This window comes from Photobacterium sp. DNB23_23_1 (genome assembly GCF_052873815.1).
In genome coordinates, this window is sequence record NZ_JBNNXT010000031.1 from 1 (window position 1) to 57,671 (window position 57,671).

Genomic DNA, 57,671 nt, shown 5'->3' on the forward strand with positions numbered 1-57,671 from the left:
GGTAGTTCAGTTGGTTAGAATACCGGCCTGTCACGCCGGGGGTCGCGGGTTCGAGTCCCGTCCGCTCCGCCACTACATTGAAGCCTCGTCAGAAATGACGGGGCTTTTTTGTATGTGTTGAATTTAAGCGTTCGCCCTTCGGTCGAATGAGTCCCGGTCGAGTGCGACCCCAGCCGCTCCGCCACTACAACGAAGCCTCGTCAAACAAAAAAAAGCCACTTCTGATTGCTCAGAAGTGGCGTCGTAATGTCGACAAAAGAACGATAATGCTTAAGGCTAGATAAATTCCTTATGCTGTCTCGGCCGCTTTAGCGGGTGCTGGGTTGCGGATTAAGTAATCGAAAGCACCTAAGCTTGCTTTGGCTCCTTCACCCATCGCGATAATGATTTGTTTGTATGGGACTGTTGTTACATCACCCGCTGCAAATACACCCTTCATAGATGTTGCACCGTGTGCGTTAATCTCGATTTCACCACGTGGTGATAGCTCAACGTTAGTCCCTTTCAACCATTCGCTGTTTGGCATAAGGCCGATTTGGACAAATATACCCGCGAGTTCGATTTGCTTCAGTTCATCGGTATTACGGTCTTTGTACTCAAGACCTGTTACTCGGTTACCATCACCCAGAACTTGGGTTGTCTGTGCCATCTTGATGATTTCGATGTTCGGCGTTGCGTTCGCTTTATCAATCAGTACTTGGTCTGCTCGTAGCGTATCAGCAAATTCAAGAACCGTTACGTGCTCAACGATACCGGCTAGGTCGATAGCCGCTTCGATGCCAGAGTTACCGCCACCAATCACGGCTGTTTTCTTGCCTTTGAACAATGGGCCATCGCAGTGTGGGCAGTAAGCGACACCTTTATTACGGTATTCTTGCTCACCAGGAACATTCATCTCGCGCCAGCGCGCACCTGTACTTGTGATGACAGTACGAGCTTTCAATACTGCACCGCTTTCTAGTTCCACATGGATATAACCATCGGTTGTTTCTTCTGCGTCGATGATATTGGCTGCGCGCTGCTCAGTCATTATCTCGACACCGTATTCTTTTACGTGTTCTTCCAGGCTTGCGACCAACTTAGGGCCGGTTGTCGCTTTCACTGAAATAAAGTTCTCGATAGCCATGGTATCCATCACTTGGCCACCAAAACGCTCTGCCACGACACCGGTGCGAATGCCTTTACGGGCTGCGTAGATTGCCGCTGAAGAACCTGCAGGACCGCCACCAACAACGAGAACATCAAACGGCTCTTGCTTGTTTAGGTTTGCCGCTTTCTTTTCTACCGCAGTTGTATCGACTTTATTTAGGATTTCAGCCAGTGACATACGGCCTTGGCCAAATAACTCACCGTTGATAAATACGCTTGGTACCGCCATGATGTCGCGAGATTTTACTTCGTCTTGGAATGCTGCGCCGTCAATCATGGTTGTTTTAATTAGCGGGTTAATAGCAGACATCATGTTGAATGCTTGAACGACTTCTGGACAGTTCTGGCATGACAGTGAAATGAAGATCTCAACGTTCAAGGGTTGGTTAAGTTCTTTGATTTGTTCGATTGTTTCCGCTTCGAGTTTAATTGGGTGACCACCACTATGAAGCAGTGCTAGCACTAGAGAGGTAAACTCGTGTCCCATTGGCAGGCCGGCAAATCCAATTGCTGTGCCTTTTTCTTGGTTCACCACCTGCATGATTGGCTGGCGCGAACTGGCGCTGTCATCACGGGTGACGATAATTTTGTTTGTTAGAGACGCGATATCATCTGCTAAAGCCTGAAGCTTGTTAGCGGTTTCGCTGCCATCAAGGCTAAGTACTAGCTGTACATCGGTTTTTAGGTTTTCTAGGTATGCTTTAAGCTGCTGCTTCATTGCTTGATCTAACATAATCGTGCCTACTCTTAAATTCTGTTTCTTGGTATTGACCAATACCTTCTTGCTTTAAAGGAATATAAAAAGGGGGCGCAAGTCGGCAAACATTTTGTGGGATGGATTGTTTTTGGCTGCGGATAGCTTGTTTGGGGCGGCACGCCCAGCCCTTTAGGAGGTAGGCCAAAGCGTGCCTGTCAAACCGAATAGTGTCCGCTATTCAGTTGATTTTAGATTTTACCAACAAGGTCTAGAGATGGCGCTAGAGTCTCTTCGCCCTCTTTCCATTTTGCTGGGCAAACTTCACCTGGGTTAGCCGCTACGTATTGTGCTGCTTTAACCTTGCGTAGTAGGTCTTCAGCGTCACGACCAATACCTTCAGCAGTGATTTCCATCGCTTGGATAACGCCTTCTGGGTCGATGAGGAAAGTCGCGCGGTCTGCAAGGCCTTGACCTTCACGCATTACGTTGAAGTTGTTGGTGATAGTGCCAGTTTGGTCACCTACCATGAAGTACTCGATAGTACCGATCTTGTCAGATGTATCGTGCCACGCTTTGTGAGAGAAGTGCGTGTCAGTTGATACTGAGTAAACCTCTACGCCACGAGACTGAAGTTCTGCGTACTTTTCTTGCAGGTCAACAAGCTCTGTTGGACATACAAACGTGAAATCTGCTGGGTAGAAGAAGAATACAGCCCACTTACCTTTTACGTCTTGTTCTGTGATTTCTACGAACTCGCCGTTTTTGAATGCTGTTGCCTGGAATGGTTTGATTTCTGAATTGATCATGCTTTAACTCTCTTTCTTATTTATCGTGTTTGACGCTGTCCTGCGTCGATGGAGTTATAATGCAATACCACCGAAAAATTTAGAAATCGGACGTTTCTATTGATTTGATAGGTGAAACCTATCTAATACTAACCGACATAAATATCTGATCAGTCTTGTAGGTTAAAACCGCTGTTCTCTGCGTTAGATATTTTGTAATTAGAGCCACTAGTTACTGCAATATCTGCCTTGATAACAACGATTTTTCCAGTGCAAATACTTGATCAACTACTTATCCAAATTGGTATAAGAAAACAAGCCGTCATAGAAAGAAGCTATTAAAAGTAAACTCGACTTTTAATAGCTTGAGGCTTATTAACGCTTTTTGGCGATGATAGAGAAAAGCCTGAGGACCATAGGACGAGATATAAAAAAGCCAGGCAAAATGCCTGGCTTGAAAGGTAATGGCTATTTTTGCTTACGCAAGTAGCTCTTTAGCTGTTTCAACGACGTTCTCGGTTGTGAAGCCGAACATCTTGAAGAGTTCGCCTGCAGGTGCAGACTCACCGAAGCTTGTCATACCGATGATACGGCCGTCGAAACCAACGTATTTGTACCAGAAATCAGCAATACCGGCTTCGATAGCGATACGTGCTGTCACGTCTGATGGCAGTACCGCCTCACGGTATGCTGCATCTTGCTTGTCGAATGCATCTGTTGCAGGCATAGACACTACGCGTACTTTCTTACCTTCGGCCGTTAGCTCAGCGGCAGCACTTACTGCTAGCTCAACTTCAGAGCCGGTGGCGATAAGGATAAGCTCTGGCTTACCTTCACAATCTTTCAGGATGTAGCCACCCTTAGCGATGTCAGCCACTTGTGCTTCAGAACGCGGCTGCTGGGCTAGGTTCTGGCGTGAGAAGATCAGCGCTGTCGGGCCGTCTTTACGTTCGATAGCCTGTTTCCAAGCCACCGCGGATTCAACCTGATCACATGGACGCCATGTGCTCATGTTTGGTGTCAGACGAAGTGATGCAATCTGCTCAACCGGTTGGTGAGTCGGACCATCTTCACCCAGACCGATAGAATCGTGAGTGTATACCTGGATGTTCTGCACTTTCATCAGTGCGGCCATACGCATTGCGTTACGCGCGTATTCCATGAACATCAGGAAGGTTGCACCGTAAGGTACGAAACCGCCGTGTAGTGCGATACCGTTCATGATCGCGGTCATACCGAATTCACGAACACCGTAGTGGATGTAGTTGCCTGAGAAGTCTTTCGCTTCTAGCGACTTTGAACCAGACCACATTGTTAGGTTTGAAGGTGCAAGGTCAGCAGAGCCGCCCATGAACTCAGGTAGCATCTGGCCGAATGCTTCAAGCGCGTTTTGAGACGCTTTACGTGATGCAATGTTAGCTGGGTTGGCTTGCAGATCAGCGATGATAGCGTTCGCCTTCTCTTCCCACTCAGCAGGCAGATCGCCATTTACGCGGCGTTTGAATTCAGCTGCCAGCTCAGGGTGTGCTGCTTCATAAGCGGCAAGTTTCTCGTTCCACGCTGCTTCCTTAGCTGCGCCTGCTTCTTTCGCATCCCACTCTGAGTAAACTTCCGACGGAATTTCAAAAGGACCGTGCTCCCAGCCTAGTTGTGTACGAGTTGCTGCAATTTCTTCAGCGCCTAATGGTGCACCGTGACAGTCGTGTGTACCTGATTTGTTTGGAGAACCAAAGCCGATCACTGTTTTAGTACAGATAAGCGTTGGACGAGGATCTGCTTTAGCCACTTCAATTGCAGCATTGATTGCTTCTGAATCGTGACCATCTACTGCTGGTATTACGTGCCAGCCGTATGCTTCGAAACGCTTAGGTGTATCATCAGAGAACCAACCTTCAACGTGACCGTCGATAGAGATACCGTTGTCATCCCAGAAGGCGATCAGCTTGCCTAGACCTAGAGTACCAGCAAGAGAACACGCTTCGTGAGAGATCCCTTCCATCAGACAGCCGTCGCCCATGAAGGCGTATGTGTGGTGGTCGACGATGTCGTGGCCGTCACGGTTGAACTGCGCAGCCATGGCTTTCTCTGCCATTGCCATACCCACAGCATTGGTGATGCCTTGGCCTAGTGGGCCAGTTGTTGTTTCAATACCTGGCGCATAACCATATTCTGGGTGGCCTGGTGTTTTTGAGTGAAGTTGACGGAAGTTTTTCAGATCGTTAATTGACAGCTCGTAACCTGTAAGGTGAAGCAGTGAGTAGATCAGCATTGAACCGTGGCCGTTAGACAGCACGAAGCGGTCGCGGTCAGCCCACTCAGGGTTTTGTGGATTGTGGTTCATGTGGCCACGCCACAATACTTCGGCAATATCAGCCATACCCATAGGAGCTCCAGGGTGACCAGAGTTTGCCTGTTGTACACCGTCCATGCTCAGGGCACGGATTGCATTTGCCAACACTTTACGTTCCATATTTGTATCCACTATGAATTTGTTTTAATCGAAAAAGGAAGAAAGCGGCAATTGGCCGCTTTCTAAAATTATATCTGCAGGGTTATAGACGCTCTGCAATCATTGTTTCAAGCTTGCCCTGATCGACAGCGAAGTTACGGATACCTTCTGCCAGTTTCTCAACAGCCATTGGATCTTGGTTGTGATCCCATAGGAACTCAGCATGAGTCATTGCTGCAGGACGTTCTTTAGTGCCGTTAGAGTCGATTAGCTTCTCTACCACTTCACCTTCAGCTGCTTCTAGTTCAGCCAATAATTGAGGGGCGATAGTTAGACGGTCACAACCAGCAAGTTCTAGGATCTCGCCGATGTTACGGAAGCTTGCGCCCATAACCACAGTCTTGTAACCGTGCTCTTTGTAGTAGTTGTAGATGCTAGATACAGAAATAACACCTGGATCTTCTTGAGCGTCGAAGTCACGACCTTCTTTGGCTTTGTACCAGTCCATGATGCGGCCAACAAAAGGAGAAATCAGGTAAACACCGGCTTCGGCACAAGCGCGCGCCTGGGCAAATGAGAATAGAAGAGTCAGGTTACAGTTGATACCTTCTTTTTCCAGTACTTCTGCAGCGCGGATACCTTCCCAGGTAGAAGCTAGTTTGATCAGGATGCGGTCATTCGTAATACCGGCATCGTTGTACATTTTGATTAGCTGACGTGCCTTTTTAATGCTGCCTTCAGTGTCGTAAGAAAGACGCGCATCAACTTCGGTAGAAATACGTCCAGGGACCACATTTAGGATCTCTTTACCAATGCTAACGGCTAGCATGTCACAGGTGTCTTGGATTTGTTGTTTTTTGTTATCACTCTGTGTTTTTGCGTAAGCAATAGATTGTTCGATAAGAGGAGCGTATTCGGCAATTTGAGCCGCTTTAAGGATCAGAGATGGGTTAGTGGTCGCATCTTCTGGCTTGTACTTACTGATAGCTTCAATATCGCCGGTATCAGCAACAACAGTAGTTAGCGCGCGCAGTTGTTCCAGTTTAGTGCTCATAAATATCGACCTTATTCTCGTTGGGCTTTGTTTCAATGCTAGCTAAAATTCCGGCTAGTAAAGTCATAAGTACGTCTTCTTAACCTTTCCTTATCAGACCAAAAACAATGTTGGTGAGCGGATGGATCGATTAAGAACAATTGGTTATTCGATAATTAGCGTTTTGGCATATTTTGTCAATCATAAATCTTCTTAAACCCTGATTTGATCTCAATTTTTACTCGATTTGCGCTTGTTAGGCCGTATTTGTCAGTTTTTAGGGCAATAATCGCAAGTGAGCATGAATTTCCAGCCTGATCATATGATCCGTATGGTGATCATATGGTTAATTGTGGGGCGTTCACTTAACGAAGGACAGTTTTTTCCTCTAGCTGTGATGAGCTGTTGTCCATAAGCAAAACGACGGACCCTTGCTGGTTAAAACAGCTGTTCTCTGCGTTAGATATTTTGTAATTAGAGCCACTAGTTACTGCAATATCTGCCTTGATAACAACGATTTTTCCAGTGCAAATACTTGATCAGCGACTTATCCAGATTGGTATTAATGAAGGCCGAGGTGTGTAAAACCCAAGCGTCTTGACGTCACTTGGGTTATAGGTCTTGATGTGATTAATTACACATTAAAAAAGCGATTCGCCGAAATCTTCAATATCGCCTAGTTGTTGATGTATCTCGTCGATGGTTGCGCTCAGCGCTAACCGCAGTGCCGAGATGTCTTGCTGGCTTGGCCATTGGTTTTGCTTAAGCTGCTTTTCAACGAGCGTGGCGCTTTGTTGTACCTGGGTGGCACTGATGCTGCCTGATACACCTTTAAGTGAGTGGCTGATCAAAATGGCTTGCTCAAAATCCTTTTGCTCTATAGCGTCTTCTAACTGCTCAATATCACTCCCATGTTCAGTTGCAAACATTTTTAGGAATTGGGCTGCTATGGCACTGTCATTATCCATCATATCCAATAATGGGATTAGGTCGATATAGTGGAAATCTGCAGGGTCTAGGTTATCTGCAGAGCTTGGCGATTCTATTAATTCGCTGTCTAGCGGTGAGATATCCTGTGCTAAGGCTTCAACATTATTATCGGTTTCTGTCGTGTCGATGACTGGCACTGCATATTGGTCATGCAGCGATGCCATGCGGGTAATTTTGTGCTTGAAGCGTTGCAGGGCGTCAACCAGTTTTCGTTCGTCCAGCGGCTTGGTGATCATGCATTCCACCCCAGCCTTGAGCATATTGCGCTGGGTTTCGGCAAAGACATCGGCAGTGCAGGCAAATATCGGTGTTTCACTGGCAGGAGGGGGAAGCTGACGGATTCGCTGGGTCGCTTCGATACCATCCATCACGGGCATATGGTTATCCATTAAAATCAGGTCGAAGGCTTGGGTTTCCAGTATTTTCAATGCTTCGGCACCGTTTTCGGCAATGGACGGAATAAAGCCCCTCTGCTTAAGAAAACTTTCAATGATCAGCACATTGAGGTGATTATCCTCGACGATCAGAACCTTGAGCCCTGCAAAAGCTTGACTGTCAAAGGCAATATCATTGCTTTCTTCGGCAGTGAATTGCCCCGGTTGTAATATGACAGAGACATGGAAAGTCGAGCCTACTCCTTGCTCGCTGGAAACAGACACTTGTCCGCGCATTAGTTGCGCCAACTGCTTGACGATACTCAATCCCAACCCTGTACCGCCAAAACGGCGGCTGGTCGATGCCTCGGCTTGGGCAAAAGGGTCGAATATTAGGTTGATGCGTTCGGTAGGGATCCCAATACCGCTATCGCTAATAGCAATGTGGAGGTATTGATCACCACTTGATTCCCCCGTGGTGAGTGATAGTGATACTGAGACCGTGCCTTTTTCGGTGAATTTAATCGCATTGCTGATGAGGTTAAAAAGGATCTGCCGGATCCGCGCCTTATCGGCATAGAACCATTGGCGGCGGTCAAAGTCACACTGGATATCGAACTCGATGCCTTTTTCCTTCGCCAGCGAATAGTAGGTACTCTCGATGGCCCCAACCAGATCGGTAAAGCAGAAGTGGGTGGGATCAAGCTTCAATTGCCCCTGCTCAATCTTGGAGAAATCCAAAATATCGTTAAGCAGAGTCATCATGTGTTTACCTGACTCGAGCAAGGTGCGCATATGTTGCTCTTGCTCCTTGTTGAGCTCAGTTTTTAGCAGTAACTGTGATAAACCCAGCATCCCGTTCATCGGAGTACGGATCTCATGGGATAGATTAGCCAGAAAAGCCGATTTAGCTCTGTCCGCAGATTCTGCCTTGTGCCGTGCTTGGTTTAGGCGTTTGGTATCTCTGGTGATTTTGTCGGCACCTTGATTCAATGCATCGTGCAGGACTTTGAATTCATAGGGGCCTTTGAACTGATTGCTACGTGAGTAATTGCCAAGTTTGAACTGGGCGGCCAACCGGGTCAGCGCCGCAATAGGAACGGTGATGTGCTTGGTTAGCATTAAAGACAGTACGATGACGATACCGGCAGTAAACAGCAGTGTCAGCAGGAAATACTGTTGAAGGTAGTCGATGGTGGCTGTTACCGTGTGCTCGGGAGTGATGGAGGCGAGGTACCAGTTTGCTTGCCCCTCGAGATGGATATTGAGCGGAGCAAGCGTTGTGACCATCGCTTGCCCTTGGCGATTGTTAAAGCTGTGCAGGTCTTTTGAACTCTGACTATCGAGTTGTTGGTTTTGCTGAGCATGCTGAAACTGTTGGCGTATGTATGCCTGGAAATCGTCAAATATCGCTAGGCTCATTCCTTGGTGGCGACCTGAAAGAATGATGTCGGCGTTGTGGTTGATTAGCATGATGTAGTCGCTATTGCTGATCCGCTCGCCCAGGAATGTCAGTTGCGCGTTGAGCTCATCGAGTTGGTAGCGGATCACCAGATAGATTTCGTGTGTTTCATCGGCATGATGTTGGTGGGTCAACGTACTGATGATATACAGGTAGGCAATATCGTTTTGGTATTGCGGTGGCGAGATCAACAGTTTGGCTTTACCGCTTCTCAGCGTGATGAGCTGTTGGGTGATGTCTGCCAGTCCGGCTTGTTCCAGTGTTGTTTCAATGTTTGTTGGCAGCGTATCGGCAGAGCTAGCAACCGCTGTTAATGATTGCTGACTTGCTTCGATTAAGTCAATTTGATTGAAGCTGGGATCAACCTCAGACAACTCCTTGAGATAGTTACTGATAAAGGTTTGGTGTTCTGGATAGTGAGCTTCTCTATGTCCCAAGCTCGGTAGTTCGAAAACAGGCGAGCTGGCGAGTTTGCGGATGCTCAACAAGCGCTGGGCGAGGATATCATCAAGGTTGTGCGCAGCCAATTCGGTGCGGCTGCTTAGCCCTTTGGCTATTTGCTCGGTTGCTACCGTTGTCAGTTTATCGCTGCTGAGCCAGTTATAGATAAAGGCCGGTACAATGCCGATAAACAGCATACTTCCGAGTATAATTGGCTTAATTTTATTGGGTATCATCCGTGAACTTCCATTTCATTGCAGCGTGCCCTTGGGCAATACACTCATACGTTGGTACGAGTGTGATATATCTTCCATGAATTTATCAACAGGTACGTGGAAAGGAAGGGGAGAAATTGGATCTCCCCATCATTATTGGTATTAGCTAAGAAGTTGCTCAAGGGTCAACGGCGTGGCAATCAACCCCATTTGTTGGGCCGGGGTGATGCCGTCTCTATCCTGGCGACATAAATTGTGCCAGGCGCGATAGATATCGAGTAAGGGCAACAGGCCACCCGGTCGCAGCTTACGTCGTGGTTCATTAATGAACTGGGCAAATTGATCTTGGAAGCGCTGCTGGTATTGCGTAATGGTCCTGTGGGTAGCAACCTCCAGCCATTTTCCTTCGTTATCTTTTTCGCCGCCTAAATGGCAGATCCCTTTACTGATGTCGTTTTTCCGGGTGAAAGCCCAGCGGTCCCGCCACCAACCCATTAGCACAATATCAATTCGCCCCGCATGTTGACCATGTTGCCATTCGGGATCGGTCTCGACATAAATTGGGTGTATGGTTTTGTCTTTGATACGATCGCAAAAAATAGAGATACAGGCCGAGCGAAGCAAGGTTTCTTGCGGCATATAAATGGCAAGTTCTTCATTTTGTTCGAGCATTTGTTGCAAGTGCATATAATGTGCATACACGGTGTATTGCGGCCGGATCAAACAACCTTTAGAGGGGTAATTCAACCGAGGCTTGCTCGACAGCGGGTCTTCGAAATTTGGTCGTGCCATGATTTGACGGTATACCGCGTCGATATGGGCAAGTAACCCCTGTGGCATTGTGTTGGGAGCTTCAACAAGTTGTACCGGGGGAGCAGCCATAAACCGTGCCCCGTTACTGTAAGGGTCATGCCATTCGCTACACTCTGCGTGCTCATCGGGTTGGTAATTGATGTCTTGCGCCAATACGTAACCGGACTCAGCTTCACTGCTGGCCACCCAGAGCACACCGTTCCCGCTATTAGGCTGCAGTTCACTGATATCCGAGGCGAGTGCTAACTGTGGTACATGTTTGACCAAGCGAGCATCAAACATAGCCAGTTGGCGGCGACAGCGGCTGGCAATATGCGAGAGCTGATCGTAGAACGATTTGGGGTTCATGTTCAGGCGGCGGCAGATATCCCTGACCGGATAGCCTGTGAATAGCATGGCTAACAATTTTTGCTGGATAAGGTTTTTGCTATTAAAACCCGACCAACGATCGACAAAGGTCGCTTGGCAGCATTTGCAACGGTAGCGCTGGCGATCACCACTAAAACCAAAAGCGTGATAAAGGTGGCGGTGGGTCAGTACCGGCAGTCCAAGGTTTTCACAATCAGGGTTGCTGCAAGCCGGCATGCCGCTGCTTTGTTGTTGCTTGAGGCGTAAGGCTTCTTCCACGACGTCATGGTTATTGATGATAGGAGGGAAAGCTCCGCACTCTTTGCAAACCAACATTGGTTTGTTCGGATTGTTGCGCTGAAGGACATAATGTTGAGGGTCGGTAGAACCAAAATGGATGCAGCTGACGGTTTTACAATGATTGAGTTGGTGACCGTTACAGATTTGGGGAAGTAACGATGCGTCGTTGTCGATGCGGCGTGTATTCATCATGGCAGCCTAACCTTATCCATGGGCTTAAGCAACAAGCGCGTTATGTGTATGTGTTGGCAGGGGAGAGCCCATAAGGGGGTGGTACAGAGCAGGTATCCCCCTGCTCTGTACCATTAGTTTCTACAACGAGCTTTGTCTTGATATCTTCGCCGGCATTCCATCGCGAGTGCCATTCAAATTGTGTAAGACGCCACATTTTACAAAATGTTGAGCTGCTTGATAGCCAAACAAAACAATGCTGTAGAGACTAATAACTCTCACTATCTGTCATACCGATAACATCTGAACAAATGGTATTGGTATGAATGTGAACACTAAGGTGTGGCCGATGAATCGGGGTTACATCGACCACGGTAGGTTCGTTATAGCTTAATGGCCGTTTCCAGAGCAACATTCATCATCTGTGCAAAGGACTTCTGGCGATCTTCTGAGCTTAGTTTCTCTCCACGTTTGATGTGGTCTGAAACTGTCAGGATAGTCAGTGCTTTCGCGCCCAACTCAGCGGCAACACCGTAGATACCCGCTGCTTCCATATCAACGCCTAGCATGCCTAGTTTTTCCATTTTGTCGAACAAGTCGGCTTCTGGGCTGTAGAACAGATCAGCAGAGAAAACATTACCAACACGTACTGGTACGCTCTGTGCGCGAGCTTCATTAACGGCGGTTTCCAATAGGCCGAAATCAGCAATGGCTGCAAAGTCGTGGTCGTTGAAGCGAATACGGTTAACTTTAGAGTCGGTCGACGCGCCCATACCAATGATCACATCCATCAGTTTAACGTCGTCGTGAACAGCCCCACAGCTACCTACGCGGATAATGTTCTTAACACCGAAATCTTTGATTAACTCGTGAACATAGATAGAGCACGATGGAATACCCATACCGTGGCCCATTACAGAAACACGCTGGCCTTTATAAGTACCGGTGTAACCGAACATATTACGAACGTCACAAACAAGTTGAACGTCTTCTAGGTAATTTTCTGCAATGAATTTTGCACGCAGTGGATCGCCTGGCATCAGGACTGTTTCTGCAAAATCACCAAGTTCAGCATTGATATGTGGGGTAGCCATAGTTCACTCCAGGAATGTTGTTTGTACGTTATGTTGTCGCTGTACCGTTTTTAAAAATGTGCGTTTAAGAGAAAAAACGTTCAACGATGCTTTGGTAGGCGACGCCACCAAGGTAAACACCGACGATTCCCATAATGCCAGGTAGCACCGGTGGCGCTGGCAGTGGAAGTTTAATGGCCGAGAAAAATAGACCAACAATTAACCCTGCAAAAACCGCAAGCAGAATCTCATTCATGTGTTTACCCTCTATATTGTTGTGTATTTCGACGTAGTTGGCTGCTCTTTTGGCGCCTTGACTCGCTGTGTCGTTTTGATGGATTAAAGTGTAAGCAAGGATGTGATGTAATCTCGCGATCATGATCACACTTTATTGAGCCGTTAATCAAAAATGAGGTGTTGATTACTAAATCTGTTGAAAAGGTGAGGGGTATCGTTTGCGCAGATGGTAATCGATATCTAGTGGTTGGATTTTGTTTTTGAGTTTAAATGTTTGAAATATATGGGTTTTATTCGTTTTTTGTTGATGTTTTCTATCAATGAAAAACACTGAAACTATGTGAGTAAAAATGTGATGCTGTAATGGATTTCATTGGTGTTGATATCCATTGTGGGAACAAATATACCCACTAAAAAATAAAAGGTGATATCGGTTAAAGGGATTGCCAATTATTCTTATTGAGCGTCGCTGCTGTCGTCGACAATGGCGGAACGGCGAAAGATAGTCTTTCCTTGTTTGATGGTTTCGATAACTTTGATGTCTTTGATAAGCCCGGGAGCTATCGCTGTCGGGTTAGCAGAGAGGATCACGGCATCGGCCTGTTTTCCGGGTACCAGCTCACCTTTACTACCATCTTCAAAAAACTGGAAGGCTGCATGGGTGCTCATCGCCTGTAGGGCTTGCTGAGGGGTTAGGCGCAGCCCACTACCGATGATCTCTCCTTCTGCTGTCACCCGATTGACAGCAGACCACAATGAGAAAACGGTATCAGCAGCCATTGGACCGGGGAAACAAATGTTGCTGGCGGGTAAACTATCCTCTAATGCTTGCTTAATCGGGCTCTGGCCATTGGCACGCCTGAGACCGAGCTTTTCGATATCATCCTCTCCCTGCTGATAAATGTTGCTGGTGTCAAAGCAGCCGATCAATCCCAGCTTGGTATAATGCTGCAACTGGTTATTGCGCATATAGCGAGACATCACAACAACATGGCGTTGATTTTGTTCGGCATTGAGTTTTAGGTCATAGCCAGCTTGGATAATGGCATCGATAGCGGCATCGCCCATGGCATGGATAAAGAGTTGGAGCTCATTTTCGACAACTAATTGGAATACGCTGTAAAAGGTGCTGAAAGGCAACTGTGGTTCACTACGCCAATTCTGTTTAGGTAAGGCCGGGTTTTCTTGGTAAGGGTAAGCCATCCAAGCAGTGTAGTCTGATGCATCACCGTCAAGAGCCAGTGAAAAGCCGGCTACTTTTAGCTTGTTGTTGTACAAGCTAAAGGTGAATTGATCATTATCGACTAAGGCTTCTATTTCACTGACATTGGGAATTGCGATGATATCTAACAGTAGCTCGTTAGCGTTAGCATGCTGAAGCAAGGCCACGAGTTCAGTGCTATTGATACCGATATCGACCAGTGTTGTGATCCCTTGGCTGGCGAATGATAGCTGGGCTTGTTCAATGTCTGCTGTTTGTTCAAGGTGTTTGGAAAACTCACTGTTGCCGGCAAAAAAACCAGGGATCATGGTATTGCCGTCCAAATCGATGACTTCTGTAATATCACCTTGGTGGCGCATGACACCGATGCGGGTACCAATTGCTTGTACTTTACCGTTTTTGAATGAAATCGCAGTGACTTTCTCGGTATGAGCTGACAGGGTAAGGATGGTGCCGTTGATATAGATGGTATCGGCATCCGGTGTATCGTCTGTACTGTCACAGCCACTCAGGACGAGCAAAACCAAGACGCAGAGATATCGCATGATATAGGCTACCCCTCCGGACAGTATGGTGAATGAAAACCTGTTTCATGAGTATAGGCAGAGTTGAGCTACGAGACGGAAAACAACAATAGAATTGGTAATTTGCTGTGATGCAAACTACGCATAATAAGGATGCGGTTAGAATTTTCGAAGGATAGGAACTATGAGAAGACGAGGGTTAGTGGCGACGTTATTATTCTGTGCAGCGCCTGTTTCAGCAGATCTACTGGGCATTTCCGTCGGAGCGACGGTGGGGGGCGCTCGCGTTGAGTATCAGGGCAATGATGATACCAGTGTTGAGTATGGTATTAATGGAGCCTACCATATCAATGATATTTTTAGTGTTAATGCGGGTGTGGTGCAAGGAAGTGTAGACATAGACGCGCCGAACCAGGTGGCAAAAAATGAAATTGACTACACCTCATTCCCGTTAACGCTTCGGGCGGACTTACCCTTGGTGATAGGCAGTGTGTACGGAAAACTCGGTACCAATTACTACGATTATGATGTCAGTCAACCAGGCCAGCCTAGAGAAAGTGAAGATGGGTGGGGGTTTGCCGGTGGTGCTGGGGTCGTTTTTTCCATGCTGCCATTTGTCGACCTTTCATTGAATTATGAATATCGTGATATGGGAGATGTGACCAATAATTCAATCCTATTTGGGGTCAGCGCTGGTCTTTAATATACTCAGTTATCCGCATTCGTATGGGCTGTCAGTGCGGGTTGCCTCCTGTCGTTTTTCTATCCGATGAAATTGTGTCGATATCGGCATTGCAGAGGTATTTACCTCCTATTCAAAACAAGATTCTGATCACCATAATGAAGGGTGTTTTTTGGTATACTGAGGTTAGTCCAGAAAACACCCCCGGAGGTGCCCTATGAGCAACTATGATCATTATCAATCCACAGTTGATCAGGTGTACCGGGCCATTATGCGAAAAGTCGCTAAGCCTTGGCATATCGAATATCTTCCTTCGATGGAAGGTAGCCAGCAAGCACTGAAACTCGTTTCTCCTAAAGGCACTATTTGTCAGCGCCTGACTTTACCCACTTCATCTGCGCAGCAGTGCTGGCCAAATCAAAGTGATGTTAGTCAGCATATTACCGAGTTTGTAGTAAGGGGAGCCGCTCGCCTTGCTCCGCTTCGCCAGAGTGCATTTCGCAATAATTTCCCGTATTGGTTAGAAACATGCCTTCAGCAACTGCACGGCTTGTGTGATGCAAAAGAGAAGTTGGTCGATATGGTCAGCAATGCACGTTTCCCATTCCCAAGCCAAGTCAATATTGAAGGTAACTATTTGCCTTGCTGGGTATGGAACGAAGATCAGGGTTACATGGCGGTATCGGTCGTTGATCGCCGTACCGGACGTTTTACTGGGGTGCGCCATATTGAGTCCCAGCAATTGATAAGCCAAGAACGTTGGCTAGGTGCCCAGGTTATTGATTCGGTAGAAGAGTCTATTGATACTATCGATCACTATGTGAATGAGCTGATTCAATCACAGAAAAAGACTGATTTTGAAGAGCCAAGCCTGGCCGATGCGATTAGCAACCCGTGCGCGGCAACACTTAGTCCTGTGGCCAGTGTCGCATTGACGATGGCTGTGGTTGCTGGTTTCTTTATCACCTTTAAGTGGTTGCTCGGGTTCTGATCCCTTAGTTTCTATCGTTTTGCTAAGCCTGCATTTTTCCCCTTACTATTATGGGGAGAAATGCGGGCTTTTCCGCTGGTGATCGCTTAAGAGTACCTTGGGAATAACGGGGGTTTGGGATAAAATCGTCACCGAATTGATCGGAATAGGATGTAGAGCATGCATAATTTATCATTGCTTTCAGAAGCAGAAAAAAATCGGGTGGAACTGGATAAGCAAGCTTCTTACTCCGTTTGGCAGGTAAAGAATGGCAAGAAAGGCTATGAGGTTTTTGCCGAAGTGACTGGCAATATTGCTGATGACGACGAACGAGAGTTCTTTGAGCAAGCGGTATCGAAATACAAGATCAAAATGGGTGTCGCATAAGCTTCAATCGTGTCATCGCTAGTGGCAAATGGTTACTATGTTTGTCATTTTTATTTATTCAGATCATGATTATAAGGCGCGGTACGCGCCTTTTTTGATTCAGTTTGATATGTTAGCGCACGGTATTATTTTGGCGTTGGCATATTGCTTTTTGGCATGAAGTTGCCCGGAAGAATGTGTAAACGAGCTAGGGAAAAGCCCTTGCTCGGGCAAAAGGAAGACGTAATGAACACAAGCAAGAAGGTTCTTGTTGTTGATGATGACCAGGAAATTCGCGAATTGCTGGATGAATACCTTACCAAAGCAGGGTTTACGGTAATAACGGCTGCAGAAGGGGAGGAAATGAAACGCCGCCTGGCAATGGGGACTCCTGATTTGATCTTGCTGGATGTGATGATGCCGGGTGATGACGGCTTTACCCTGTGCCAATACATCCGAAAAACCTCTGATGTACCTATTATCATGCTCACCGCTGTTTCAGACGAAATGGATCAGATCATTGGGCTTGAGCTGGGGGCTGATGACTATATCGCCAAACCGTTCAGCCCGCGACAGCTGATGGCGCGTATTAAAGCGCTATTGCGACGTGTTAAGCCGACCGAAGCGCAACAGATGCCATCGGTTCCCAAGGCGATCCGGTTTGCCAACTGGCGCTTGGATACCGCTGCCCAGCGTATATATGATTTGGAAAAAGACAAAGATTACGAGCTCAGCGGCAGTGACTTCGCCTTGTTGATGCTGTTTTTGATGCGCCCTAACGAAGTGTTAGACCGCGATACGATTTCCTTTGCGACACGTGGTCGCGAAGCGACGCCATCGGCACGAAGTATTGATGTTCAGTTGAGCCGTTTGCGCCAGCGTTTAGGTGATAAGGGTACCCAGCAGCGGTTGATCAAAACAATCCGTGGCAACGGCTACTCATTCAATGCCGAGGTTACCTACGAGGAATAAACACCCTCGCACAGCTGGTGGTTTTATCTATGAATATTCGAAAGTGGTGGCCAAAGTCCCTGTTAGCCCGCACACTCTGGTTTACCCTGCTGGCGGTCTTTCTTGCCCAGGTTATCGCGACCAGTATTTGGTATGGGCAATCGAAGCAGCGTGATTTGGAAGGCTTGGAGTCGGCCTCGGCCAGCATGGCCAACATGTTTGCCTCGACCGTGACTTTCTTCCAATCCCTGCCTTTGGAATACCGTCATATTGTGCTGGATCAGCTGCGTAATATGGGGGGGACGCGATTCTTTGTATCCTTTAATCAGGAAGAGATCTTGATTGACCCCATCCCAGAATCTTTGATGAAGAAAACGGCGGTCGGCGCATTCGAGGAAGTGCTCAGCGAGAAGCTTCCTCTACTTGATGTGATCCGGGTGGAATTCTCTCGCCCCGAAACCCTGCACGTCCTGAAAAATGATATTTTGCTCAGTGATCTTCCTCGCTCTTGGGCGCATTATACTCTCAGCCTCGAACCCTTTAACCCGCCGATTTTGGTGGTGCAGTTGGAGTTGGCTAAAAATGAGTGGCTGTATATCGCAGCCCTGCTGCCGGCACCTTATGTGACTTTGGAAGATAAAATCATAACCGGTCAGCAATTGGTGTTTATGCTGTTCATGACCGCATTGCTGTTGGTGTTCACTTTCTTGATGATCAGGCGCCAGACCAAGCCATTGAAACGGCTGGCGAATGCGGCGAATGCCATGAGTTTTGATATTTATCAGCCGCCACTAAAAGAAGAAGGGGCGACGGAGCTGGTAACGGCGACACGAGCATTTAATCGGATGCAGTCTCGGGTGCAGCGTTATATCGATGACCGTGAGCATTTGTTTTCGTCTATTTCACATGATTTGAAAACGCCGATCACTCGCTTGAGGTTGCGTGCTGAGCTGATTGATGATGATAGTAAGGTCGAGAAATTTAACCATGATCTTGATGAGTTAGAGATGATGGTCAAAGGTGCACTGCAAACGGTAAAAGACACTGACTTGCATGAAAACCTTGCCCAAGTGGATCTCAGAGAGCTGCTTAATAGCATTGCCGAGCGCCATAATCATCATCAAACGAGGGTGGTGATCCCACAAATGAAAATCGCCCCGCTGACGGGTAAGCCGCTTGCTCTCAAGCGCTGCTTTAGCAACCTGATTGATAACGGGGTGAAATATGGCAATGAGGTAAGATTGATCATCGTTGATGATAAAGACTCGTTGATCCTAATTATTAAAGACAAAGGTCCGGGGATTCCCAAAGAGTCACTTGAGTCGGTATTCGAACCTTACGTGCGTGTCGCAAAAGATGAGGAAGGCCATGGCTTGGGGTTAGGAATAGCCCGTAATATCATTCACGCTCATGGCGGCGACATGGCTATTCATAATGCGGTAGATGGCGGTTTGGAAGTGAAAGTTTATATTCCCCGTTTGTTGAAAGAAGATTAAGCAATGAACATGAAACACACCTTGATATCGGGTTTATTGATGCTTGTCGGTGGTTCAGCTTCTGCTGGAGAAGTAGAGGTCTTGCACTGGTGGACTTCTGGAGGCGAAGCTCGATCGGTCTCTTTACTGAAAGAAAAAATACAAGCCCAAGGTAATCGTTGGAAAGATTTTGCTATTGCTGGTGGCGGTGGGGAAAGCGCAATGACCGTGTTAAAAACCCGCGCGGTATCGGGCAATCCGCCTTCGGCAGCACAAATCAAAGGCCATGATATTCAGGAATGGGGAAAACTGGGTTTTCTTGCCGACTTGAATGATGTTGCTGCAACCGATCATTGGTCGACGATCCTTCCGCCTGTTGCTCGTCAAATCATGATGTATGACGGCGATTATGTGGCTGTGCCGGTCAATATTCACCGAGTGAACTGGCTATGGGCCAACCCAAAGGTGTTTGCCAAAGTTGGGGTTGATGTTCCCAAGTCGCTTGACGAGTTCTTTGTTGTCGCCGAGAAAATACAGCAAGCCGGGTATGTCCCCTTGGCCCATGGTGGTCAGTCATGGCAAAACGTGACTTTATTTGAAGCGGTTGCTTTGGCGGTATTGGGCCCCGCTGAATATCAGCGGGCGTTTGTTGAGCTCGACATGTCGGTGCTTGGTGGCGATAAAATGGTGGATGTCTTCACCCAGTTCCGCCGTATGCGTGATTATGTCGGTACTCGTTACTGGGGACGTGATTGGAACTCGGCAACGGCCATGGTAAGCAGTGGTGAAGCCGCGATGCAAATCATGGGGGATTGGGCCAAAGGCGAGTTCGAAGCGGACGGAAAATTACCGGGAAAAGATTATCTGTGTATGGCTGCGCCGGGAACACAGGGGCTATTTACTTACAATATTGATAGCTTTGCTTTCTTTAAATTAACCGATGAAGCCAACAGCCAAGCGCAGAAGGATTTAGCCAGAGCAATACTGGATAAGGAATTTCAGTCATCGTTTAACCTCAGTAAAGGCTCAATTCCGGTCAGAATGGACATGGACTTGGCTGAATTTGACCAGTGTGCCAAAGATTCACTGGAGGTGTTCAAGCAAAGCAGCCAATCCGGTGGCTTGGTGCCGAGTGTTTCTCAGGGGTTGGCGACAACCAGTTATGTCCAAGCTGCTATTTTTGATGTGGTCAGCAACTTTTTCAATGCCAAAACAGCTGATCCCAAACAAGCCGCTGATCGTTTGGCTCGGGCGGTGAAATCAGCCATGTAGCGGTGAGTTAAATTACTCGATACACATGTAGGGTTGCCATAATGGCAGCCTTTTTTGTAATCGAAACAATCATCTTTGTTGAATTTCATATACTAATACCAAGCATTTAGGATGTAGCTAGGTGCGTGCTGTATGAGTTTGGCGGATTTCGAGCTGGAGTGGCTAGGGGATCAGCCTGTTCTGATAAGGGGAGAGCAATGAAATTATTGTTTTTAGTCCGTCATGCGAAATCTCGATGGGACGACCCATCATTAGATGATCACGAACGGCCTCTTAATAATCGAGGCTTGAAAAATATTCCGAAGATGGTCCATCGACTGAATAGCTGGCAGCAGGGGCCACAGTTAATTGTCACCAGCTCGGCGCTGCGCGCTGCCCAAACGGGTTATCTGTTTGCTGAAGGTCTGGTTTCTCGCCCTAAGCTTGAATCAAATTCAACGATTTATACTGAATCAGCGTTTGAACTCATGGATATCATTCGTGAAACCACCGATGTTGTAGACAGGTTGATGCTGGTGGGCCATAACCCTGCTATTACGGTACTGGCCCAAATGTTCGGCTTCAAAGAAGACAATATACCCACTTGTGGTGTGGTGGTGTTCGGCTTTGAGGTCGACTGCTGGCAAGCCATTGCCGAAGAGCAGGGGACTATGTTTTATTATGATTACCCTAAGCGGGCGCGGCCTGAAAGCATGAAGAAGGATATTGGTGAGTGATAAGTACTCATTAACGTTCTCGTCATCCTGTTGGAAATACGGTGAGAACATAAAGTAGCCTTGTTAGGGGTGTATCGTGGAAATGATAACCATACGGTTTTTATGGGGTTTACAGCTTAAGTAAACCTCTATATTATACGCCGCACAACGGAGAGATGGCTGAGTGGTTGAAAGCACCGGTCTTGAAAACCGGCATACGTTTGTAGCGTATCTAGGGTTCAAATCCCTATCTCTCCGCCACATTAGAAGAAGCCGCTGAGCAATCAGCGGCTTTTTTGCGTTTGGAATCTAGGGTTCAAATCCTCTAATACCAAAGCACTCCGAACATTTAGACAAAGCCCGCAGTTCTCACTGCGGGCTTTGTCGTCTTTATCGTTGGGATATTTCTTTAACGAGTTGTGTCTTTACTGAGTCACCGCCTTTTGCTCAGTGGCAATGCTTTTACTTGCCAGCTTTTTTTCAAAGCGAGATATCCACCACCATGCAATACCTGAGAATACCGCGGTCATAAAGACGTTGATGAAGAACGCACGGACTATGTTAACGCCAGTTGGGAAGGCTGATGCCGTCATACTCACAACGAAGATGACAATCAGTACCGAGACAATACCCATGCCGACGTTACGAGAGCCCATACGGAAGTCACGTGGGGTATCGTCATACTTCCAGCGGAACACGAAGTAGGCTGCCATGATAAAGATTGGCGGTAGCATTGCCGTACCGGCTGTCAGGTTGATAGCTTGGTTCATCATATCTTGTACCGACTCTGAACCAAAGCCGTTAACGACCAGCATGACAACAACGAATGCGAATTGCCACCAAGCGGCGCGAACGGGTACACCGTGCTCGTTAAGCTCTGTGGTTTTTTCGCCGTAAACGCCTTTTGGAATTTCAGAAAAGTGGATTTTAACTGGAGCGGCTGTCCACATCATCATTGAGCCGAACATCGCGATAAACAGGATGATACCGACAAAGCGGCCAACCAGTGCTTGTGAGATTTCGAAGTAGTTCGCCATGCCGGTAAAGATTTCGACCATACCGCCAGCGTAAGTCAGATCTTCGCGCGCGACGAAGACGTTAACCAGTAGTGAGCCAATTGCATACATTGCACCAATCAGAACACCAGCTGCAATAATGACTTTAATAAAGGCTTTCTGGCCGCCTTTTACATCTTTCAGGTAAGCCGCTGCTGTTTCGGCACCACCGGCCGCTTGGAAGATCCAACACATGATACCCAGCGTTGCCCAGTTAATGGTTGGGGTCATTGCTTCCATAGTGATTGGCTCTGCAGGGGTGTAATCGCCACCGAGTGCCATCAATGCGCCGAGGACGTAGATAGCGAACAGGGCAAACACACCGTAAGCAACAATTTCAGAGATCTTGCCTAGCCAAGTCGCCCCTTTGGTTGAAATGTGGGTCGCGGCGGCAAACAGTACGATAGAGATCATCGAGGTCACCATCGGCGAGAAGGTGTACTCGTAACCAAGCATAGCGTAGGACGCATAGGCGATAACGTTTGGTAGCAGCGAGACAAACCAGAACAGGTTTACAAACCAGTAAAGGAAAGAGCCAAGATAAGCCGCTTTGCTGCCCAGTGGCTTTTTCAGCCAGTCATACATACCCGATTCCGAGTTCTTATTAGCTGAAACAAATTCAGAAATAATAAAGACAAACGGAATGAAATAGACAACAGTTGCCAGCAAAAAGATAGGTGCAGAGCTTAAGCCCAGTTCAATGTTGTTGTTTACGATGTTGCGCACATTAAAGACGGCAGCAAACGTCATTGATAGCAAAGCGAACTTGCCAATCGTGCCGCGTAAGGATTCAGACATTGTGTCCTCCAGTGAATCACGTCAATTATAGAGTTAAATGCTATTCAGCGTGTTGTTATCTAAGGGCTTGGGAGTACCAAGCCCTCTTATCGTTATCTGGTTATTTATTCAGGAAGTAGCCATCTTCAATGGTTACTTTCAGCACAACCTTGCGTACCCGGTTATCACCACAGAAGCGATAGGCTTTACTGTTGTCGAAGATGACGATTTGGCCTTCGCACAGCTCGCGGGTTTCCCCTTTTCCTTGCAGGTACTCGCGGTCTGTTTCATCTCGGTAGGCCTCAACGGTTTCCAGTGCTGATTTGTCGGCAAACTCAACGGTTTCGCGGCCTTCCAGGTAGTAGTGGACATCGAAATAACGGCGGTTGCCTTCAAAGGTTTCGGTATGGCGTGCGACACCGTCCTCAACCATGTAAACCAGTGAATCGCCGATGGAATACATCACGCCATCTTTGATGTTGGCGATGTTTTCAATCGCTTCGACACAGCGGTTCCATTTACGGCCATCGCGGTATACCTCTTTGAATTGCTCTAGGCTCTCTAGCACGATCATGATTTACGCCTCGTTTACTGGTTGGGTTAGTTTGGCTGGGACGGTAAAGAAGCCGTTGCCAAAGTCATGGTTTGCCATCATTTGCGCGCTGAAATCTCCGGCCTGTAACGGCAACAGGGTTAAGCCGTAGCGGAATTTATCCATGTAGACACGGTAGGAGTCGAGCACTTCGCTACCCCAAGAGTTGGAGCCTAAGCCCATCAGCTTATGGTCAAGGTTCAGGGTGATGTAGCCACTATGAATCAGCTCAATGGTGTGCTGGGCTTGGTGCAGGTTTTGGTTGGTGTAGAACCATGCGCTGAAGTTGATGTCCTGCTGCGGCTTAACCAATAGGCCGGTGCCATGGCGATTGGTCAGAGCTGCCCAGCGAACGTGCTGGCGGTTACCGTTGTTCTGCGGGAATGGGTAGTTTTCGAACATGTCAGCAACTGTGGTCTGGTAGACGTCAATCAGGTTAGCCTGCTGGCTGTCTTGGTAGTTTTCTTCAGGACCACGGCCGTAGTATTTCACTTGGTCAAAGTCGCCATTGATGCCCAAATCCAAACCGATGACCGGAATGACATGCGGGTAATCACCGTAGTGCTCGCCGCTTAGTTCAACATTGAGCTGGCCTTCCGGGGTGATCTGGTAGCGATATTCGCAGCGCATGCCGAAATCAAATACTGGTGGGGCAATGATGCTGGTGGTGGTGATCTCAACGCCATTCGCTTGCTCGACCACGTCGATAGTGCGGAAGTGCTCCTGCATAATCTGTAGGTGCGCAGGCTCCCACAAGCCTTCGTGCTCCTGCTTGTGGTTGTCGATCATTGGCTTGAAGAAGTTAAGCTTTGGCTCTGACTTGATCAGCTCTTCGCCATTGACTACCCAGGATGTAAGCTTGCCGTTAATTTTGGAGAAGTTAAGCGTGAAGTTATTACCGGAGATCAGCGTATTAAGGCGGCTTTCTTCAACCACTAACGGTGTTGCGTTGTTCGTACTGAATTTGGCTTCGCTAGCCGTGCTTTCTTTTAGCTGGTGCTGGTACACCGCGATCTCATGGTTGGCTTCGCTATACAGCGTGCGGCTGTCTTTGCGCACTGTGAAGTTGATGAAAACTTCACGCTGGTCCAACTCTGGAATCGCGATAGTGATTTCACGGGCAGAATTTGCCGCAAGATCTTCGACCTTAAATTGCACCGTGCGAAGGGTTTCACCTTCTGCACGCACATCGGCGGTGATGGTGTAATCATTCAGATCGGAGAACCATAGCTTGTTCTCGATGAGGAATTTGCCAGCCAGCTCATCAACAGCACGGATTTTCACTGGCGCAATGACTTGTTTGTACTCTTTCAGGCCCGGTCCCGGTGTCTGGTCTGGGTAGATCAAGCCATCCATACAGAAGTTGTAGTTATTTGGGTAGTCACCGTAGTCGCCACCGTATTTGTAGAACTCGGTGCCGTTTTCATCACGAGCGAGAATACCGTGATCACACCATTCCCATACGTAATGGCCCTGGATGTGGTCATGCTGGTAGAACACGTTCTGGTATTCGGTCAGACCGCCCGGTCCGTTACCCATGGCATGGGCATATTCACAGATAATGCGAGGCTTCTCGTGCGGGTGTTCGCCGAAGTAGTTCATCAGCTGGGCGCGGGAATACATGGTTGAAATCACATCGACCACTTCCGCATCACGATCTTCTTCGTAGTGCACCAAGCGGGTGTCATCAATCGCTTTGGTTGCGTCATACATTGAGCGGATATTGCAGCCGTAACCGGATTCGTTACCCATTGACCACATAATGATGGATGGATGGTTTTTCTGGGCGTGGACATGGCGCACGGCACGGTCGACAAAGACACTTTCCCATGCCGCGTCATTGGTGATGCGGCTCAGATCGTCGACATTGGCAAAGCCGTGGGTTTCGACATCGGTTTCAGCCATTACGAACAGCCCGTAGATATCACACAACTCGTAGAAGCGTGGATCGTTAGGGTAATGTGCGGTGCGGACCGAGTTGATGTTGTGTTGCTTCATTAGGATCAGATCTTTTTCGATGCGATCCATACCAACTGCACGGCCTTTCAGGTGGTCGTTGTCATGGCGGTTGACACCGTGCAGCATGACGTATTGATTGTTAATGTAGAACAGACCGTCGCGAACTTTGATATCACGGAAACCAACGCGCTGCGGGATGATCTCTAGGGTATTGCCGAGGTTGTCTTTCAGCGTCAATACTAGCTGGTATAGGTAAGGGTTCTCAGCAGTCCAGTGAGTCGGGTTATCGAGTTTGATAGCAAATTGTGTCTGTGCCTGTGAATTGGCATCGATAGTCAGGTGGGAACATGCCCCTTCTGCAACGATTTTCCCCTGATCATAGAGCGTATATTCCAGTGCATACCCTGATGCCTGAAGCGCCGACAGGTTTTCAATCTCAGCGGTGCAAGATAGCGTGGCACGCTGGTAGTCATCGGCAAAATCAGTACGAACGGTGAAATCTTGGACGTGAACCTGCTCTTTTCCGACAAGGTAGACATCGCGGAAGATCCCGGCTGTCCACCACATATCCTGATCTTCGATATAGGTCGAATCGGCCCATTGCATGACGCGGACAGAAAGCAGGTTGTCACCTTGTTGAACATAGTGGCTGACATCGAACTCGGCCGTCAGTCGGCTGCCTTTGCTGAAACCGACATATTCGCCGTTAACATACACTTCGAAGTAGGTTTCTACGCCATCGAATTTGATGATGGTTTGTTTGTCCTGCCAGTTTGCGCCAAGCGTGAATGTGCGCTGGTAAGCACCGGTTGGATTATCGGTAGGTACGAAAGGCACATCAATCGGGAACGGGAAGCCCTCGTCGGTGTACTGTAGATCACCATGGCCTTCCATTTGCCACATGTTAGGTACCGTGATTTGGCCCCAGTCGGCCATTGGACGCGAATAAAATTCGTCAGGCACTAGTAACGGATGAGTAAAGTATTGGAATTGCCATTGCCCGCTAAGCAGCATGAAGTGGCTGCTTAGCTCACGCTGGAAAGTCTGTGCGCTGTTTAGGGAGTCGTATGAGAAGAAGTATGCACGTGGTGCAAGACGGTTCTCATGTAGCTGAAGGAAGTTTTCCCAATTGTTCACGAAATGCCTCCGGTTCGATACCGATGTATTTTTCTTCCATGACCAGGATGTTGGTCAGGTAACTTGGGAGTCAGTTTAGTAAAAGTTTTACTAAATTAAATCAGTAAAAGAAGGATGCTTTAACTTGATCACGGTTTTAACTGTTCTATCGCTCAATAGTGTGATGGTGATTAAGAAAATTCAGGAGGGTGATTTTTAGCAAGGAAAGTGTTGATTGCGTCAATGATTTACCGTGCGGAGGGACGATGGTGTGTGATCTGGGAGTTAGATAGAGCGTGGGCTGGTCAACGGGAATAATAAAAAAGCGCTGATATTCAGCGCCTTATGACATCAAAAAAGGGGAGAGTTATTTTGTGGTATCGCGTAGCTTTAGTTTGCTTGGCACATACACCTGCAGCGGCAGTGTTCTACCATCGCGGATCTTCTCAACCAGCAAGTTCACCCCTTGAATGCCCATCATCTCCGAGTGAATGCGAACGGTAGACAGAGACGGGAAGGTAAACTTCGCCGTTGGGATATCATTGACACTGATTAAGGCAATGTCATCGGGGATCCGCAGGCCGTGTTCGTGAATTGCCCGCAATACACCGATGGCGATTGAATCTGATGCGACAAACAGCGCTGCCGGGTAATCACCTCTGGCAAGCATCTTTTTTGCCAGCTTATAGCCAGAAGAGCTCGTAAATTCTCCCCGGTAGATGTCATTGCTGGAGACAACGCCTTTGAGCTGGCCGTATTCGGCAAAGGCTTCTTCGCGAATATCGGCTACGTCCGGCAAGTCTTGCCCACCGATAAAGCCTATGCGCTGGTAACCCTGAGCGATGAAGAAGTCCGTGATTTCCTTGCTGACTCGGGCCAAATCGATATCGACAGAATCATGTGAAGAGTTGGCATCACTGAAGTCAACAAAGCAGATGTTGTCCGACAGTGTTTTTACTTTTTTCAGCACTTTTGTGCTGTTGCGTCCGACGAGGATAATGCCGCTGACTTTACTTTTATCGTTAGGTATTTCACCGTTGTAACAGTTGGTTAGCTCAACACCCAGCTTGCTGCATTGGGTTTCAATACCGTAACGGATCGAGAGGTAGTAAGGGTCGTTGACTTCAGCTTCTTGCTTGTAGTTATAAACAGCCATGAAGTGCTGTTGTTGCTTCTTGCTGGCAGCTGATGCCTTAGTATTGCTGCTCTTGTATTCCAGTTTTTCAGCGATCTCTAGAATTCGATGCTTGGTTTCTTCTTTGACGCTTAGTGTCGGGTCATCGTTGAGTACTCGTGATACTGTCGCCAGAGATACGCCCGCTTCAGCCGCGATGTCTTTTAGTGTCGCCATTTACTTGTATCCATTGGCAAGGCTCACTCACCGTGAGTGGTCTATCAATCTTGTTATTGTAAACAAACTCGGCTGTGAAGTTCCACGTTTTACTAAAATCATTTCAAATAAACCGTGGGTGTATACGGTTAAACTGACGGTAGATAACGCAGAGGTATTTAACGTATACCTTGAATTTTTAACTATTTCTAATGGGTATAATTTGTTACCTAACAGTCAGCTTGTTTTTACTGTGTGCGTATAGCTCAAAAAAAGAACGTTGCTGCTTGCCATCTTGGTGGCTTCTGGTAAGTTAAATTGATTTTAGTAAACTTTACTTAATAAGGATGTATGCAATGGAAACTATCGGTTACTCAGATTTCGCCAAGTTGGAGATCCGCACGGGTAAAATCATTGAGGTGGCCCGTCATCAAAACGCCGACAAACTTTATATTGTCCAAATTGATGTAGGTGAAAAAACGCTTCAGACTGTGACTAGCTTGGTGCCTTATTACACTGAGGAAGAGCTGATGGGTAAGCAGGTAGTGGTACTGTGCAACTTGGCAAAAGCGAAGATGCGCGGTGAAACGTCTGAGTGTATGCTGCTTTGCGCTGAAACCGATGACGAGTCGGAAAGTGTATTGTTGACCCCAGAGCGTGCGATGCCGATGGGGATCAAAATTGTTTAAAGGATCTTTTCAGGACATCTTTGAAGGAAATGGCGATTGATACGGGCTAATGAGCAGCTCCCTGAGTGGTTGAAACAAGATGAAACCAGGTTGAAGGCACTTGAGCGTTCGGCTGCTGAACTTACCGCAATGCTATTTAGCGGCAGGATTTGTCCGTAATTTGGTGTGGGATAAACTGCATGGTCATAGCGAGCCCACACCACTTAATGATCTGGATGTGGTTTATTTCGATCCTTATGAAGACGATTTTAACCAGTACCCAAAAAAGGTTCATCGATTATCTGATTGAAAAGATACACGGTAAGAAAACATAACTATTGGAAATAGGAGATTGGCTATACTCAGAAGGCATCATGAACACAACTGTTGAAGGTGATGATTCTATGGCTACTGATTTTGACTCCCTGTTACCCGAGCTTGCAGAGTTTTCGATACCGGATGTCCCTTTCAAAGTCGTTGACCCTACCGGTTTACCCGACGATACCCGTAAAGCGTTCGATAATTTCTTATCTGGGACGACCTTGCCGCAGGCATTTTGTGTCTACAGTCACGACTACTCGCAGTTTTGCAAATTGGTCCGCAATGGTGAGATCAATATTAGTTAATGGGATGTTGGCTCCGGACAGTAAAAAGGCCGCAATGCGGCCTTTTCATTGAATTAATGGTTAGTTATAAAGAAGGTTGTATCCGCTACTTAAAAAGAAAACGTCACGCTTGTCATACGCCCTGGCTCGACGATGATGTTGTTGCGAGAGTCGTAGATCTCAAACCCTGAACCGTTTGTTTCCTCAATATCGTATTGCGCGGTACAGGTGTAGCCAACCGCATATTCCCCTGCATAAACGTCACTAAAGCTAAATTTAGCCTGCAAACCTGATGGGTCTTCAATCAGAGGGACGGCGACCGGAGCAGATTCTTTCGGGCGGCGTTCGCCTTCACTGCCAAGCCTTGGGTTATGGAAGCCGAGCATCTGTTCTTTAGTGGTATCCCCACGATACAGGTAAACAGCGTCGGCGGAGTCATAGTTGTTTTCATGGCACTGGCTTTGGATTGAATCAATATCAATAGTGCCACGGATATGGCCTAGTCGCGGAGCGATATCATCGATATGGACGATTTCGAAATCTTTACTGCTGAGGAAGCGCCAGTCATGGTTTTTGTTGTACTGCAGTGTCTCTTCCAAGTTAAACCAGAACGCGAGGTTGTTGTAACCTTTATGTACCGTGAATGGTTGACTGACCAAACGTCCGCTAGGGCGGGCATTTTGTGGCGGCTTGGCACCGGCACATGAACCTTGACTTGGTGTGCTCAGGTGAAGGTAGCTGCCGTCAATATCACGGACGTGAGAGTCATAATCGACCTCAACTTGCGTGTTAGCACCCTGTTCACCATTGATATATAGGCACATTTCATAGTCGCCAGGTGATAGCTTCAGGTCTTGGAACAGCGGGTAGGCATTATCACCATTGGCATTCATAACATCGATCATGCGAAGCTCATTGGTTTCTTGTTCAAAGGTGATGTGGTACGCCTCACATTCACCAGTTTGATCGCAGGTTGCCTCGTCACTGCCGTTACTGCCCGCTTTCTTTAAGAACACATAATTAAAGGCGATAACGGCTTCATCAATGTCACTCAGACATTTATCGTGATGGCAGTTTGTATCACTGTCATCAGTTGTCACATCAAGGCTTTTATTTGCACTCGTCGGTGTGTCAAGTTGGTTTATCACACCAAAGTTGAGCGTTGCATCGGTTGGCGTCGTGCCGTTGTCGTTGCCGCTATCAGAGCCACAACCGACAAGTGCCGTGCTCAATAGTAGCGGTAAAAGTAAGTTGCTGCTTTTCATGGGGTATCCTGCAAAATATTTTCGGCAGAATATACAAAAAGACAGTGAAAAGTATGTCAACGGTCTGTCAGGCGTATAAGGCGTTGGGAGGGGCATAACAAAGAGAAAGTGTTGCGGCATAAAATATGCTGGTTAGAACGGCGTATTTCTAAATTCTCTGTTAAAGGAGAGATACAGATGAAACTGTCCATTATTGATATGCCAGCCGTTCATGAGCTGCAAGCCTTGGGCTATACCAAATCAGAGTGCTTGATGATTATTGAGCGTGAGATTTACCGTTTGAATACAACAGATCGCTCTAAAATTGACTCTCTTTGCTGCAGTGAGCACCTCAAAGAAGAAGAAGCGCTCGACAAAATTCGTAGTATGAAACGTACTCGGTTCTTCCAATATATCCAACGCTTTGTTTTTCTTTGATTGGTATGATTCTCCTTACTTAATCTCAGATCCCCTTTCCAAAATTGATTCCCATTTTGCAAAAACAGATACCTAACTCATCAAGGTGAGTGAGGTATCTGTGACTATACTCTCAACACGTTTGATGCGTGATTGAAGAGGTACCCAATGACTTTCCTGATCTCATGGCAGCTATACCAAGGTCGGCTGCATCCGGTGCTGGCACACTTTTCCAAATTGACTGAAGAACAAGATAAGGCGCTGATGGGGCCGGAAATCAGGTTGATTGGTCGCTGGCACGATTTAGTCAGCGGAACGGGGGTGTGCATCGTAGAGTCTGACAGTATAGAGGCCGTCACAGCCTATGCACTGAAGTGGAATAGTGAAATGGGTATTACGGTGCAGCCCGTGGTTGACGACGCAATGGCCCGCGAAATGGGTGAGAGGCTTTCGTCCTAACTGTTTCTTGGTATATCGCGAAAGCCGTTAAAAAAAGCCTTCCTCATTCCGCTTCAGGAGAAGTGGTGACTAGGTGGGAAGAGGAAGGCTGAAAGATTGCTCGAAATGCTGTTGTCCTTGTTTGGTTCTTAGCTGGCTTTGATGCAACATCAGAATCGATTGGATGATTTTGGTGCCGAGCCCCATCGTGCCTTGGGGTGCTTGCGGGTCGATGTCATTTTCCATGAAAATCCCCAGTCCTATTGGCTCGGGATTGATCATCAGTTGTACCGTACTTGCATAAGGTGCGTGCCTGATGGCGTTATCAAACAAGTTGGTAAACAGCCGTTGCAATAACTGTTTATCGCCGAAGACGACATCTTGCTTGGGAATGTTCAGGGTCAACTCGACCTGTTTCTTATTAGCCTCAGGTTGCATGGTATCGATGACATCCTGAAGGATATGACCGAGCTTTAAGGCTTCAAATTTTGGCTCGCTGAGCACAGACTGCTGACGGGCGATTTTGATTTGTTGGGTTAATAGTTCGGATAACTTCAAGGCATTACGCTGTGCGGTGTTGATTAATGGGTCCGGTTTGGTGGCTTGAATTTGCCATGTCTCAAGGTAGCCCAGTACGCTGGCCAGCGGGGTTTTGAGGTCATGGCTAAGCTGTACCAGTAATTCGCGACGCTTCTGCTCTTGCTGCTCAAGCTGGAGGAATTGCTGTGAAATAGTACGTGCCATAAGGTACATTTGCTTGGCGATCGGCTTAAGTTCTGCCACATTGAGCATGGCTTCGGGCTTTAGACGGTAGCCATTTTCAGCTTGTGTCTTAAGGTCTTGTGTGACTTGCCTTATTGGGTTGAGTAAGGTCGTTTTAGTGAGTCTATATACCGTCAAGCTAAAGCCGAGTACCAGTATTAATGCTGCAGAGGTAACCCAGACAATAGGTGACTGTTGGAGGGAATCCATGTCGCTCAACTTGGCGGCTAGGGCGCGCTGCTCGCTACCAATGACTACGTATAAATACCCATTCGTTGTATTGCCCTCCTTAATGGGGGCGACAGAAAAGACTTTCTGGCGGGTGGCGTTACGTGGATCATCTCCCAAAATTGGAAAAGGCTTGTCGGCGAGAAAAGCGCGAATCGGTTTTAGGTTTACCTGTTGGCTGATGGCTATCCCTTCCGGTGCGGCATGGCTTTTAATGTTGCCATCGTTATCGAGGAAATAAATTTCAAAATCGGGGCCAAGCAGCATCAAGGTATGGAAGATAGATTTCAGCGCCTTGGGGTTGTAGTCACTGTCGTCCATCAGTGGGCTATCGTCTCGCATGTGCGCGGCTAATTCTCGGTGCAGGTTCTGTTGTGTGCGCTGTTCAACATAGGTTTGTTGGTAGTTGAACATGCCACCAATAACGACAATGGAGAGCAAAAACCAACAACCGGTAAGTAGAACAAGTTTGGTTTTAAAATTCATTTCTGCTTCTCCAGTGGATTGCGCTTTTAGAGCTTTTATCAGGCCTCAAATATCAGGCCTCAAATTTGTACCCTACACCCCAGACGGTATGGATGTATTTGTGCTCTTCGTTGCTGGCGTTGAGCTTGGTTCTTAATCGGTTTATGGTGCTACACACTGTGTGGTGGTAACCAGAAAAATGCGTCTGCCAAACCGCTTCGAGTAACTCATCTTTGCTGTACACGCGTCCCGGCTTTTTAGCGAGGAAATGCAGCAGGGTAAACTCGGTTGCGGTCAGGGATATGTCATCCTGTTTGAGTTCAACCTTATGGGTTGTTGGGTTGATGATTAAATCACCAAAATTCAAGACATGACTTCGATTATCATTGTGCTTTTGCGTGGTGGGATCCGTATCATTCGCAGCCTCTTTGCTAAAGTGCTGGCGGCGCAACATAGCCCTGACTCGGGCTTGGAACTCCAGCACACTGAAAGGTTTGGTGAGGTAGTCATCCGCACCGGACTCTAATCCTTCTACTTTGTCTTTTTCGGCATCTCTCGCCGTCAGTACTAGTACCGGAAGCCATGGCTGGCTGCCTATCTGATGGTGTCTGATTGCTTGGCACAAGCTCAGGCCATCACCGTCTTCCAGCCCACGGTCGAGCACAAGAAGCTCAAAATACTGGTTAGTCAACGCCTGCCTTGCCTGTTGTAGACTCGTTACCCGAACAACGTTGTGCCCTTGGAAGGACAGGTGCATGTTGATCAGATCAGCAAGATCATTGTCATCTTCTACGATGAGGATCATAGCGGCTGGTACCTGTTTTTCTGCTAGCGTCATTGTGATACCCAATCATCTGAAGGAGCTGGCTCCCTCAGATGACCGGGTTACGACTGATATCTTTCACTCAATAATGAGAATTGTCGAAACCATTGTCATTATTCGGTACGGGTAATGATCAGTTGGGCGGCGGGAGACTGGAACCGGTGTGTTGCGTCCAGTATCGATGTGCTTAAACCATCATCTTTGCTGATCACGCCTGGGTGGAATGAAACACGGTCGTTATCATCGCGTTCGCTATTGAATCCTTCACCGCCCGCTGCTGGGCCCGGAATCGTCTCGGCGGCTTCATCATTGGCCTCGGTACCTGAATCCCATGCTGGCATGGCGATGCGCAAGGTATCGCCAATCGCCAAGTCGGCTAAGTCCATCGCGGTTTCAGCGACAAAGGCATCATTGGTATTGACCAACATGCTGGCCACCGAGAGATAAGATGATGTCGAGGTATCTATTGTAACGGTGACAGAATCGCTGCCTGCTGGCAGGATCACGCCGCTCCCTGCCGCTTGTACCGAAATACCGTCAGCTTGTTCGCTAAGTAGGGCGCTGTTATCTCCGCTTTCCGCGAGCATCTCGAGAGCTTCTGACGCGGGTTGACCGATAGTGAATAGCTGGTAGTCGTTACTATGACCAATGACAGCCAGTGGTGACAGGGGCTGGTTTGCCGAGGTGTTTTTAACCTCAACACTGAAAGTCGCGAGTGTGTCTTCCGGTGGCACGGGATCATCGTCATCCGAATCAGTCGGGCAACCAGCCAACAGTGCGACACTGGCGGCGAGTAAGAGTAAGCGATAATTCTTCATGCTGCCTCCTTACTTCACGGTAACAGTAACAACAGCAACAGGGTTGAGCCAGCGGTAAGCTGTACTGCTGATATCACTGATGCCACCTGTGGGGTCAGTATCGCCGAGGTTACCCGGGTGGATATGAACACTGGTATTCGTCACGGTTGTCTCGGCACCACTCCCCCCAGTACCTAGATTGACGAAGGGTGGGTTAGGCATGCTGGTGGCGAGTTCATCATTGGCCTCGGTACCTGCATCGTAACCGTTCAGACGCACGGTATAGGTGCCGGGTGTCGTTGGGATTGGCCAGCTATCAAGCCCGACAAAGCCATCATTGGTCGGGAGTAGCATGGCAGTAATGCTAAGGCTGTCGGCATCACCGGTATCCATGCTTGCGGTGGTTGAATCGCCGGGGTTAAGTGGGCCGCTAGCAGGATTTGAGACAACGACTGCACCAGCGTTGCTGGCGAGGGATGACAACGGACCGATATCTCCACCTTCAGCCATCTGCTCAACCTCAGAGCCAGCCGCTTCGCCGCTGCGAAACAGGAAGATATCGCTGCTGTGGGCCGCAACCAATAAAGGAGTAAAGTAGATGTTTTTGGTCGCATTGGTGATGGTGACATCAATTTCTGCTGCTTGGGTTTGACCTGTGCTTATGAAGGCAGCCGCAAGTGAGAGGGCTGTGAGTGTCTTGTTCATTGTTCTTTCCCTGTGTTGGTGAGTTACCTTCACTATGGCGAACAAATCTTGCAGGACTCTCCAAAAAACCTCACAAATTTCTCACAATGGTTTTAGAACCTAGAACCTTGAGCAGTAAACCTTCCTCGTTTAGATTACGTATTGTTTTATATACCCAAGTAGCTTGGGTATAAATGAGATATTGATAGGAGATTGCCATGAATCGGGTACACCCCAAATCGCTGTTTGGCAGCAAATGGACCAAAGTGGAAGTGGAAGGGCGAGAGAAGCATTTCATGGTGATAGACGTCGAATACGACGAAAATCAAAAAGTCGTCAGTTGCCTCATCCAAGCGGTAATTAATCATCGAATGTTTGAACTCGATTGGCGTGAATTAAAAGACAGTAGCCGTTGGCTCATGGGGTGGAAGTGAGGGTTGAAGCAAGAGCGAAATACGAGAAAGGGGATTTCTACCAGAAGTATCTTGATTGTTTTCGCGGTAATGAAAACCGACGTTTGACGACTGTTATTTATATGAACGATTGCTGGTCCGAAGAAGATGGTGTGAAAAATAACGCCTTAGATATTGCCCAGTAATGAGCAAAGTGGAAGTGGTGGTTGCGAATGCCTGCTATCAAGTAATTGAAATTTTGTAATTTTTTGTAATCTTGCTAACTGTGTTCATGCTTTTTTGGTATTTTATGCATCGTGTTACCCAGTTTATTTGAGTTGGGTATGAAAAACGTGAGTCTGAGGGTGAATAATGGGTAAATTATCTATTGGAAGGGACACAATCTCAGATGTTAATTCCGTTGAGTATCAGTGGATCGCATCATTAATTTATGATGGTGTTGAGGTTGAGTCTGTTATTGCATTAATCCAGCGCTGTCTCGGAGGAGATGAAATTGTTGCTGATTATCTTCGAAAAATAGCATTGCATATGTGCCAACCTGCTGAACTGCTTCATTATCTTGATAACTGATTCTTAATAATACTTAAAATATAATGGTTAGTCATACTCGGGAGTATAATCTGAGTATGGCTTTTTTATTCATGTAATATTCACGCCAAAATCCGCTTTGCTTTGCCGTTTTTTTGTATATTTCCCCGAGAGTATCTGCCAATGCGGTTACCGAAAGCAGAGGCAATGATGCTATCAGCTTGATCAGCCGGTAGTGACTCACCTTGCTAGCGTGATAAGTAAAGATATGAGTTTCTGTGTGAACCTGGGATTATAAATTTGTGCGACAGGTCTGAGATTTGATAAATGGCTAAAAGCATTTATTTTCTTCCACTTTAATTCACTATACTCAATAGCATGGCTTTTAAGTACCTGAAAATAATGGCCAATAAAAATAACAAATTTGATGCTTGAGCCGACAGTTGTGTTGAAGGGAGATTAAAATGCGGTTATCAATGGCAGTGGGAATAGCGTTGGCATCCTCAATGGCTGTGGCAGATGCCGTTAATGATGATGCTGAGCATACTCAAGTAAAACAGCAGCCCACATTCCTTTCAAATACTTCAACCAAAACTGAACAATCAAGCTATACCTCCACCTATTCAAATTTTCCATATACCAATACCACCTGGGAGCAAGTGCCACGAAATGTTGGTGTCTATGATTCGCCTTATAATGTTGCTCTGTTTTCGGGAGAGAACGGTGAAGACACAGACCGTTTGTGGTCACAAACCAAATCTATTTTTTGGTATGGCGTGGGCGTGGCGGGCTTTATCGCTTTGTTGCCAGAAGATATCTCCAACTGGGATACCAGCGATGATCGCTTGTTGGAAAAATGGTGGGATAACGTAAGGGATGGTCCGATATGGGATAGAGATGTGTGGTACATCAACTATATTGGTCACCCCTATTTTGGTGGCGTGTACTATCAAATTGCGCGTAAATCGGGATACCGCCAGTGGGATGCCTTTGTCTACTCCTTCATGATGTCGACCTTCTATTGGGAGTACGGCGTAGAGGCTTTTGCCGAAGTCCCAGCCATACAAGACATTGTGGTAACCCCAGTTTTAGGGTGGGTGTATGGTGAATGGGCCTTTAACAAAGAGCGAGAGATTATTCAGGGCGGCGGTAAAGTCTGGGATTCTGAATGGATGGGAGACACCGCTTTGTTCTTGCTTGACCCTGTTGATAGCTTAGGCCGTGGGGTAAACCATTTGATGGGGCGGGATGTCGTGAAAGCCGGTACCGGCTATATCGGTTACCAAGACGTTGCTTTGCCAAATGGCCAGACGGACACTCAATTCAATTTTAATCTGAATTTCCAGTTCGGAGAGGGGGAAACCAGCCCGGCTATGCGGCGCAGTTATACTCGGGTTCGAAACGTCACGACCAGTGATCCTGTGGACTACGGGATTGTTGGGATCTCTGTTGGCGGACGTTATCTGGATCTGGATGAAGAGTGGGGCATTGAGAACAATTGGGCACCGGTGATCACTCTGGGTCTGTATTACACACCATCGCTGTCTTCCCGTTTGCAATATACCCGTATTGATACTGACAGTAAGCTAACGGGTGAAAGTATTACCTACGAAAACTACAGCTTTGACTTCCAGTATTATTTCCTTTCCGAACATGATGTTCGCCCTTATATTAATGCTGGCATTGGTGAAACACTGCTGGAAAAAGATCGCGATACCACGACTTTTCAGGTCAATGGTGGATTGGGGTTGCATTATCAGTTAGATAGCAATTGGGCGCTTCAGGCCGATTGGGTGCACTTTTACAGCGGAAAATTATCGACCAATGATGATCTGTTCTCTAGTCAGTTGGTATATCGTTTTGGCCGCGGTGAGCGGTGGTGATCCGGCGCGAAGTTATTTTATCTTGGTGATAAAAATTGCTTGTTTTACCAAGCCGATATTTATGGTTATAAATATCGGTGTTCTTTAAAACAAAGATATGTATACCCAGTCACTTGGGTATACCTACCCAAAAACTCGCTAGGTAAATGGGTATTTCGTATCAATTTAGCATCTTTGGCCGTCACATCTTCTGATGGCCTTTTTTATCGCTCTGACGGTTGGATTTAATTCCAGTAGCCGCTTTTACGAAACCTTTCAGCGCTATATGAAAATGACGCCAACCGAGTTTCGCAAGCTTAGCCATAAGAGTTATAACCCCGCACTGCATGGCAGGAACTTGGTATAAACCCCAATTCGAGTTACTATTTCAGGCTAATTCTGATTTTGCCCGTATGATACCAACGCCAACATGAATGCCACTTTAAAACCCCAGATCATTGATCTTATTCTCGCCGATTTACAGCAAGCCTACCAAAGTGCATTGCATGCCGCCGATCAGGCGCACAGTGCTGCGACTGATGATCAGAGCGTGGCGGAAACCCAGTACGATACCTTGGCTATCGAAGCCGCTTACCTTGCCCATGGCCAGTCACAACGAGTGGCTGAGTGCTTGGCTGATATCAATGCTTATGAGCAGCTGAAAGCTGCACTGCCGGAGACAAACGATGAAATTGTCTTAGGGTGCTTAGTTCATATCCTTGACGAGAATGATAATGAAAAATGGATATTCTTTGGGCCAACGGCGGGGGGGATCAAGGTATCGCTAGAAAAGCATGAGGTCGTTGTTGTGACACCGACTTCACCACTGGGAGAGGCATTGCTTGGTTTGACAGTCGAAGAAGATGCGGAAGTACACCTTGGTGGTAAAATCGTATTTTACGAAGTTGAGGCTATCTACTGATACAAAAACGGGGAAGTTTACTTCCCCGTTTTGTTTTTTATGCCTCAGGCTCTTGGTTGGTATCGGCCATACTGAGTAATGAGCGGTTTGGGTTGTCCATCATCTCATCATATAGCGCGACCGTTTCCTTGAACTGCCCTTTTTCTTTGCTCGGTACCGACGAGGCCATTGGAATGTTGGCTGTCATTGGGTTTACCGCGCGGTTTCTGATCAGGAACTCATAGTGGATATGCGGTCCGGTTACCCGACCGGTGGCCCCTGCGAGCGCTATTCGCTGACCGCGAGAAACCTTCTGGCCTTTGCGGACAAGGATCTTGCTGTTATGCAGGTAGCGGGTACGGTAGTTGGTTCCGTGCTGGATCACGACATATTTGCCGGCATAAGGGTGGTTGACGACTTGGGAAACCACCCCGTCGCCAGTTGCGATCACTGGTGTGCCAGTTGGAGTGGCAAAATCGACACCGTTATGTGGCGAAATACGCCCCGTGACAGGGTGGCGTCGCTGAGGGTTGAAACTAGAGCTAACCCGGTAAGTGCGGTTAGGTTCATAAGGGTAGCGCAGGAAGGCACGCTGCAGGCTCTCGCCCTTGGAATCGTAGAAGTTACCGTCGCTGTGAAGATAAGCGGTGGTAGACCTACCTCGGCTGTGGATTCGGATAGCACGAACTTCGTGCTGGCCGGTAATAGTATCGTTGACCGACTGGCGAGAAACCACGACTTCGAAGTTATCCCCGGCACGGAGATCGCGTGAGAAGTTAAGCTTCTCTTTTAGCAAGCTAGTAATTTCATAGATCTCTGCTGAATTTAGCCCTGCCTTTTGCGCAGAGACAGAGAAGCTGCCGTGGATCTCTCCGCTGGCGATAATATCGTCCCAGTCGCCAGGAATTGTAATTTCCTCTATCTCAAAACCATTATCTTCTACACGTTGGTAGGCGACTTTTTGAGCAATGTTAAACTCCAACTCCAAGCGATTAAGACGCCCTTCGACGGAATTAACCCAAAAGCGCATGGTATTGCCTGGTTGCAGCGTATCAATCTTCAAATGGTTAAGATCGGCTTCTTGCAGTTCTTGAATGTAGCGTAAAGGAATATTCAGCCGGGAGAAAATTTGGCTAAGTGTGTCACCTTTTTGAATGGTATACGCATAGCGAGGAGGCTCATAAACTGGCTGAGCAGTCTGTTCGCTAGGAGACCATTGGGTTGTATTGATCGCAAGGTTGAGTGGGACCGTGCGTTGAGTCGTAGTGGTTTGTGTTAGCAGCGTTGCTATCGTCAATAGCGAAAAGCCTGCTATCCCTAAAAATTTGGTCGACATCCACTTTCGAGAAAGCGTCGCGTTTTGCGTAGACATGGTAGAAAGAACTCGTCGTTTTATTGCTGATTTTTATTACGGATAAAGGTTCTTTATCTCTCGGGCTATGGAACGTTGTTGTCATGTTCCATAACCATGAATTTTGGAATGCTTATCACTATGCATCCATTAATAGGCGCTAGTCTGCCATAAAGAGACATCGGGTGTGTTAAAAAGGTTCCTCGATCCTAAAAAAATCAGTTTTCTTGCGTAAAAGTTATGCATTTTGTGAAGTACATTTGATTTTTTGAGGCTTAGGATGGCAGGTAGATGTCAAAGCAGAAAAAAGCGACACCTAACATTGCCCTGACATAACATATGTGTGCTGATGAGTACTATTGGTTGATAATGCATCTAAACGCATTGGGCTAACGAGAATGCTTGCGGGAAGAGTGGTTTACAGGTGGCTAAAACGTGAGCTGGTGAGAGGTTGGAAGTATCGATGACAGCGCTCTGGCTAGAGCGCTGGTTTTTGAGGGTTCGAAAAATTAAATAAATCGAATTTTTACAGCCTGTAGGTTGCTGGTCGAGTCATCCATCATAAACTCGACCAAACTGCCCGATGCGGGTTGGCCTTGGCTGGCAATGTTTACGCCGCAGAAACGAATGTCGCCGCCTAGATCACAAGTGATAAGGCCAGTGCGGTTAGTTGGGTTGTAGCTGCGGATAATGCCGGTATGTGAAATCATATTTTTTCCTTCGTGCCCAAACTCTGCATTCTGTCCCGACTAGCGTATTCATTGTTTGCTAGTGATTGGGAACTTGCTTTGAGTTTGTGGCTATCAAATTGAGTACAAATGCTGAAAACAGCGCTTGTCTTGCCGGATTGTCAGCCTTGGCTGATCCGGTTTACTCATTGACCTTTACTATTGGGCGTCAGGAGATCACCAAACTCACTGACTCATCACTGCGGAACGCTTGCAACTTAGCGCAGCAGCGGAATGGTAATAGAGATAATCTTCTTGGGGTGCATCTAACTTTGGCGAGAAGTGAGGTGTATACTTCGAAAATCATTGTCGGTCTGAGTAGCAGACTCGGACAAACTAACGCTAAACGCCGCCGTTGTAAATACATTTAATTGCAAATAAATGTGATGTTGATTGTTGGGTGTCAGTTTATATAGTCTGAGTTGTCTTCATTGCTGTAAAAGTTTGGGTCGCCATACGTAAAGGCCAGCTCGATATCTTGTTGCTTCAGTGTGTCGAGGCCAAACTGGATCAGCGCTTGGCCGATACCTTTGCCTTGGATTTGGGTAGCTACCGCAACTGGTGCCATCAAGAAGGCCGTTTTGTCTGATTCAAATGTCAGGCGGGTAAACAGAATACTACCAACAATTTTATCTTCTTCCATGGCGATAAAGACGAAAAGGTCATCGTTTTCTGTTGATGCAAATATCTCGCTGACTAAACGGCCGATCACTTTTCCTTCGTCTGTACCTTCAGAATCCGCAAAGGTTTGGTTAAAGAGTTGAATGATTTCTTCAGTTTGAAATCACAGTACGTATAGAAGACTTTGTTTAAGGTTGATAATGTTCGGCCGAGTATAAAACAGAGGTTAGATCACAAAAAAGATGATAAGTGGTGTATTAGCGGTAGAAAAAGTTGGCAAAGGAGCCATTCTTCTTGTTTTCAATGCTGTTTCATAGTGATAGTCTGAATTGACCGTAGGTGCTTCAACCTTCATTTGGATTCAAGGATGGATTTATGAGTTTGAAAGAAGACAAAAACTGGCGCAACACCGAGCGAGATACGCAATGTGCCGAGTATGAGATTTACGTCGAGCAGATGAAAAGCCGAGGTTTATCTTGGGTCGATTTTAATGACTGGCTAGATATCTAGCCTAACCACATACCTAATTCTTAATTTTGTCGAGCCGCGGTTCTCTAATCGCGGCTTCTTATATGTATGGCATACCAAGCTGAATGTCCCTCTTAGGCTAGCCACATGATGAGTAATGTAGATCTTCCTGCCAACGATATTCTTCAAGTTAACACCGAAGTCATGAACAATGGTGAAACGCGTTCTCGCATGAAATCCTGTGATGGTTCGGGTTACATCCGTACCCGTTATCTGAATGAAGAAAAGGGACGTTGGCAAAACAGCCATTTTCATCAAACAACTTTCGAGACCTATATTGTCCAGTCTGGCTCGATTCTCTATGCCGAGTTAATTAAGGGTGAGTTAGAGATAAGAAAGGTCACCGCGAATGAAGTGATCACCGTGAAACCCGGTGTGCCGCATAATGTATTTGTGTATCCCAATACGGATTTACATACGGTGAAGCATGGTGCTGCCCAGCCTGATGATTGGCATGCCTGTCCGGAGTTGGATAGGTTGATTGAGGCGCATGTTATGTAAAAAGCGCGGTTGTTGTACCGCGCTTTCTCATCACTATCGCACTTAACTAGTTAGACTAGTTAGTTGCTTCCCATTGTTTGATGATGTTTTCTGCAAGCGCTTTATCTTCGGTAAAGATTGAGAATACATTTGCATGGTGATCCAAATTGGAAACGATCATCAAGCGCCCATTAGTTGTAACGTAGGAGTACGTCATAGGGTGCATGTCATCAACTGTTTCATCGTCGAATGTGATGTGGAGGTTGCCATCGCTAGTGATAGCCCAATCGCCGTAGAAATCATCTTCACCATCTTCAACGAAGGTGATGCGACCATTTTCCTTAAATTGGAACTCTACAAAAATCGGCACTGGCATTTGGTTAGTTGCATCATCAAAGACCATAAACCATGTCTTATCGCTGAAATCGGTAGATGCAAACTCCATAGAAGAGCCATCAATCAGATTATCAGTTGTCCAGAATGACAGGTCACCTTCTGCAGGTACAGCAAAGGCGATATTAGAAGAGGTGTAGATGAACTCGTCACTTTCACCGTCGAAGCTAAGAACGTTACCTTCTACAGAATATAGGGCGCAGAACTCTCCCATATCAGCTGTCACACACATTTTGTCTTCATCGAGCTCAACAGCAAAAATCCCTTCATCTTGAGCGTATGATCCGTTTAGACTCACCATGTTCCAAACCGTCTCGTCACCGATCAGATATGACTGTAGGTCACTGATCACATCTTCGGTCACCACATCACCACTGCCGTCAATGACGAAGTCAACGTCATCTAGGCTGTCATGGCCGTTGTCGTTCACATGGCTATTGATTGCATTATTGATATCAGCCGCTGCTTCTTTTAACGACTCACCATTTAATTCTGCTGCATTTGCAGGTAGCTCGTTTACTAGGCTGCGAGCAAGAGCATGGGCAACCACTGCATCTTCAGCATTATCACCTTGTTTAGCTGAAACATAATCACCAGAGATGACTGATGTTGGTAGGTCTAGTTCATTAGCCAATTCTTCAACCGTCATGTTGGCTGATTTGGCCAGCGTTGTGAATGGTGTAACAACGCTAGAATCTGCATTTGCAACCATCTCGTAAGTATTACGCACATAGCCAATACGATCACTGTCTAAAGAAAAACCAGCGATAGCGCGGGTCAATACCGGGTAATTTGAATCAACCGCAGGGATTGTGAATGTACCATCGTCATTGGTAATACCAAGAAATTCGTCTTTGTCACAAACATTATTCGCGTTTCGGTCAACACACACTTCAGTGCGGCCTAAATAGCCATCTATAACCGTAATAGAGCGACTGTTTTCTGACGGTGGCGGCGGATTATCATCACTTGAGCTACCACAACCAGAGAGAGTAATCGCTGTCAGAACTGAAAGCGCTATAGTTGATTTTTTCACTTGTATTCCCTTACTTTTATTTTATGAGTGCTTAATTAGAGCTAAGGAATAATATTGATAGCATGTGCGATAAGCAATATAAATCATATCTATTTCATGAGTACATGATCGTAATCAATTGTTTTAATTGTTCTTTTTTGCTTTTATTCGGTGTGTGGTTAATAGGGTTTCTTGTTTTATAATGATTGGTAATAAAGTGTGTGTAATCTTTTCTACGGTTTAAGTTTTTATATTTCCAATATTCAGTTGGATAATTTTGATTGTGATGCTTGAATATCACATTTAATCGGTATTTAAACTTACCTTGATATTTTTACTTGATTTTTTTTCGTCTTTTTCCCGTCTCGTTCGTCTTCCTGTAGTTACCCCTTTTCTATGGAGACCATGGTTTAATTACACATGAATATTATTTGGAAATTGCGGGGCTACATAAAGATGTTTGCCTGCCAATACTTGGTTCCATCTTGGCTTATCGGCCGGATTGTTGACCGTATTAGCGACGGCGAACTGACACTGACCGTCTAATTGCAGAGTAGTAAACGATGACAAACGAAAAGCATAGTTTTCTGTCGCAGCAGATCATTGAAGACGCCTGTGAGTGGGCCATCATGCACGGTGTGGCGTTTAGACAAGCTGACAATACGGCACGGCACTGCCCGTTCAGTATTGCGCCGATGACCATGGAGAGTGAGGTGTATGATCATCTACGAAAGGTGACGCCGCTAATCACCAAGTTGATCAGCCATGTCTCTGAAGATCACGACTTCCTGCAAGCTTCATTGGGGGATATGGCCAAGGCGGATCCGTTTTTTGGTCGCTTGATGGCGCTCCATCAGCAAGCTCATGGTGATATCAATAACAGCCCTGCGCGCCAACCGCTATTGCTGATGCGTACCGACTTTATGGATGATCGCCAACACGGGGCGAAGGTTATTGAATTTAATGGTATTGCTGCGGGTATGGGGCCTTTCGGCCAGCGTGCTACGGAGTTCCATGCCTTTATGCAAAGCCAATGGCCGCAGACCTACCAAAACTGGCTGGAAGATAGTGCAGCGGTACCGGCAGAGAACCAGGGGCTTGAACAGCTTGCCTATGCGATTGCCACATCAGCCAGAAGGATTCAGGAGGAGTTTAATATTCAGGGTAAACCGACCTTTTTGATGGTGGTACAGAAAAATGAAGATAACGTCTATGACCAACATTTGCTTGAGGTTGAATTGCAAAAGCTGGGGCTGCGTACCGTTCGTCGTACCTTCGACCAACTCAGTACTCAGCTGTCGACGGGAGATAACCAGCGTTTAATACTCGACGGCGTCGGTGCAATCGATGTGGTCTACTTGCGTGCGGGTTATCAGTATTCAGATTACTGGGCGCCAGAGCTGAATGAATCTATTTGTTGCCATACTTTGAGCCAGACTCGTTTGTTTATTGAGCAGCATAACGTGGCGGTCAATGCGACAATTAGTCAGCAACTAGCGACCAGTAAATCAATGCAGATGCTGCTAACTATGATGCCAGCAGAGGATTATGCCCGTTGGGGGTTGAGCCTTGATGAAGCGCAGTTAGTAAAAAGTGTATTGGCGGAGATGAAGCCAGTAAATACTGATACGATTGGATGGTTTAATACCCAAGCAAATAAGCATAAGTGGGTATTGAAGAACCAAGGAGAAGGTGGTGGCCATTGTGTGTTTGGTGAGGATATTAGCGATAAATTGAGTCAGATTTCACCTGAAGAATATGACGCCTGGGCCTTGATGCAGCGCTTGTACCCACATGAGCGAGAAACTCCCACTATCGCCGTACGAGATGTCGAGCAGACGGTGGTGGGTGATTTAGTTAGCGAAATTGGCCTGTTCACGGCTTACTTTAATGGTGAACCAATGACCGAGCTTGATGGCTATGCTGGTTATCTGATCCGCAGCAAGCCTGCAAGTGAAAACGAAGGTGGGATCCATAGCGGTAAGGGGATCCTCGATTCATTAACCTTGGTCGGCTAATCGAACGTCAGGCAGTAGATAGAGACAAGGAGGCTGCGAAGCCTCCTTTCTCATTTTTTGCTGGACGTCATTTATGTAGGTTGGTATTAACGGCTACATTCTAAATAGCTCAACTCGAAGGTGATTGTCGTCTTCGTATGCAATGACCGATTGGAAATTGCCATCTTGCTCTATTGTTTCAGAGAAGACATTTTTGTCTTGCGTATCGCCGATGAACAGAACCTGGGTGGACTTTATCATCAGCCCGTCTTCATCGAAGCTTGAGGTCAAATCCTCATCTACCACACAGACCAACACGTTGCCATAGCGGGCATTGAGGTCAATATCGTGAGCTTTCGAGTACTGAACTTTGGTTTTCAGCTTAGATTCGACGTTATCGATAAGCCCAACAAAACGATACAAATCGGTAGAGCATGTCTGTGTGAGTTGCTCTACTTCATTATTCAGCACGGATTCCAAGTTGCCATCAGGGTGGCGGCCGTGTGCAATCCATTGTTTCGCTGACTTTCTTATTGTTCTATATCGATTGGATTTAGCGATACGTTTGAAGTACTTAACTAAAATATTGTTTCTTTCAGCTAAGGAAAGGTGCTTGTCCAGTTTTTGAAATTCAAGGTGCAATAAAGCATTGGTACTAACATCGAGCAACAGCTGGGTTTGGTTCATTAACGTACTATCCAAATCTCTACAAGATTATCTGGACTAGTATATCGAAAATAAAAAAAATTATTTACATTTTCTCTCATTCAATTCTTTCTTGAGCGGATCTGCTTGCCTTCCTGAGTTGTCTCGTAAGCTTGTGTGATACGTAGAATGGAGTGTCGGGTAACGAGATCGGATGAATACTTGATATAGGAGGACGAAGAGAGCGCGTGAAAGCTGAGCGCCTTTCAATATGAGCTTAACAAATTGAGATAACGTCTAAGTGCATGCTGAAATGGTGATGAACACAAGTGACTTAGCCATAATCAACCACTCGTTTGTAACCTTAAACCAACAAATGTTGATTATTCGAAGAAAGAAAATGCAGTGAGGTTTTTTATGCATTTTATAATGATGAAAGTCATATGATTTAAGCTGTCATTATCGAATTTCTGTGAGCAAATTATCAAAAACTGATAAAAATATATAAACATTGTTATTCTTTTACTGAGATTACATTCAAAAATAACGAATTGTTCGTAATTAAAAATGTTGATGCTGCCACAGAATTAGCATGTTTCCGGATATTTATTCGTAAAGTGACTATTTATCCCCTGCGTAGTGGTGCTCTAGTGAAATGATATTTTGATTTGTGTCACATTTACATCGAAATAATTAACTTACTATTTTGTCACTTCGATAAGTTCTTCAAATAAATCGATTAAAACCTCTGACTACATATAAGGAAAATGTCGACATGGCTGGCATCATTAAAGTTTCACGCAATACAGAAAACGCCCCTCAAAGCACTCTATCTTCTCAAACAGTTGCTTTCTCTCATTACAATAACTTTTCTGCACAGTTACCTGTAGACCCTAAAACAGGTGATATTATTGTCGGTGATGTAAAAGATCAAGCAAAGCAGTGTTTAACAAATATCAAAGCCATTGTTGAAAGCATTAACCATGTAATGGATGACGTTGTAAAAATTAATGTATTCCTTAAAGATGTTGCTGATATGGAAGCGGTAGATGAAGTTTACGCAACCTTCTTCGACAACCTTCTTCCTACTCGTACCGTAGTTCAGGTTTCAGCGTTACCGATGAGCGATGCATTGGTTCAAATGGATGCGCTTATCTCTAACGGCGAAGGTACTGCGCCACAAGACCCATGCGCACTTATCAAGCTTTCTCGTAACACTGAAAATGCACCTCAATGTGCGCTATCTACCCAAACGGTTGCTTTCTCTCACTATAACAACATCTCAGCTCAGCTACCTATCGACCCTAAAACGGGTACGCTTGTAGAAGGCGGTGTAAAAGAGCAAACAGCTCAATGCCTAAAGAACATGAAAGCCGTTCTAGAAAGCATTGATGTTCCTTTCGATGACATCGTTAAAATCAACATGTACCTGAACGATCTCGCTGATGTTGATGCCGTAAACGAAGTGTACTCAACGTTCTTCCCTGATTCAGCGATTGCTCGTACAGTGGCTTATGTACCAGCACGCTCAGTTATTGCTGCTGATGCGCTACCTATGGGTGCATTGGTACAGATTGATGCTTCTGTATCTCACGGCGACGGTACACCTCCGCAAGAAGTTGAAGATCGTCACAACATCGTGATTCGTGCAAACAATACTGATGCTGCGCCACGTAGCGCACTACATACACAAACCGTGGCCTTCTCACACTACAACCATGTTGCAGCTCAACTACCTGTTGATGTTAAAACCAATGCAATCGTAGCGGGTGGTGCTAAAGAGCAAGCTAAGCAGTGCATGAATAACATTAAAGCTATCGTAGAAAGTGTTAACCATGTAATGGACGATATCGTTAAGATCAATATTCAACTGAAAGATGTTGCTGATATCGATGCGGTAAACGAAGTGTATACAACATTCTTCCAAGGCGATCTTCCAGCACGTACTGTTGTGGGTGTCTCTCAAATTGAAATGGGTGCGCTAGTACAAATCGACGCGGTTGTTTCCAACGGTGAAGGTACGCTTCCACAGGCATAATATCGATTGAAGTCAGATTAGTTTATATAAAATGGCTATGAGCGGTATTGAACGATAATGACTGGGCAGGCTTTTATATTTTGAACGTTTTTACTTCGTTCAAATTATAAGGGCCTGCCCATTATTTTTATCGCGAATGAACACAGCCATCTGTAATTGCTTTGAGGGGCTTATACCAACCTATATAAATATTTTATCAGTCTTACAGGTTAAAATCGCTGTTCTCTGCGTTAGATATTTTGTAATTAGAGCCATTAGTTACAGCAATATCTGCCTTGATAACAACGATTTTTCCCGTGTAAATACTTGATCAACTAATTATCCAGATTGGTTTAATCCTCGTTGATATCCTGAATATTAATTACCAACTGTTCCCAATTTCTCTGGTTTTCAAGGTCGAACTGGGCACCTTGCTCATCGGCCCACGTAAAGCGCTTGATGGCGGCAGTCTTGCTGGTGGCCTGGTACAACCAATAAGCCTCCGCTTTTAGGGCGTCATCAATTGGTTTGTCGATAGACTCATAGACAGTTTGCTTACAGGCATTAATCGATTCGGCAGGGAATTTGGCAATACGTCTGGCAAGTGTATCAACGTACACGCCTATTTCATCAGGCTCGAGCGCCTTATTGATGGTGCCATAGGCTTCGGCTTCGTCGGCATCAAAGTCACGGGCACTTAAGATAATTTCCAAAGCTCGCCCTAATCCGGCTTGGCGCGCCATGCGGGATGCTCCACCACCACAGGGTAAGATCCCCATCGCCACTTCCATCTGCATGAACTTGTACTTGCCTCGTGCGGCAAAGCGCATGTCACATGCCAAGGCAAACTCATGGCCACCACCACGGGCATATCCTTCAAGTTTGGCGATAGTCGCTTGTGGTAATCGACTAATGCGTTCTAGTACGGCTTGTAAATCGAGGAGCTTGGCTTCGTTACGGGCGACAGCGTCTTTGGACATATCGCGCAGCAGGTTAGTGTCATAATGGCAGACCCAAATTTCAGGATGGGCCGACTGGAAAACAACCACTTTGACCTCACGGTCGCGCTCTAGCCGTAATGCAAGACTGTTAAGATCGGCGAGCATCTCTTGGCCCTGAACATTAACAGGGGGAAAATCTATGGTTACCCAGGCGACACCATCATCGATCTTTACCGAAAACGTCGTGAAATTCTTATATTCCATCGTGTTACTCCTCATCTCTGCATCTATTTTTGCAGTAAGCCTCTGAATCGAATGAATATCAGCAATGCGTTGCTGTTTTTTCTGATAGAAAAGCGTTGCACACATTAAAAACTAGGAGAGAGGAGGCGGGAGGTAAATTAGAGTTAACGGAAAAGAGAATATGGATTTTCTATATAATCACCAGCGCCTACATCGAGCCAAATCTGAAAACGGCGTGTTACATCAATGATTGTGTTCGTGCGTTACCGTAGACTGGCGTGAGTTTGTTCCTTGAATAGTTTAGACAGTTGAAGCCTTGATGAGCCAGAACGATATCCTTCAGAAAATAGCCAGTTTCACCTCGATTGAGCAGGCGCTCGATTACTTTGAAATCGGCTTTGATAGCCAATTTATCAATGAATATCGTACTCCGTTGGTTAAACGCTTTAATGGTTACTTATTGATTTCAAAGCCAGATGATTGGTTTTCTGCCCGCCGGGCACTGAAAAATGCCTACTGTAAGGTACAGCGGGGCAGGCTGGATCCGCATAGCCGCTCAGCTTGCCGTGGATGTACCTCCTGCCAGCGTCGATAGGTTGGTATAAAAGTGCCGAATCGGTAAAGCGTGGTTGATTCGGCACTTGGCGGCTGTTTTCTTGTTGCCTGATTTAGATCGGTACAACGAGAATATCAACCGGGGATTTATTGATAAGGTGCTTGGAGTAAGAAATGATATTGCTCCAGAAGTCATGGTGATGGCCGCAAATGATCAGCTCTACGCCGTTGTCCTGAATAATATTTTGCAACTTATTGCTTAGATCTCCGGTGCCAATGATGAAGTGCTTGATGGGGTAGTCGGTATTGGTTTCAAAGGCCCTGAGCTGCTCCATTTTGGGCTCACCCAGAGGGTTTTCACCTGGAGAGAGCTTGATATCAATCAGCTCTGGATAGATTTCCCCATGTGTTCCGTCAATGTGGACAAAAGAAACGTCTGCATTGAGTAGCTTTGCTAGAAAAACAGCCCTATCAATTAGCACGTTTGTTTCTTCCGATAGTTCAAGTGCAACTAGGATATGTTTGTATTTCATCACTATGCCCTCCTGCTTAGTAAATTTACCCAAGTAACTGTAAGGTGTTTTGGGTTATATCCCCAGCATAGTTCGAGACAGAAAAAAATAGTGTCGAAGATGTCTCAGAATAGCTAAAAGTCATATAATTCATTGATATGTAATATGATAATGCCGAAGTTTAAGCCTGTTTATTCGACTGAATACAAAAGATAATTTTGGACTGAAGCCTTTCGTTTCGCTGATTGTTATATTGTCTATAATCACTGTTGTTATGGGCAATAATGGTTATAAACAATACTTTTGTCCGATATATATGTGAAGGAAAGCAAATATGACCTGCCAATTTGCTGTGGTGATACCTGACATCACCTTAATGATGTCGGCATGGTTTAACCAAGATTTCCGCCTTTCAAACGACTTCCTTGTTTAGTCTCTGCTTGGGCTCGCTCCATGTTGAATCCATTTGAACTAAATACAGCAGTGTGGCTTTTGCTCCTGTTGCGTTAATTGTTATCCGTCACGGGCAAGTATCTTGTGAGGGGCTATTGGAGAAAAGAGATGAAAAGGATCCCAGAACCATTTCGCATCAAAATGGTGGAACGTATTCGGATGACGGATGAAGAGGACCGTCGCAAGGCTTTGGTTGAGGCTGGCTATAACCCGTTTATGCTGCGCAGCGAGGATGTCTATATCGATTTGCTAACCGACTCTGGAACCGGGGCGATGAGTGACAACCAGTGGGCAGGGTTAATGCTGGGGGATGAGTCCTATGCCGGTAGCCGTAACTATTACAATCTCTGCCAGGCCGTTGAACACTTCTTCCGGTACAAGTTGACCGTGCCTGCTCATCAGGGGCGTGGTGCCGAGCAAATCCTGTTCCCTTGCCTGGTTGAACGAATGCGACAGGTGAGGGGAGGCTCGGAGGCTGTATTTCTTTCTAATTTCCATTTTGATACCACTGCCGGTCATATTGAGATGAGTGGTGGTAAAGCCGTTAACCTGCTGACCGAAAGTGCTTTCCATACCTCGACCTATGATGATTGGAAAGGCAATTTTGACCTTGAGAAGCTTGAAGCTGCTATTGAACAATACGGCTCGGTGAACATAGCCGCTATTATTACTACCGTCACCTGTAATAGTTCGGGCGGTCAACCTGTAGCGATGGAAAATATGCGGGCGGTTTACGAGCTAGCGCAGAAGAATGATATACCCGTGGTGATTGATTCCGCCCGGTATTGTGAAAACGCGTATTTTATTAAGCGGCGAGAAGCGGGTTATGCGGAAAAGCCCATTCTGGACATCATCCGTGAAATGTATCAATACGGCGATATACTAACGATGTCGGCGAAGAAAGATCCGATGGTGAATATCGGTGGTCTGTGCTGTATCAAAGATCATGAAGACTTGTTCCAAGCGGTGAGGACCCGGTGTGTGCCGATGGAGGGCTTTGTTACCTACGGCGGCATGGCCGGGCGGGATATGGAAGCGTTGGCGCGGGGGCTCTATGAAGCCGCCGATGAAGACTTCCTTCATTACCGGATAAACCAGGTGAAATATCTGGGTGAGCGGTTGCGAGAAGGCGGCGTGCCAATCCAATACCCTACCGGTGGGCATGCGGTGTTTGTTGATGCAAAGAAAATGCTGCCTCATATTCCACCTCACCAATTTCCGGCCCATGCCTTGTGTAATGCGCTTTATTTAGAATCAGGTGTGCGTGCTGTGGAAATCGGTTCATTGTTGATGGGGCGGGATCCGCAAACCGGCAAGCAAAAATCCACGGCTTTGGAGCTAATGCGGTTAACCATTCCACGGCGGGTATATACCAATGATCATATGGATTATGTCGCCGATGCCTTGATTGCCGTTAACCGGCGGGCCAGTGAATTACGTGGCTTGGAGTTTTAGTATGAACCACCAGTATTGCGCCATTTCACGGCAAAGTTGAAGCCTATTGCGGATTAACGTGCGGATAACCACCGTTAGTTACCGACTTTCTGTGGTTTTGACGCATTTCTAACGTAGCGATGACGCTGAGCCCACAATCACAGCACTAAAATAAATACCAAGTTATATGAGAATGCTAACTAAGGAAATCAAGATGAAAAAGACCTTACTTGCACTGGTTGTGGCTGGCTTCGTACTGGCGGGATGTGATCAACAAGCCACACCAGAATCCCCATCTCACACTGAGGCTGAAACAGCAGCGGTAGTAGAAAACCAAGTTCAAGCAGATGACACATCAACAACAGAAGTGCCTGTTACTTTGCCAGAAGTAGACCAAACAGAAGGCGCTCAACCAGAAGTAACGCAACCTATCGCTGATTCAGCACACAGCGCGCGTAATGCACTGGATTGGGATGGCACTTACACTGGTATCCTACCTTGTGCCGACTGCGAAGGGATCAAGACTGAGCTCGTCGTAAAAAAGGATGGTACGTTTATTATGACTGAGGTATATCTCGGAAAAGAAGGCAATGCCTTTGAGTACGAAGGATCATTTAACTGGAATACAGCGGGTAACACGATTGCCCTGTTAGGTGCCGGTGATGATGCGGTGCAGTATTATGTTGGTGAAAACCAGTTGTTCCGATTAGATCGAGAAGGCAACCGAGTCGAAGGTGATTTAGCAAGCCATTACATGTTGCGTAAACAGTAAGTGATAATAAAACAGCCACCGAAAGGTGGCTGCTTTATATTGAGTATTTCGAGAATCTAGTCGACTAGCTCGACATCGGTTTTCGGGACGCAGCAGCACGCTAACACTTTGCCTGACTCTCTATCGCCTGGTAGCAAAGCGGGGACATCCGGTTGGTCTACCTCACCGGATTCAAGCGTCATCTTACAAGCACCACAGAGCCCTGCTCGGCAGCTGTTGGACACGTTAAGTCCAGAGGCTTCTGCCTGTTCAAGCAAGGTCTTTTGGTTATTACCGCTAAACAAATTGCCATTGATGCTGATAGACACCGTTTGGGCTTTGTTGCTCTGACGTGTAACAGGACCAAACGCTTCTTGGTGATATTGTGCCGGATCGAGGCCAGCATTGAGCAGTAATGTTTTTGCATCATCCATGAAACTATTTGGGCCACAGACGAAGACTTGTCGCTCAACCAAAGCATCGATTTGCTCTAGATGGGCAGCGCCAAGCCGCTTTGACAAGCCTTTCCAGTTTTTATCCGGCTGACTAAGAGAAATCATTACTTTCAATTGTGGGAACCGTTTTTCAAGTTTATTCAATTCTTCAAGATAAGGAATATCGGCTTGGGAGCTGCACTGATGATAGAAAACAACATCTCGCACCTGATCATGGTCGGCGAGATAACGCAGCATCGAAATCATTGGTGTCACGCCACTGCCAGCAGAGAGCAGCAGTAACTTGTCGGTGTGATGGCCTAAATGAAAACTGCCACCAGGCTGCTGGGCCACCAAAGTATCGCCTACTTGGAAATGATCATGGAGCCAGTTCGAAATTCGGCCGTCATCGACACGTTTTACCGATATCGCATAGCGTCCTGGACGTGAAGGACTCGAAGATAGGGTATAGCGGCGGGCAACGTATTCGCCGTTGATTTCAACTTGGATTGGCAGGTGCTGGCCCGGCTGATAAGTTGGAAGTAATTGCTGTTTTACCGGCTCTAGCCAGAATGTAGAAAAGTCTCGGGCAATGTCTTCGCGTTCAACGCAAGTCAGGGTAACGGATTGGATGCCGCTATCCAGATAAATCTCTTTTGGCTTGGTTTCTAGGACTTCAACTTTATCGCCTGCACTGATCATACCTTCGTTTAGGGCAATCAGATTTTGACCAAAATAGACCTCGCCGCTGCCGTCTGAGCGGAAGGCCGACAAGGTATTAAGTGGTTCTTTTAGTTGGCTGAACTCTCCGGTTGCCGGATCTACCGTGGTCAAAATACAGCGCGAGCAAGGCTTCACTGCTTCAAATTCCACTTCGCCAATACGAATACGCTTCCAGCCATCCTCTGCGAAAGGCTCTGTTCCCGATACAACCAAGTTGGTACGGAACTGATCAATGGTGTGGTGCTGTGGACTGCGGGTATTGAGCTCTTCCAGCGATGCTTCGCTGATGATGAGCAGTGGGTAGCCATCGGCAAAGCTAACATTTTGATTGAGCTTTGCTCTTAGGCGTTGTGATTGTTCACCCGTAAATAACAGTTGAACCGGTTCGCCGATGACTTGGCTGAACCATTCATTGGCTGCTTCGGTAGTGAGGTAGGCGTTGAAGGTGTCTTTCCAGACGGTCGCAACCGATTCAGTCATCGCAAAGTCAGCATAATGCAGCTTGAGAGATGGCTGGCCTGGGAAGGTGAGGACCAAACCATTCGGAAGAAGAGCCGCTGATACTTTGACTAACTGTGGATGTTTTCTTGCAGTGATCATACTGCCATCTAACCGGGTGACCATCAATCGGCGATCAAAGCTCAACCCTTGCAGCTCAACCCATGCTTGAGATGGGCTAATGCCAGCAATCGATTTAACGGGAAAAACATTGATTTGGCTTAGCGCCGGAATATTGGCTGATTTGCTCACGGTTTTCATCCTTGTGCCGTTATTGTTTGTATGGATGACGTCATTCTACCAAATAGTTTTTCGCTGAGGAGTAAAAATCATTGGCTCTAATGCTGAGAAATTTGAAGAAAGATGATCATAAAATCTAACTGATGCATATTTCTGCTTTGTAAATTTATACTTATTTACAATATCTATATCTAATCGCATGATTTTTATGAATATTAGTAATAAATCTTCCGGTTTGGTCGTTCATAATATTTGGAAAACAGTAAATTATTTAAAGAGGGAGCTATGAACCTATTACGGCATTATGGGGTAAGGGTCAAATTATTGGCACTGATCGCCATTGCAGTTATTTTAATGCTAGTAAATGCAGCATTCCAGGCTAACCAAAGTTACCAGAGTGATATTGTTGACCGTCAAGAATCAATGCAGGAGCAAGTGAAAGCGGCGATTTCTTTGGTTCAATATTACTCGGACAAGTATCCACTTGATCAACAGACTGCTCAGCAGGAAGCTAAATCGGCACTTTCTGCTATGCGCTTCGATGGGGATAACTATTTTTGGGTGATAGCTACGGATAATACGCTCGTTATGCACCCATTGCGTCAGCAGCAAGAAGGGCAATCGATGCAGGCCATTACCGATGCATCAGGTAAGCAGCACTGGCAAGAAATGACGACCATAAGTCGCCGATCTGGTAGCGGTTTCTTAGATTACGCTTGGATTGCACCTAACGGTGAGATTTCTGAGAAAATCTCCTATGTTGAGAACTTTTCTAAATGGGGCTGGGTAATTGGCACCGGTGTTCATTTAATGGATATTGAAGAACGCTTCTTCGACAGTATTGTTTTCCAGTTCGGTGTCAGCCTTGTCGCTATCGCTATTTTGGTTGGATTAGGGCTTTGGATTAGCAATGATATCAGTCAGCCGCTCCAACAATTGATCGATAGAGTTCGTAAGCTGGAACAGGGGGATTTGACCCAGAATTTCACCATGGATCGCCGTGATGAGATCGGTCAAATTGCACAAGTGCTTCACCAAGCTTCTTCTTCTCTGCGAACGACGCTGCAAGCAGCCAATCTCAATGCTCAGCAGTCGGTAAGTATGGCTGGGACGATTGCTGCAGCCAGTGAGCAGTGTGCTCAATCCATTACTGAGCAAAACCAGCAGTTAGCTCAACTGGCTACAGCGATGGAAGAGATGAGCGCAACAATTACTGACGTCGCTAAAAATGCCGAGACGGTTTCTGCTTCGACCGCTGAAATCAATGCGCAGGTTGATGCCAGTAACCAACGCATGGTGAAGGCGATGGCCGCGATTCACAGCGTTTCTCAGGGAATCGAGAATTCTGATCAGCGTGTGGGTGAGCTAAAAGACGGGGTAGAAGAAATTGGCAATGTGACCCAGGTGATCCAAGGGGTTTCAGAGCAAACCAACTTGCTCGCACTCAATGCTGCTATTGAAGCAGCGCGTGCTGGCGAGCAAGGCCGAGGATTTGCTGTGGTAGCCGATGAGGTGCGTAATTTAGCAAGTCGCACTCAGCAGTCGACGATTGAGATCCAGGATACTATCGACAAGCTGACACAAAGTACCTTAAATACCGTGAAGTCGATGGCGGAAAGCACCGAGCAGACACAATACAGCGTTGAACATACCGAGCAGGTGCAGAACGAGCTTAACCGTATCGCTGGGTTAGTAACAGATGCTAACGATATGATCATGCAAGTTGCTACGGCGGCAGAGCAGCAAGGTACGGTAACGGAAGAGGTGAACAACACCGTTAACCTTATCCATACCGCGACTGACGATATCAATAAAGCAGCCCAGCATTTGGCATCGGAAAGCCAATCACTGAGCGAAGCTGCGGCTACGTTGGGTGATCAGCTGAAGCAATTTAAAGTGTAAGTTACTCTCGAATAAGTCGTGATGTTATAGAAAGCTCTAGTCTCTTGGCTAGAGCTTTTTTACAACGTTTACTTAGTCAAAGCCTGATTGAGCCATTGGTCAAATTGACCTTTCGGTAGGGCACCATTGATTGTCTCAACCATTTGACCGTGTTTAAACACCATGATGGTTGGAATACTACGGATACGGTATTGTGCCGCCAGCGCTTGCTGCGCTTCCGTATCAATTTTGACAAAGCGCACATCACCGTTACGTTCTTTCGCAACATCTTCGAAGATCGGGGCGAAGCCAACACATGGATTACACCATGGGGCCCAGAAATCAACCACAATAGGCTTGTCGCTTTGGATAAGGGAAAGGAAGTTGTCCGTTGTCCCTTCGATAGGTATGCCATCTAGCAATCGATCCTTACAGGCGCCACAAGTCGCAATGTCGTTCACTCGTTCTGTTGGTATACGATTCATAGCCTTGCAGTGAGGACAGCGGGTAGTCATTGTAGTCATAATCGGGTTCCAGTAAGTCTTGTTGCTTACTAATTTAACGACTACCCAAGTATAAGCAAAGCAGGATTAACAGATTACTTTGATAGAAAGAATCTATCGTTTAGTTTTACTTCAAATTCTACGGTCGTTACTTTGTTGTTCATCTTGTATTCGTTTGGGGTGAGGCTTAATGGATCAGCCCAAGCTCTTTAGCTTCCTCAATCGTTAGGCCACTAGCACGAATGTCGCGAAGCATCTCAATACGGCGGCGTGCTTCAGCCTGCTGGCGTTTGTTTTTGGAGATGTGCGAAGCGGTTTCATCTTTGAAATCCCACTTGGAAGACACATCAGACATCTCATTGTGGTCGAT

At 46.6% G+C, this 57,671-nt stretch carries 52 protein-coding genes, 1 tRNA gene and 3 pseudogenes (1 of these 56 running past the window's edge); 28 read left to right on the forward strand and 28 right to left on the reverse strand.

The features are described from left to right. Nucleotides 1-289: 289 nt before the first annotated feature. From ahpF to ACVA53_RS17550, 9 genes are all read right to left on the reverse strand, one after another. Nucleotides 290-1,882, reverse strand: coding sequence for an alkyl hydroperoxide reductase subunit F (gene ahpF / locus ACVA53_RS17510; protein WP_255042565.1), 1,593 nt, complete (start codon nt 1,880-1,882; stop codon nt 290-292). 212 nt (nt 1,883-2,094) lie between these two features. Beyond that, the gene (ahpC, locus tag ACVA53_RS17515; protein WP_255042566.1) at nt 2,095-2,652 is read right to left on the reverse strand and encodes an alkyl hydroperoxide reductase subunit C; all 558 of its coding nucleotides are present in this window, start codon (nt 2,650-2,652) and stop codon (nt 2,095-2,097) included. Between the two features lie 457 nt (nt 2,653-3,109). After that, nucleotides 3,110-5,101 carry a transketolase gene (tkt, locus tag ACVA53_RS17520; RefSeq protein WP_446505803.1) on the reverse strand — a complete coding sequence of 664 codons (1,992 nt, stop codon included), beginning with the start codon at nt 5,099-5,101 and terminating at the stop codon, nt 3,110-3,112. Nucleotides 5,102-5,183: 82 nt separating this feature from the next. Next, a complete protein-coding gene (tal, locus tag ACVA53_RS17525; RefSeq protein ID WP_255042568.1) occupies nt 5,184-6,134 on the reverse strand; it encodes a transaldolase in 951 nt (316 codons plus the stop codon). 620 nt (nt 6,135-6,754) lie between these two features. Further along, nucleotides 6,755-9,616: an ATP-binding protein gene (locus ACVA53_RS17530; protein ID WP_446505804.1), complete on the reverse strand. Its 2,862-nt coding sequence runs from the start codon at nt 9,614-9,616 to the stop codon at nt 6,755-6,757. Between the two features lie 141 nt (nt 9,617-9,757). After that, on the reverse strand, nt 9,758-11,248 hold the full coding sequence (locus ACVA53_RS17535; RefSeq protein ID WP_446505805.1) for a transposase: 1,491 nt from the start codon (nt 11,246-11,248) through the stop codon (nt 9,758-9,760). 362 nt (nt 11,249-11,610) lie between these two features. After that, complete coding sequence (deoD, locus tag ACVA53_RS17540; RefSeq protein ID WP_255042571.1) at nt 11,611-12,321, reverse strand: purine-nucleoside phosphorylase; 711 nt, start codon at nt 12,319-12,321, stop codon at nt 11,611-11,613. A 64-nt stretch (nt 12,322-12,385) separates the two neighbouring features. Continuing rightward, nucleotides 12,386-12,556: a XapX domain-containing protein gene (locus ACVA53_RS17545; RefSeq protein ID WP_107351715.1), complete on the reverse strand. Its 171-nt coding sequence runs from the start codon at nt 12,554-12,556 to the stop codon at nt 12,386-12,388. Between the two features lie 437 nt (nt 12,557-12,993). Continuing rightward, the gene (locus tag ACVA53_RS17550; RefSeq protein WP_446505806.1) at nt 12,994-14,304 is read right to left on the reverse strand and encodes an amidohydrolase family protein; all 1,311 of its coding nucleotides are present in this window, start codon (nt 14,302-14,304) and stop codon (nt 12,994-12,996) included. A 163-nt stretch (nt 14,305-14,467) separates the two neighbouring features. Here ACVA53_RS17550 and ACVA53_RS17555 point away from each other — a divergent pair, with 163 nt between their 5' ends. The 8 genes from ACVA53_RS17555 (at nt 14,468) to ACVA53_RS17590 (ending at nt 20,955) form a co-directional block, all read left to right on the forward strand. Further along, nucleotides 14,468-14,986: a porin family protein gene (locus ACVA53_RS17555; RefSeq protein WP_255042573.1), complete on the forward strand. Its 519-nt coding sequence runs from the start codon at nt 14,468-14,470 to the stop codon at nt 14,984-14,986. A gap of 196 nt (nt 14,987-15,182) precedes the next feature. Then, nucleotides 15,183-15,956: a hypothetical protein gene (locus tag ACVA53_RS17560; RefSeq protein WP_255042574.1), complete on the forward strand. Its 774-nt coding sequence runs from the start codon at nt 15,183-15,185 to the stop codon at nt 15,954-15,956. A gap of 159 nt (nt 15,957-16,115) precedes the next feature. Next, complete coding sequence (locus tag ACVA53_RS17565) at nt 16,116-16,322, forward strand: DUF3283 family protein (protein ID WP_255042575.1); 207 nt, start codon at nt 16,116-16,118, stop codon at nt 16,320-16,322. Between the two features lie 225 nt (nt 16,323-16,547). Beyond that, nucleotides 16,548-17,273, forward strand: a complete 726-nt coding sequence (locus ACVA53_RS17570; RefSeq protein ID WP_255042577.1) for a response regulator — start codon at nt 16,548-16,550, stop codon at nt 17,271-17,273. A gap of 29 nt (nt 17,274-17,302) precedes the next feature. Continuing rightward, the gene (locus ACVA53_RS17575) at nt 17,303-18,748 is read left to right on the forward strand and encodes an ATP-binding protein (protein ID WP_446505807.1); all 1,446 of its coding nucleotides are present in this window, start codon (nt 17,303-17,305) and stop codon (nt 18,746-18,748) included. A 3-nt stretch (nt 18,749-18,751) separates the two neighbouring features. Beyond that, nucleotides 18,752-19,999, forward strand: coding sequence for an ABC transporter substrate-binding protein (locus tag ACVA53_RS17580; RefSeq protein ID WP_446505808.1), 1,248 nt, complete (start codon nt 18,752-18,754; stop codon nt 19,997-19,999). A 197-nt stretch (nt 20,000-20,196) separates the two neighbouring features. Continuing rightward, on the forward strand, nt 20,197-20,715 hold the full coding sequence (locus ACVA53_RS17585; RefSeq protein ID WP_255042580.1) for a SixA phosphatase family protein: 519 nt from the start codon (nt 20,197-20,199) through the stop codon (nt 20,713-20,715). A 149-nt stretch (nt 20,716-20,864) separates the two neighbouring features. Continuing rightward, nucleotides 20,865-20,955, forward strand: a tRNA-Ser gene (locus ACVA53_RS17590). Between the two features lie 164 nt (nt 20,956-21,119). Here ACVA53_RS17590 and ACVA53_RS17595 read toward each other — a convergent pair. The 4 genes from ACVA53_RS17595 to ebgR all read right to left on the reverse strand — a co-directional run bounded on the left by ACVA53_RS17595 (nt 21,120) and on the right by ebgR (nt 27,544). Beyond that, nucleotides 21,120-22,547 carry an amino acid permease gene (locus ACVA53_RS17595; protein WP_446505809.1) on the reverse strand — a complete coding sequence of 476 codons (1,428 nt, stop codon included), beginning with the start codon at nt 22,545-22,547 and terminating at the stop codon, nt 21,120-21,122. A 100-nt stretch (nt 22,548-22,647) separates the two neighbouring features. Beyond that, complete coding sequence (locus ACVA53_RS17600) at nt 22,648-23,100, reverse strand: beta-galactosidase subunit beta (protein ID WP_446505810.1); 453 nt, start codon at nt 23,098-23,100, stop codon at nt 22,648-22,650. Between the two features lie 3 nt (nt 23,101-23,103). Then, nucleotides 23,104-26,214, reverse strand: a complete 3,111-nt coding sequence (gene ebgA, locus ACVA53_RS17605) for a beta-galactosidase subunit alpha (RefSeq protein WP_446505811.1) — start codon at nt 26,212-26,214, stop codon at nt 23,104-23,106. Between the two features lie 346 nt (nt 26,215-26,560). Then, a complete protein-coding gene (gene ebgR, locus ACVA53_RS17610; protein WP_446505812.1) occupies nt 26,561-27,544 on the reverse strand; it encodes a transcriptional regulator EbgR in 984 nt (327 codons plus the stop codon). Nucleotides 27,545-27,879: 335 nt separating this feature from the next. Here ebgR and ACVA53_RS17615 point away from each other — a divergent pair, with 335 nt between their 5' ends. The 3 genes and pseudogenes from ACVA53_RS17615 to ACVA53_RS17625 all read left to right on the forward strand — a co-directional run bounded on the left by ACVA53_RS17615 (nt 27,880) and on the right by ACVA53_RS17625 (nt 28,817). Next, complete coding sequence (locus ACVA53_RS17615; protein WP_446505813.1) at nt 27,880-28,212, forward strand: tRNA-binding protein; 333 nt, start codon at nt 27,880-27,882, stop codon at nt 28,210-28,212. A gap of 69 nt (nt 28,213-28,281) precedes the next feature. Next, nucleotides 28,282-28,459, forward strand: a pseudogene (locus ACVA53_RS17620) (nucleotidyltransferase family protein); the annotation flags it as partial. A gap of 106 nt (nt 28,460-28,565) precedes the next feature. Further along, on the forward strand, nt 28,566-28,817 hold the full coding sequence (locus ACVA53_RS17625; protein WP_309243483.1) for a hypothetical protein: 252 nt from the start codon (nt 28,566-28,568) through the stop codon (nt 28,815-28,817). A gap of 89 nt (nt 28,818-28,906) precedes the next feature. Here ACVA53_RS17625 and ACVA53_RS17630 read toward each other — a convergent pair whose 3' ends face one another. After that, entirely contained in the window at nt 28,907-30,061 is a 1,155-nt protein-coding gene (locus ACVA53_RS17630) for a DUF4382 domain-containing protein (RefSeq protein WP_446505814.1), read from the reverse strand. A gap of 177 nt (nt 30,062-30,238) precedes the next feature. Between ACVA53_RS17630 and ACVA53_RS17635 the strand changes: the two genes are divergently transcribed. Both ACVA53_RS17635 and ACVA53_RS17640 read left to right on the forward strand, forming a co-directional pair. Beyond that, nucleotides 30,239-30,478: a hypothetical protein gene (locus tag ACVA53_RS17635; RefSeq protein ID WP_255042582.1), complete on the forward strand. Its 240-nt coding sequence runs from the start codon at nt 30,239-30,241 to the stop codon at nt 30,476-30,478. Nucleotides 30,479-30,610: 132 nt separating this feature from the next. After that, nucleotides 30,611-30,916 carry a DUF3303 domain-containing protein gene (locus tag ACVA53_RS17640; protein WP_446505815.1) on the forward strand — a complete coding sequence of 102 codons (306 nt, stop codon included), beginning with the start codon at nt 30,611-30,613 and terminating at the stop codon, nt 30,914-30,916. A 69-nt stretch (nt 30,917-30,985) separates the two neighbouring features. Here ACVA53_RS17640 and ACVA53_RS17645 read toward each other — a convergent pair whose 3' ends face one another. The 4 genes from ACVA53_RS17645 to ACVA53_RS17660 form a co-directional block, all read right to left on the reverse strand. Continuing rightward, nucleotides 30,986-32,371, reverse strand: a complete 1,386-nt coding sequence (locus tag ACVA53_RS17645) for a sensor histidine kinase (RefSeq protein WP_446505816.1) — start codon at nt 32,369-32,371, stop codon at nt 30,986-30,988. A gap of 52 nt (nt 32,372-32,423) precedes the next feature. Continuing rightward, nucleotides 32,424-33,188, reverse strand: coding sequence for a response regulator transcription factor (locus ACVA53_RS17650; protein WP_446505817.1), 765 nt, complete (start codon nt 33,186-33,188; stop codon nt 32,424-32,426). Between the two features lie 98 nt (nt 33,189-33,286). Continuing rightward, complete coding sequence (locus ACVA53_RS17655) at nt 33,287-33,991, reverse strand: spondin domain-containing protein (RefSeq protein ID WP_446505818.1); 705 nt, start codon at nt 33,989-33,991, stop codon at nt 33,287-33,289. Between the two features lie 9 nt (nt 33,992-34,000). Next, nucleotides 34,001-34,675: a spondin domain-containing protein gene (locus tag ACVA53_RS17660; protein WP_255042587.1), complete on the reverse strand. Its 675-nt coding sequence runs from the start codon at nt 34,673-34,675 to the stop codon at nt 34,001-34,003. Between the two features lie 197 nt (nt 34,676-34,872). On the opposite strand from ACVA53_RS17660, the gene ACVA53_RS17665 reads away from it, so the two are divergent. The 6 genes and pseudogenes from ACVA53_RS17665 (at nt 34,873) to ACVA53_RS17690 (ending at nt 38,379) form a co-directional block, all read left to right on the forward strand. Continuing rightward, nucleotides 34,873-35,088, forward strand: a complete 216-nt coding sequence (locus tag ACVA53_RS17665; RefSeq protein WP_255042588.1) for a TIGR02450 family Trp-rich protein — start codon at nt 34,873-34,875, stop codon at nt 35,086-35,088. Between the two features lie 14 nt (nt 35,089-35,102). Further along, nucleotides 35,103-35,216 (forward strand): annotated as a pseudogene (locus ACVA53_RS17670) (2OG-Fe(II) oxygenase); the annotation flags it as partial. Nucleotides 35,217-35,418: 202 nt separating this feature from the next. After that, nucleotides 35,419-35,637: a hypothetical protein gene (locus ACVA53_RS17675; RefSeq protein WP_446505819.1), complete on the forward strand. Its 219-nt coding sequence runs from the start codon at nt 35,419-35,421 to the stop codon at nt 35,635-35,637. Between the two features lie 422 nt (nt 35,638-36,059). Continuing rightward, entirely contained in the window at nt 36,060-37,478 is a 1,419-nt protein-coding gene (locus ACVA53_RS17680; RefSeq protein WP_255042591.1) for a DUF3943 domain-containing protein, read from the forward strand. Nucleotides 37,479-37,683: 205 nt separating this feature from the next. Continuing rightward, nucleotides 37,684-37,824: pseudogene (locus ACVA53_RS17685) on the forward strand (AraC family transcriptional regulator); the annotation flags it as partial. Between the two features lie 63 nt (nt 37,825-37,887). Further along, complete coding sequence (locus ACVA53_RS17690; RefSeq protein ID WP_255042592.1) at nt 37,888-38,379, forward strand: GreA/GreB family elongation factor; 492 nt, start codon at nt 37,888-37,890, stop codon at nt 38,377-38,379. Nucleotides 38,380-38,416: 37 nt separating this feature from the next. Here ACVA53_RS17690 and ACVA53_RS17695 read toward each other — a convergent pair whose 3' ends face one another. The 3 genes from ACVA53_RS17695 to ACVA53_RS17705 form a co-directional block, all read right to left on the reverse strand. Then, entirely contained in the window at nt 38,417-39,730 is a 1,314-nt protein-coding gene (locus ACVA53_RS17695) for a peptidoglycan DD-metalloendopeptidase family protein (protein WP_446505820.1), read from the reverse strand. Between the two features lie 488 nt (nt 39,731-40,218). Further along, the gene (locus ACVA53_RS17700) at nt 40,219-40,419 is read right to left on the reverse strand and encodes a hypothetical protein (protein WP_255042594.1); all 201 of its coding nucleotides are present in this window, start codon (nt 40,417-40,419) and stop codon (nt 40,219-40,221) included. 421 nt (nt 40,420-40,840) lie between these two features. Further along, nucleotides 40,841-41,206 carry a GNAT family N-acetyltransferase gene (locus ACVA53_RS17705; RefSeq protein WP_446505834.1) on the reverse strand — a complete coding sequence of 122 codons (366 nt, stop codon included), beginning with the start codon at nt 41,204-41,206 and terminating at the stop codon, nt 40,841-40,843. Between the two features lie 227 nt (nt 41,207-41,433). Between ACVA53_RS17705 and ACVA53_RS17710 the strand changes: the two genes are divergently transcribed. Next, nucleotides 41,434-41,568, forward strand: coding sequence for a hypothetical protein (locus ACVA53_RS17710; RefSeq protein WP_255042596.1), 135 nt, complete (start codon nt 41,434-41,436; stop codon nt 41,566-41,568). 105 nt (nt 41,569-41,673) lie between these two features. Beyond that, entirely contained in the window at nt 41,674-42,087 is a 414-nt protein-coding gene (locus ACVA53_RS17715; protein WP_446505821.1) for a cupin domain-containing protein, read from the forward strand. 55 nt (nt 42,088-42,142) lie between these two features. Here the strand turns inward: ACVA53_RS17715 and ACVA53_RS17720 are convergent, their stop codons facing one another. Beyond that, nucleotides 42,143-43,495 (reverse strand): hypothetical protein, encoded by a 1,353-nt coding sequence (locus ACVA53_RS17720; protein WP_446505822.1) that lies wholly within the window; start codon nt 43,493-43,495, stop codon nt 42,143-42,145. A gap of 399 nt (nt 43,496-43,894) precedes the next feature. On the opposite strand from ACVA53_RS17720, the gene ACVA53_RS17725 reads away from it, so the two are divergent. Together ACVA53_RS17725 and ACVA53_RS17730 are read left to right on the forward strand one after the other, a co-directional pair. Next, nucleotides 43,895-44,020 (forward strand): hypothetical protein, encoded by a 126-nt coding sequence (locus tag ACVA53_RS17725; RefSeq protein WP_446505823.1) that lies wholly within the window; start codon nt 43,895-43,897, stop codon nt 44,018-44,020. Nucleotides 44,021-44,037: 17 nt separating this feature from the next. Continuing rightward, nucleotides 44,038-45,492, forward strand: a complete 1,455-nt coding sequence (locus ACVA53_RS17730; RefSeq protein ID WP_446505824.1) for a glutathione synthase — start codon at nt 44,038-44,040, stop codon at nt 45,490-45,492. Nucleotides 45,493-45,585: 93 nt separating this feature from the next. Here ACVA53_RS17730 and ACVA53_RS17735 read toward each other — a convergent pair whose 3' ends face one another. After that, complete coding sequence (locus ACVA53_RS17735) at nt 45,586-46,158, reverse strand: DUF2913 family protein (protein ID WP_255042601.1); 573 nt, start codon at nt 46,156-46,158, stop codon at nt 45,586-45,588. A 733-nt stretch (nt 46,159-46,891) separates the two neighbouring features. Here ACVA53_RS17735 and ACVA53_RS17740 point away from each other — a divergent pair. Beyond that, on the forward strand, nt 46,892-48,154 hold the full coding sequence (locus ACVA53_RS17740) for a RidA family protein (protein ID WP_446505825.1): 1,263 nt from the start codon (nt 46,892-46,894) through the stop codon (nt 48,152-48,154). 332 nt (nt 48,155-48,486) lie between these two features. Here the strand turns inward: ACVA53_RS17740 and ACVA53_RS17745 are convergent, their stop codons facing one another. Beyond that, nucleotides 48,487-49,338, reverse strand: coding sequence for an enoyl-CoA hydratase/isomerase family protein (locus ACVA53_RS17745; protein WP_255042604.1), 852 nt, complete (start codon nt 49,336-49,338; stop codon nt 48,487-48,489). 298 nt (nt 49,339-49,636) lie between these two features. Here ACVA53_RS17745 and ACVA53_RS17750 point away from each other — a divergent pair, with 298 nt between their 5' ends. Then, nucleotides 49,637-49,912, forward strand: coding sequence for a nitrogenase-stabilizing/protective protein NifW (locus ACVA53_RS17750; RefSeq protein ID WP_255042605.1), 276 nt, complete (start codon nt 49,637-49,639; stop codon nt 49,910-49,912). 73 nt (nt 49,913-49,985) lie between these two features. Here the strand turns inward: ACVA53_RS17750 and ACVA53_RS17755 are convergent, their stop codons facing one another. After that, the gene (locus ACVA53_RS17755) at nt 49,986-50,405 is read right to left on the reverse strand and encodes a universal stress protein (RefSeq protein ID WP_255042606.1); all 420 of its coding nucleotides are present in this window, start codon (nt 50,403-50,405) and stop codon (nt 49,986-49,988) included. Between the two features lie 540 nt (nt 50,406-50,945). Between ACVA53_RS17755 and ACVA53_RS17760 the strand changes: the two genes are divergently transcribed. Beyond that, entirely contained in the window at nt 50,946-52,292 is a 1,347-nt protein-coding gene (locus ACVA53_RS17760) for a tryptophanase (RefSeq protein WP_446505826.1), read from the forward strand. 193 nt (nt 52,293-52,485) lie between these two features. Beyond that, entirely contained in the window at nt 52,486-53,043 is a 558-nt protein-coding gene (locus ACVA53_RS17765) for a copper resistance protein NlpE (RefSeq protein ID WP_446505827.1), read from the forward strand. Between the two features lie 56 nt (nt 53,044-53,099). On the opposite strand, the gene ACVA53_RS17770 is transcribed toward ACVA53_RS17765, so the two are convergent. Then, complete coding sequence (locus ACVA53_RS17770) at nt 53,100-54,938, reverse strand: MOSC N-terminal beta barrel domain-containing protein (RefSeq protein ID WP_446505828.1); 1,839 nt, start codon at nt 54,936-54,938, stop codon at nt 53,100-53,102. A 264-nt stretch (nt 54,939-55,202) separates the two neighbouring features. Here ACVA53_RS17770 and ACVA53_RS17775 point away from each other — a divergent pair, with 264 nt between their 5' ends. Next, nucleotides 55,203-56,819 (forward strand): methyl-accepting chemotaxis protein, encoded by a 1,617-nt coding sequence (locus ACVA53_RS17775; RefSeq protein ID WP_446505829.1) that lies wholly within the window; start codon nt 55,203-55,205, stop codon nt 56,817-56,819. Between the two features lie 68 nt (nt 56,820-56,887). Here the strand turns inward: ACVA53_RS17775 and trxC are convergent, their stop codons facing one another. Together trxC and ACVA53_RS17785 are read right to left on the reverse strand one after the other, a co-directional pair. Then, nucleotides 56,888-57,322 (reverse strand): thioredoxin TrxC, encoded by a 435-nt coding sequence (gene trxC, locus ACVA53_RS17780; RefSeq protein WP_446505830.1) that lies wholly within the window; start codon nt 57,320-57,322, stop codon nt 56,888-56,890. Nucleotides 57,323-57,488: 166 nt separating this feature from the next. Then, nucleotides 57,489-57,671 carry the 3' portion of a hypothetical protein gene (locus tag ACVA53_RS17785; protein WP_255043349.1) on the reverse strand. Its footprint extends 15 nt past the window's final position, so only the last 183 of its 198 coding nucleotides appear in the window; its start codon lies off the right edge, out of view — the gene reads right to left on this strand; it ends in the stop codon at nt 57,489-57,491.

Bases quoted from the DNA above. Each gene is read 5' to 3' on its own strand.
- ahpF (WP_255042565.1), bottom strand. From the start codon at position 1,882: ATGTTAGATCAAGCAATGAAGCAGCAGCTTAAAGCATACCTAGAAAAC.
- ahpC (WP_255042566.1), bottom strand. From the start codon at position 2,652: ATGATCAATTCAGAAATCAAACCATTCCAGGCAACAGCATTCAAAAAC.
- tkt (WP_446505803.1), bottom strand. From the start codon at position 5,101: ATGGAACGTAAAGTGTTGGCAAATGCAATCCGTGCCCTGAGCATGGAC.
- tal (WP_255042568.1), bottom strand. From the start codon at position 6,134: ATGAGCACTAAACTGGAACAACTGCGCGCGCTAACTACTGTTGTTGCT.
- ACVA53_RS17530 (WP_446505804.1), bottom strand. From the start codon at position 9,616: ATGATACCCAATAAAATTAAGCCAATTATACTCGGAAGTATGCTGTTT.
- ACVA53_RS17535 (WP_446505805.1), bottom strand. From the start codon at position 11,248: ATGATGAATACACGCCGCATCGACAACGACGCATCGTTACTTCCCCAA.
- deoD (WP_255042571.1), bottom strand. From the start codon at position 12,321: ATGGCTACCCCACATATCAATGCTGAACTTGGTGATTTTGCAGAAACA.
- ACVA53_RS17545 (WP_107351715.1), bottom strand. From the start codon at position 12,556: ATGAATGAGATTCTGCTTGCGGTTTTTGCAGGGTTAATTGTTGGTCTA.
- ACVA53_RS17550 (WP_446505806.1), bottom strand. From the start codon at position 14,304: ATGCGATATCTCTGCGTCTTGGTTTTGCTCGTCCTGAGTGGCTGTGAC.
- ACVA53_RS17555 (WP_255042573.1), top strand. From the start codon at position 14,468: ATGAGAAGACGAGGGTTAGTGGCGACGTTATTATTCTGTGCAGCGCCT.
- ACVA53_RS17560 (WP_255042574.1), top strand. From the start codon at position 15,183: ATGAGCAACTATGATCATTATCAATCCACAGTTGATCAGGTGTACCGG.
- ACVA53_RS17565 (WP_255042575.1), top strand. From the start codon at position 16,116: ATGCATAATTTATCATTGCTTTCAGAAGCAGAAAAAAATCGGGTGGAA.
- ACVA53_RS17570 (WP_255042577.1), top strand. From the start codon at position 16,548: ATGAACACAAGCAAGAAGGTTCTTGTTGTTGATGATGACCAGGAAATT.
- ACVA53_RS17575 (WP_446505807.1), top strand. From the start codon at position 17,303: ATGAATATTCGAAAGTGGTGGCCAAAGTCCCTGTTAGCCCGCACACTC.
- ACVA53_RS17580 (WP_446505808.1), top strand. From the start codon at position 18,752: ATGAACATGAAACACACCTTGATATCGGGTTTATTGATGCTTGTCGGT.
- ACVA53_RS17585 (WP_255042580.1), top strand. From the start codon at position 20,197: ATGAAATTATTGTTTTTAGTCCGTCATGCGAAATCTCGATGGGACGAC.
- ACVA53_RS17595 (WP_446505809.1), bottom strand. From the start codon at position 22,547: ATGTCTGAATCCTTACGCGGCACGATTGGCAAGTTCGCTTTGCTATCA.
- ACVA53_RS17600 (WP_446505810.1), bottom strand. From the start codon at position 23,100: ATGATCGTGCTAGAGAGCCTAGAGCAATTCAAAGAGGTATACCGCGAT.
- ebgR (WP_446505812.1), bottom strand. From the start codon at position 27,544: ATGGCGACACTAAAAGACATCGCGGCTGAAGCGGGCGTATCTCTGGCG.
- ACVA53_RS17615 (WP_446505813.1), top strand. From the start codon at position 27,880: ATGGAAACTATCGGTTACTCAGATTTCGCCAAGTTGGAGATCCGCACG.
- ACVA53_RS17625 (WP_309243483.1), top strand. From the start codon at position 28,566: ATGAACACAACTGTTGAAGGTGATGATTCTATGGCTACTGATTTTGAC.
- ACVA53_RS17630 (WP_446505814.1), bottom strand. From the start codon at position 30,061: ATGAAAAGCAGCAACTTACTTTTACCGCTACTATTGAGCACGGCACTT.
- ACVA53_RS17635 (WP_255042582.1), top strand. From the start codon at position 30,239: ATGAAACTGTCCATTATTGATATGCCAGCCGTTCATGAGCTGCAAGCC.
- ACVA53_RS17645 (WP_446505816.1), bottom strand. From the start codon at position 32,371: ATGAATTTTAAAACCAAACTTGTTCTACTTACCGGTTGTTGGTTTTTG.
- ACVA53_RS17650 (WP_446505817.1), bottom strand. From the start codon at position 33,188: ATGACGCTAGCAGAAAAACAGGTACCAGCCGCTATGATCCTCATCGTA.
- ACVA53_RS17655 (WP_446505818.1), bottom strand. From the start codon at position 33,991: ATGAAGAATTATCGCTTACTCTTACTCGCCGCCAGTGTCGCACTGTTG.
- ACVA53_RS17660 (WP_255042587.1), bottom strand. From the start codon at position 34,675: ATGAACAAGACACTCACAGCCCTCTCACTTGCGGCTGCCTTCATAAGC.
- ACVA53_RS17665 (WP_255042588.1), top strand. From the start codon at position 34,873: ATGAATCGGGTACACCCCAAATCGCTGTTTGGCAGCAAATGGACCAAA.
- ACVA53_RS17675 (WP_446505819.1), top strand. From the start codon at position 35,419: ATGGGTAAATTATCTATTGGAAGGGACACAATCTCAGATGTTAATTCC.
- ACVA53_RS17680 (WP_255042591.1), top strand. From the start codon at position 36,060: ATGCGGTTATCAATGGCAGTGGGAATAGCGTTGGCATCCTCAATGGCT.
- ACVA53_RS17690 (WP_255042592.1), top strand. From the start codon at position 37,888: ATGAATGCCACTTTAAAACCCCAGATCATTGATCTTATTCTCGCCGAT.
- ACVA53_RS17695 (WP_446505820.1), bottom strand. From the start codon at position 39,730: ATGTCTACGCAAAACGCGACGCTTTCTCGAAAGTGGATGTCGACCAAA.
- ACVA53_RS17700 (WP_255042594.1), bottom strand. From the start codon at position 40,419: ATGATTTCACATACCGGCATTATCCGCAGCTACAACCCAACTAACCGC.
- ACVA53_RS17710 (WP_255042596.1), top strand. From the start codon at position 41,434: ATGAGTTTGAAAGAAGACAAAAACTGGCGCAACACCGAGCGAGATACG.
- ACVA53_RS17715 (WP_446505821.1), top strand. From the start codon at position 41,674: ATGATGAGTAATGTAGATCTTCCTGCCAACGATATTCTTCAAGTTAAC.
- ACVA53_RS17725 (WP_446505823.1), top strand. From the start codon at position 43,895: ATGAATATTATTTGGAAATTGCGGGGCTACATAAAGATGTTTGCCTGC.
- ACVA53_RS17730 (WP_446505824.1), top strand. From the start codon at position 44,038: ATGACAAACGAAAAGCATAGTTTTCTGTCGCAGCAGATCATTGAAGAC.
- ACVA53_RS17735 (WP_255042601.1), bottom strand. From the start codon at position 46,158: ATGAACCAAACCCAGCTGTTGCTCGATGTTAGTACCAATGCTTTATTG.
- ACVA53_RS17740 (WP_446505825.1), top strand. From the start codon at position 46,892: ATGGCTGGCATCATTAAAGTTTCACGCAATACAGAAAACGCCCCTCAA.
- ACVA53_RS17745 (WP_255042604.1), bottom strand. From the start codon at position 49,338: ATGGAATATAAGAATTTCACGACGTTTTCGGTAAAGATCGATGATGGT.
- ACVA53_RS17750 (WP_255042605.1), top strand. From the start codon at position 49,637: ATGAGCCAGAACGATATCCTTCAGAAAATAGCCAGTTTCACCTCGATT.
- ACVA53_RS17755 (WP_255042606.1), bottom strand. From the start codon at position 50,405: ATGAAATACAAACATATCCTAGTTGCACTTGAACTATCGGAAGAAACA.
- ACVA53_RS17760 (WP_446505826.1), top strand. From the start codon at position 50,946: ATGAAAAGGATCCCAGAACCATTTCGCATCAAAATGGTGGAACGTATT.
- ACVA53_RS17765 (WP_446505827.1), top strand. From the start codon at position 52,486: ATGAAAAAGACCTTACTTGCACTGGTTGTGGCTGGCTTCGTACTGGCG.
- ACVA53_RS17770 (WP_446505828.1), bottom strand. From the start codon at position 54,938: ATGAAAACCGTGAGCAAATCAGCCAATATTCCGGCGCTAAGCCAAATC.
- ACVA53_RS17775 (WP_446505829.1), top strand. From the start codon at position 55,203: ATGAACCTATTACGGCATTATGGGGTAAGGGTCAAATTATTGGCACTG.
- trxC (WP_446505830.1), bottom strand. From the start codon at position 57,322: ATGACTACAATGACTACCCGCTGTCCTCACTGCAAGGCTATGAATCGT.